This window comes from Pseudomonas asuensis (genome assembly GCF_014646755.1).
Taxonomy (GTDB): domain Bacteria; phylum Pseudomonadota; class Gammaproteobacteria; order Pseudomonadales; family Pseudomonadaceae; genus Chryseomonas; species Chryseomonas asuensis.
Genome location: NZ_BMNW01000007.1, coordinates 57,672 through 115,342 on the forward strand (window position 1 = coordinate 57,672; position 57,671 = coordinate 115,342).

Annotated in this window: 41 protein-coding genes and 4 pseudogenes (1 of these 45 only partly in view); 20 read left to right on the forward strand and 25 right to left on the reverse strand. The window is 52.9% G+C overall.

Translation table 11 applies throughout. The features are described 5' to 3' along the window. Positions 1-47: 47 nt before the first annotated feature. From IEX86_RS15665 to IEX86_RS15675, 4 genes are all read right to left on the reverse strand, one after another. Positions 48-443, reverse strand: coding sequence for a response regulator (locus tag IEX86_RS15665; protein WP_188867080.1), 396 nt, complete (start codon positions 441-443; stop codon positions 48-50). A gap of 79 nt (positions 444-522) precedes the next feature. Continuing rightward, positions 523-654, reverse strand: a complete 132-nt coding sequence (locus tag IEX86_RS25420) for a hypothetical protein (RefSeq protein WP_268239867.1) — start codon at positions 652-654, stop codon at positions 523-525. A gap of 941 nt (positions 655-1,595) precedes the next feature. Next, entirely contained in the window at positions 1,596-1,916 is a 321-nt protein-coding gene (locus IEX86_RS15670) for a hypothetical protein (RefSeq protein WP_188867081.1), read from the reverse strand. Positions 1,917-3,226: 1,310 nt separating this feature from the next. Next, entirely contained in the window at positions 3,227-4,510 is a 1,284-nt protein-coding gene (locus tag IEX86_RS15675) for an SGNH/GDSL hydrolase family protein (protein ID WP_229685368.1), read from the reverse strand. A 454-nt stretch (positions 4,511-4,964) separates the two neighbouring features. On the opposite strand from IEX86_RS15675, the gene IEX86_RS15680 reads away from it, so the two are divergent. The 4 genes from IEX86_RS15680 to pbpC all read left to right on the forward strand — a co-directional run bounded on the left by IEX86_RS15680 (position 4,965) and on the right by pbpC (position 13,759). Further along, a complete protein-coding gene (locus IEX86_RS15680) occupies positions 4,965-5,774 on the forward strand; it encodes a DeoR/GlpR family DNA-binding transcription regulator (protein ID WP_188867082.1) in 810 nt (269 codons plus the stop codon). Next, positions 5,756-6,142, forward strand: coding sequence for a VOC family protein (locus IEX86_RS15685; RefSeq protein ID WP_188867083.1), 387 nt, complete (start codon positions 5,756-5,758; stop codon positions 6,140-6,142). The genes IEX86_RS15680 and IEX86_RS15685 overlap by 19 nt, the downstream gene beginning before the upstream one ends. A 317-nt stretch (positions 6,143-6,459) precedes the next feature. After that, positions 6,460-11,400 (forward strand): alpha-2-macroglobulin family protein, encoded by a 4,941-nt coding sequence (locus tag IEX86_RS15690; protein ID WP_188867084.1) that lies wholly within the window; start codon positions 6,460-6,462, stop codon positions 11,398-11,400. 28 nt (positions 11,401-11,428) lie between these two features. Next, entirely contained in the window at positions 11,429-13,759 is a 2,331-nt protein-coding gene (gene pbpC / locus IEX86_RS15695) for a peptidoglycan glycosyltransferase PbpC (RefSeq protein ID WP_188867085.1), read from the forward strand. A 28-nt stretch (positions 13,760-13,787) separates the two neighbouring features. Here pbpC and IEX86_RS15700 read toward each other — a convergent pair whose 3' ends face one another. Beyond that, positions 13,788-14,744, reverse strand: a complete 957-nt coding sequence (locus IEX86_RS15700) for a GlxA family transcriptional regulator (RefSeq protein WP_188867086.1) — start codon at positions 14,742-14,744, stop codon at positions 13,788-13,790. Positions 14,745-14,863: 119 nt separating this feature from the next. Here IEX86_RS15700 and IEX86_RS15705 point away from each other — a divergent pair, with 119 nt between their 5' ends. Then, the gene (locus IEX86_RS15705; protein ID WP_188867087.1) at positions 14,864-15,505 is read left to right on the forward strand and encodes an HD domain-containing protein; all 642 of its coding nucleotides are present in this window, start codon (positions 14,864-14,866) and stop codon (positions 15,503-15,505) included. Positions 15,506-15,868: 363 nt separating this feature from the next. Beyond that, a complete protein-coding gene (locus tag IEX86_RS15710) occupies positions 15,869-18,325 on the forward strand; it encodes a PAS domain-containing hybrid sensor histidine kinase/response regulator family protein (RefSeq protein WP_229685369.1) in 2,457 nt (818 codons plus the stop codon). Between the two features lie 7 nt (positions 18,326-18,332). Here IEX86_RS15710 and IEX86_RS15715 read toward each other — a convergent pair whose 3' ends face one another. Then, on the reverse strand, positions 18,333-19,265 hold the full coding sequence (locus IEX86_RS15715) for a DMT family transporter (protein WP_373290447.1): 933 nt from the start codon (positions 19,263-19,265) through the stop codon (positions 18,333-18,335). A gap of 74 nt (positions 19,266-19,339) precedes the next feature. On the opposite strand from IEX86_RS15715, the gene IEX86_RS15720 reads away from it, so the two are divergent. After that, positions 19,340-20,191 carry a LysR family transcriptional regulator gene (locus IEX86_RS15720; RefSeq protein WP_188867088.1) on the forward strand — a complete coding sequence of 284 codons (852 nt, stop codon included), beginning with the start codon at positions 19,340-19,342 and terminating at the stop codon, positions 20,189-20,191. A gap of 362 nt (positions 20,192-20,553) precedes the next feature. Beyond that, the gene (locus IEX86_RS15725) at positions 20,554-22,263 is read left to right on the forward strand and encodes an amidase (protein ID WP_188867089.1); all 1,710 of its coding nucleotides are present in this window, start codon (positions 20,554-20,556) and stop codon (positions 22,261-22,263) included. Positions 22,264-22,395: 132 nt separating this feature from the next. On the opposite strand, the gene IEX86_RS15730 is transcribed toward IEX86_RS15725, so the two are convergent. The 3 genes from IEX86_RS15730 to IEX86_RS15740 form a co-directional block, all read right to left on the reverse strand. Continuing rightward, positions 22,396-22,890, reverse strand: coding sequence for a DUF4126 domain-containing protein (locus tag IEX86_RS15730; RefSeq protein WP_188867090.1), 495 nt, complete (start codon positions 22,888-22,890; stop codon positions 22,396-22,398). Positions 22,891-23,063: 173 nt separating this feature from the next. Beyond that, positions 23,064-24,341 carry a glucarate dehydratase family protein gene (locus IEX86_RS15735; protein WP_188867091.1) on the reverse strand — a complete coding sequence of 426 codons (1,278 nt, stop codon included), beginning with the start codon at positions 24,339-24,341 and terminating at the stop codon, positions 23,064-23,066. Between the two features lie 62 nt (positions 24,342-24,403). Then, the gene (locus tag IEX86_RS15740) at positions 24,404-25,747 is read right to left on the reverse strand and encodes an MFS transporter (protein WP_188867092.1); all 1,344 of its coding nucleotides are present in this window, start codon (positions 25,745-25,747) and stop codon (positions 24,404-24,406) included. Positions 25,748-25,852: 105 nt separating this feature from the next. Here IEX86_RS15740 and IEX86_RS15745 point away from each other — a divergent pair, with 105 nt between their 5' ends. Continuing rightward, positions 25,853-26,752 (forward strand): LysR family transcriptional regulator, encoded by a 900-nt coding sequence (locus IEX86_RS15745; protein WP_188867093.1) that lies wholly within the window; start codon positions 25,853-25,855, stop codon positions 26,750-26,752. An 85-nt stretch (positions 26,753-26,837) separates the two neighbouring features. Beyond that, complete coding sequence (locus tag IEX86_RS15750; protein WP_188867094.1) at positions 26,838-27,041, forward strand: heme-binding protein; 204 nt, start codon at positions 26,838-26,840, stop codon at positions 27,039-27,041. A gap of 298 nt (positions 27,042-27,339) precedes the next feature. Here IEX86_RS15750 and uraH read toward each other — a convergent pair whose 3' ends face one another. Together uraH and IEX86_RS15760 are read right to left on the reverse strand one after the other, a co-directional pair. After that, entirely contained in the window at positions 27,340-27,741 is a 402-nt protein-coding gene (uraH, locus tag IEX86_RS15755) for a hydroxyisourate hydrolase (RefSeq protein ID WP_188867095.1), read from the reverse strand. A gap of 10 nt (positions 27,742-27,751) precedes the next feature. Beyond that, a complete protein-coding gene (locus IEX86_RS15760; RefSeq protein ID WP_188867096.1) occupies positions 27,752-28,216 on the reverse strand; it encodes a heme-binding protein in 465 nt (154 codons plus the stop codon). A gap of 177 nt (positions 28,217-28,393) precedes the next feature. On the opposite strand from IEX86_RS15760, the gene IEX86_RS15765 reads away from it, so the two are divergent. Next, on the forward strand, positions 28,394-29,122 hold the full coding sequence (locus IEX86_RS15765; protein ID WP_229685370.1) for an SDR family NAD(P)-dependent oxidoreductase: 729 nt from the start codon (positions 28,394-28,396) through the stop codon (positions 29,120-29,122). 844 nt (positions 29,123-29,966) lie between these two features. On the opposite strand, the gene IEX86_RS15770 is transcribed toward IEX86_RS15765, so the two are convergent. Both IEX86_RS15770 and IEX86_RS15775 read right to left on the reverse strand, forming a co-directional pair. Further along, positions 29,967-30,698 (reverse strand): TrmH family RNA methyltransferase, encoded by a 732-nt coding sequence (locus tag IEX86_RS15770; RefSeq protein ID WP_188867097.1) that lies wholly within the window; start codon positions 30,696-30,698, stop codon positions 29,967-29,969. After that, entirely contained in the window at positions 30,698-32,347 is a 1,650-nt protein-coding gene (locus IEX86_RS15775) for an NAD(P)/FAD-dependent oxidoreductase (RefSeq protein ID WP_188867098.1), read from the reverse strand. Before IEX86_RS15775 ends, IEX86_RS15770 begins: the two co-directional genes overlap by 1 nt. A gap of 250 nt (positions 32,348-32,597) precedes the next feature. Here IEX86_RS15775 and rlmE point away from each other — a divergent pair, with 250 nt between their 5' ends. The 3 genes and pseudogenes from rlmE to IEX86_RS25730 form a co-directional block, all read left to right on the forward strand. After that, positions 32,598-33,218, forward strand: coding sequence for a 23S rRNA (uridine(2552)-2'-O)-methyltransferase RlmE (gene rlmE / locus IEX86_RS15780; RefSeq protein ID WP_188867099.1), 621 nt, complete (start codon positions 32,598-32,600; stop codon positions 33,216-33,218). Between the two features lie 942 nt (positions 33,219-34,160). After that, positions 34,161-34,835 (forward strand): annotated as a pseudogene (locus IEX86_RS25725) (PAS domain-containing protein); the annotation flags it as partial. Positions 34,836-34,955: 120 nt separating this feature from the next. Beyond that, positions 34,956-35,384: pseudogene (locus tag IEX86_RS25730) on the forward strand (methyl-accepting chemotaxis protein); the annotation flags it as partial. A gap of 78 nt (positions 35,385-35,462) precedes the next feature. On the opposite strand, the gene IEX86_RS15790 reads toward IEX86_RS25730, so the two are convergent. Then, positions 35,463-36,140, reverse strand: a complete 678-nt coding sequence (locus IEX86_RS15790) for a potassium channel family protein (protein WP_188867101.1) — start codon at positions 36,138-36,140, stop codon at positions 35,463-35,465. Further along, positions 36,130-37,464, reverse strand: a complete 1,335-nt coding sequence (locus tag IEX86_RS15795; RefSeq protein WP_229685371.1) for a TrkH family potassium uptake protein — start codon at positions 37,462-37,464, stop codon at positions 36,130-36,132. The genes IEX86_RS15790 and IEX86_RS15795 overlap by 11 nt, the downstream gene beginning before the upstream one ends. A 386-nt stretch (positions 37,465-37,850) precedes the next feature. Between IEX86_RS15795 and IEX86_RS15800 the strand changes: the two genes are divergently transcribed. Continuing rightward, positions 37,851-38,996: a hypothetical protein gene (locus IEX86_RS15800; RefSeq protein WP_188867102.1), complete on the forward strand. Its 1,146-nt coding sequence runs from the start codon at positions 37,851-37,853 to the stop codon at positions 38,994-38,996. 46 nt (positions 38,997-39,042) lie between these two features. Here the strand turns inward: IEX86_RS15800 and IEX86_RS25425 are convergent, their stop codons facing one another. Next, positions 39,043-39,165: a hypothetical protein gene (locus IEX86_RS25425; RefSeq protein ID WP_268239868.1), complete on the reverse strand. Its 123-nt coding sequence runs from the start codon at positions 39,163-39,165 to the stop codon at positions 39,043-39,045. Beyond that, positions 39,165-39,311, reverse strand: a complete 147-nt coding sequence (locus IEX86_RS15805) for a hypothetical protein (protein ID WP_188867103.1) — start codon at positions 39,309-39,311, stop codon at positions 39,165-39,167. The genes IEX86_RS25425 and IEX86_RS15805 overlap by 1 nt, the downstream gene beginning before the upstream one ends. A gap of 252 nt (positions 39,312-39,563) precedes the next feature. Here IEX86_RS15805 and IEX86_RS15810 point away from each other — a divergent pair, with 252 nt between their 5' ends. Then, positions 39,564-40,388, forward strand: coding sequence for an HDOD domain-containing protein (locus tag IEX86_RS15810; protein ID WP_188867104.1), 825 nt, complete (start codon positions 39,564-39,566; stop codon positions 40,386-40,388). A gap of 898 nt (positions 40,389-41,286) precedes the next feature. Continuing rightward, positions 41,287-42,267, forward strand: coding sequence for a chemotaxis protein CheB (locus IEX86_RS15815; RefSeq protein WP_188867105.1), 981 nt, complete (start codon positions 41,287-41,289; stop codon positions 42,265-42,267). Positions 42,268-42,511: 244 nt separating this feature from the next. Here the strand turns inward: IEX86_RS15815 and IEX86_RS15820 are convergent, their stop codons facing one another. The 3 genes and pseudogenes from IEX86_RS15820 to IEX86_RS15825 form a co-directional block, all read right to left on the reverse strand. Then, a complete protein-coding gene (locus IEX86_RS15820; RefSeq protein ID WP_188867106.1) occupies positions 42,512-43,969 on the reverse strand; it encodes a chemotaxis protein CheW in 1,458 nt (485 codons plus the stop codon). Then, complete coding sequence (locus IEX86_RS25735) at positions 43,966-44,571, reverse strand: methyl-accepting chemotaxis protein (protein ID WP_373290451.1); 606 nt, start codon at positions 44,569-44,571, stop codon at positions 43,966-43,968. Before IEX86_RS25735 ends, IEX86_RS15820 begins: the two co-directional genes overlap by 4 nt. Positions 44,572-44,604: 33 nt before the next feature. After that, positions 44,605-46,110 (reverse strand): annotated as a pseudogene (locus IEX86_RS15825) (PAS domain-containing protein); the annotation flags it as partial. A 789-nt stretch (positions 46,111-46,899) separates the two neighbouring features. Here IEX86_RS15825 and IEX86_RS15830 point away from each other — a divergent pair. Continuing rightward, entirely contained in the window at positions 46,900-47,856 is a 957-nt protein-coding gene (locus IEX86_RS15830) for a YsnF/AvaK domain-containing protein (protein WP_229685372.1), read from the forward strand. 295 nt (positions 47,857-48,151) lie between these two features. Here IEX86_RS15830 and IEX86_RS25740 read toward each other — a convergent pair whose 3' ends face one another. The 4 genes and pseudogenes from IEX86_RS25740 to IEX86_RS15845 all read right to left on the reverse strand — a co-directional run bounded on the left by IEX86_RS25740 (position 48,152) and on the right by IEX86_RS15845 (position 54,005). After that, the gene (locus IEX86_RS25740) at positions 48,152-49,690 is read right to left on the reverse strand and encodes an ATP-binding protein (RefSeq protein WP_373290452.1); all 1,539 of its coding nucleotides are present in this window, start codon (positions 49,688-49,690) and stop codon (positions 48,152-48,154) included. Positions 49,691-49,696: 6 nt separating this feature from the next. After that, a pseudogene (locus tag IEX86_RS25745) lies at positions 49,697-51,220 on the reverse strand (PAS domain-containing protein); the annotation flags it as partial. A 737-nt stretch (positions 51,221-51,957) separates the two neighbouring features. Beyond that, positions 51,958-52,224, reverse strand: a complete 267-nt coding sequence (locus IEX86_RS15840; protein ID WP_188867108.1) for a hypothetical protein — start codon at positions 52,222-52,224, stop codon at positions 51,958-51,960. A 266-nt stretch (positions 52,225-52,490) separates the two neighbouring features. After that, positions 52,491-54,005 (reverse strand): sensor domain-containing diguanylate cyclase, encoded by a 1,515-nt coding sequence (locus IEX86_RS15845; protein WP_188867109.1) that lies wholly within the window; start codon positions 54,003-54,005, stop codon positions 52,491-52,493. 209 nt (positions 54,006-54,214) lie between these two features. On the opposite strand from IEX86_RS15845, the gene IEX86_RS15850 reads away from it, so the two are divergent. After that, the gene (locus IEX86_RS15850) at positions 54,215-55,063 is read left to right on the forward strand and encodes an MHYT domain-containing protein (RefSeq protein WP_188867110.1); all 849 of its coding nucleotides are present in this window, start codon (positions 54,215-54,217) and stop codon (positions 55,061-55,063) included. A 436-nt stretch (positions 55,064-55,499) separates the two neighbouring features. Here the strand turns inward: IEX86_RS15850 and IEX86_RS15855 are convergent, their stop codons facing one another. After that, positions 55,500-56,552 (reverse strand): sensor domain-containing diguanylate cyclase, encoded by a 1,053-nt coding sequence (locus tag IEX86_RS15855; protein ID WP_188867111.1) that lies wholly within the window; start codon positions 56,550-56,552, stop codon positions 55,500-55,502. A gap of 207 nt (positions 56,553-56,759) precedes the next feature. Here IEX86_RS15855 and IEX86_RS15860 point away from each other — a divergent pair, with 207 nt between their 5' ends. Beyond that, on the forward strand, positions 56,760-57,671 hold the 5' portion of the coding sequence (locus tag IEX86_RS15860) for a sensor domain-containing phosphodiesterase (RefSeq protein WP_188867112.1). Its footprint extends 870 nt past the window's final position; the window shows 912 of its 1,782 coding nt (coding positions 1-912); its start codon is at positions 56,760-56,762; its stop codon lies beyond the right edge, outside the window.

The following is a 57,671-nucleotide window of genomic DNA, read 5'->3' on the forward strand; positions in this document are numbered from 1 at the left end:
CCTGTTAATTTGTGTCGTCATTAGAGGTATCCCTCAGCGACTCAAGATTAACCAAACCCAGGCCGTGAGAGCGCCGTCAGTAACGTCTGCTGCAGCGCAGCGATATCCCAGGGTTTGGAAATGAATACAGTGGGTTTGGCAAGGCTGGCCAGTGCTTGTCCATCATATCCAGACATCAGGACGATACTGATGTGAGGCCATTGACTCATAACCCGATTGGCGAGGTCCACGCCATCCATCTTGCCGGGCATTCGAATATCAGAAATCAACAGATCGATATTGTCTGAATGCTTTTCCAGAATCATGTAACCCGTATCGGCAGAAGGTAATGCTATTACATCGATGCCAAGATCATGTATCACTTCGGCAACCAACATACGTAAGCAGGGCTCGTCTTCGAGTAACAGTATTTTCTTGCTTGGCACTACCTTTTGATTTGTCATACAGACCAGAACATGGAAAGTAAACTGCGTTCCCAATATTAGATAGATGACCTTAATTATCAGGTCTTGTCTGATTATTTTATTGCTCACGTATAAGGCTTGTAGAATTCTCTAGCCATTTAAGCGCTAGATCGACTATTGGCCGCTCAACGGATGCATCCTGCCAGACGGCTTCGTGAATAGCGTTGTAGTTGTTCTGGAGCAATCGCATGAATTTGCTCTGAGCAGAACCTATGCGACAAGCCTATATACCCAACGGCTGGATCGGCTAACTTAAGGCCTCACTCAGTCATAGCCGTCAGTCACACGGCAAATCGCGCCGATGGCGACCTTATGCGAGCAGATGAAATAGGACATTTCGCAGTAGGCGTTCTCCTGCAGGACCTTTACCAGCGACTCGGATACCAACTTCAGACGTGTAGCGATCGTGAGTTGCCGCCTTGTATCGAAGGACTGAACAAGACGACCCGCTCACCTCTGGCGGACGGATTCATTAGGCATCCGCACGCAATCCGTAGCAACCCGTCGGTCGAGGATTCCACGCTTAGGACGCAGAGGCATGGAGGCCAGTTTTCACTGAAACTCTTCGGGAACGGTTCTGAGGTAGATCAGACTGTTGATCAAGCGGGAGACAATGGCATATGCACTCCTGCCTCCAAGGCAGCGTGTGTAGCTATTGAGGATTATAGACGGGGCCAAGATTATCTAATACGGAGCGGCAGACAGCTATAACACTGGTGTTATCTGGGAAAATACAATTACATACTTAGCAATTTACTTTAATTTTTCTGAAACATTGAAAAATCAAGAAATTAGAAAGACGCGTTTCTATCAAATACTAGCGATCTGACATTTATTAGACAGTATTCAGCTAATACTTTTATGAAATATATCGCTTAAATATTCAAGTAAAAATCAATGATGGGTCAGATATGGTGAGCCGTACGTAAGAGATAAAACCCAATAAATGGCTTCTCCCTTTATTCTTAAACTGACTAAGCTGGCGCTGAAGTGAGCAATCATCTCTGCCCACTAATTTTTAAGCTCACTTATTTCAGTTTAAGAGTAATGAAAGCTGAAGAGACTTAGCCTCTTATTTTCATATTAAGAGATTACACGGCATAACGACTAGAAAAGCTGGCGTGTATAACATCAATGCCCCCGATTCTTACATTCCATGGAGGAGCTTACGATGGACAAACAAGCTACTTGCGCAGCACCTTCTGTATTGGCATGGCACCAATCCATACCTGTTACCGCTGTTGAATCACGCAAGGTCTCGCGTACATCCTTAATGGGAGAGCCATCAGGGTCATGATTAAGTGCTGTATCAAAGGGAGCCTCAGAATCATCGACAGCAACGACTACAGAGGCCTCCAGGGCACCGCACTCTCTTAGTCCTTTTTCGATTCGTTGCTGCTCGTCAGAACCTATGGCATCCCATTGCTCTTTGTTAACTTTAACAATAATCATGATTTATCACTCAAACTTAAATTTTATGAGGCTAGAAACTGAATATCAGGTTCTATTTAATAACTATAGCAGATTTACCATAAATAAAATCTTATTTATAAAATAATTAAAATTTGTCAAAACACTTAATTATTTCCATAAATCTTAAAAACCTTCTAACTATTCATATAGTTAGATCTCATCGCGTGCGCTTGGATTTCAAAAGTAAGCGGCATTCATTGTTATTCTTGTCTTGGTCTGCGTGTGTCCTTTATCAGAATTTTCGAGATGCGATGTATTCTTAGCCGCCCTAATCTGGTTTTTATTCCATATGCGTCATCTTTTATCACGGCTTAGGCTCTGTACGAAAAGTCTTCGAGCAAAGGTCAGGCGAAGCAAAAATCGGTAAGGAGGCGGAATTTACGTGTTGTAAATGAATGTTCCGAATCGATTTTTAACAAAGCAGCGCCGAGCGCCGATACGTTTCGTACAGAGCCTAGGTTGTTTTACATGGCTAGGTGCTCACAATTCAGGCTGCGTATTACCTCTAAATTCTCTTCAGGCAGCTAAGTAACCCTTGAGGACATAGGCTCTGCCTGGAAAGGACTTCCTTAAGCAAATCTATAGTCAGGCCAGGGAACCCCTAGCCCCGAAACGGCTGGTGAGAGTCTTGAAAGGATCGGTATCAAGCGATGCTGCCTAGAGCCGCTGGATAGCATGGCGCTTACGATAAGCTGGTCAATCAAAGAGTCCCTGTAAGCCCACTCCGAGACGGTAAGGCATCTGCTGCAAAGTGAAAAGGATGAGCTTGCCCCCCAGTCTTACCGTCATAGCCTTCGTCTACCAGAGGCGTACGGTACCGCTTGATGAGTTAGTCAAACTAGAAGGCAGGTAAACCTTGCTTGGTACAGTTGCAAACTAGCGGCTATCTGTTTAATAGGCAGGCGAAATAGCAAGCTTGAGGAGATGCCCTATGATACAGGCTGGATAAGGTTTAGTGGCACGGCCAATAGGGGCATTTAGTTACCTCTTTTAGCAGCATCCGAGATGACATACGTTGTATGAGTGGAGGTTAAATCAACACCTGAATAAAGCCGTTGGCTTGGTCATCATCCATTGATAGACGAAGCACCCACACAAATCGAACGCAACGCCGAGCAGTTTCAAGGGATATCGCCAGCGCTGATCTAAATGCGTGGCTAAAGCCTGTAAATCATCAATCGCGAGAATAAGACAGCAATACTCTGAATGACTTCAGGTAATGATCAGGGAAACGCTATTTGTGCAAATACAGGCCGGGAGCCTCTCTTGGAGGCTCCCGGCCTGTATGATTACTTAAGCCAATCCAGGTTGACTGCATTGGCCATGGCAAGAAAGCCAGTCTCGTTCGGGTGGATATGATCGCCCGAGTCAAACAAAGGGTTTAATCGGGTAGGTCTTTTCGGGTCGCGCATGGTTTTGTCAAAATCGATGACGGCATCATAGGCTCCGCTTTCACGAATCCATTTATTGACTTCCTGACGCTTAGCCTCGCCCTGCCTGGTGTAATAGCTCCCGCCTTCATAAGGTAAGAGCGTAGCGCCAATAACCTTCAGGCCATGGGTTTTCGCACGGGCAATAAGCTGCTTGTAACCTGCGATGATTTGTTTAGCGCTTACCTGTTCCTTTGAACCCGGCAAGTCCGAATAACCAATGTCATTAATGCCCTCGAGCAGAATCAGATGCGTAACGCCGGGCTGCGCAATCACATCTCGGTCGAAGCGTGACAATGCACTTGGGCCTACCTGCTCGTGCAGGATTCGATTGCCGCTGATGCCAAGGTTCAGCACACCCTTGGTATTGATATCAGACCTTTTCAAAAGCCGACGTGCCAAATAGTCAGTCCAGCGGTTGTTCGTGTCTACCGCTGCATTAAGACCGTCTGTAATCGAGTCGCCAAAGGCGACTATTGCACTCGTATCCTTGTGGGTAAGAATGTCCACTCCAGCAAGAAAGTACCATGAGGTGCTGGTCGATTTTACCTGTAAGGTACGAGCCTTCGTATGGTTGCCAGACGTCGAGATGTAATTGGTTTGCTTGCCTAAGGTATGTACGGTCTTGGTATCAGTCTTTTCGGGCAGGTAAAGACTGATGGCCAGATCAGCTTGGGAAGAGAACCGCATATCAACAGGATCGCTATACATCACGGCGCCTGGCGGTATCCTCGTTGAGGATAGGCCTCCAAACGTCAGCTGCCGGTCTGTATCAGGGTTGATGGCGTTCTTGCCAGTGCTTAATGCAACCCGAGCCTCGCCAATGACCAGAGGAGTTTTGCCCAAGGCATTGGATAAGCGAACCCGAAATTTATACCCCCCAATGGACGTATGAACGATTTGGCGTATCGTCTGATTGCTGACCTTTACAACAGTCTCTTTTGATCCAGCCGAGGCGCCATTGGCTTGTGAGGCAGCAGCCCAACTTCCAACCCAATGAGGGCTTTGTTGCTGAGCCGCCAGTGAGTAATCACCCACCATTAAAAGCGCTGCTGCCAGGGCTGAGATTGACCACCGTTTTACAGATTTTTTCTGAGCAGCTGCAAAGCCATTATCGTTGTTCTTAGTATGGAACTGAACCACTTTTTATTTCCTGCTTTTCTACAAACCCGATCAACGCTAGACGCTAAAGCCGCTTCTGTCCAAAAACGCGCCTGAAATTGTTCAATAAAGCAGCAGTTTTTCGCTAATTATCTGTATTCGCCTAACTGGCTCGGTTATGCCTCAAGAGGCAGGTTAACTGTTTGACACTTTATTATTGCACTCTAAAGTAAGATATAAGATACCTATTATAGTCACTTATTTTTGTAATCCCGGCTTGTTAACTCTAGACGACCCTCAGGCCGCACAAAGAGCACTCAGTAGTTGGGAAATAAACCCAACCAGCTATCAGAGCTAAGCACACAAGCAGAACTACATACCCATTGTGTAACCTCAAACCGTGCAAATTAATGCACATTAAATCTTTGTTTCGCTGCTTATTGCATGATTTTGCGTATTTATGCATGATCTATAAGCCTATAAGAGAGCCATGAACATGCCTAGTCTCAAAGACATACTTCCCCATGAGCGCCAGTCTGTAATTCTTCAACGCCTCGGCTCTCAAGGGCGAGTAATCGCCACAGAATTGGCAAAAGAAATGAGTGTTTCTGAAGATTCGATTCGCAGGGACCTGCGAGAGCTGGCTCAGCAAGGGTTGTGTCGTCGCGTATATGGTGGGGCCCTGTCCATTGCGCCTGATCCAGGCGCCTTGAGCGAGCGTATCGAAAGGAACACTCCAGCCCTCACGCAGCTAGCCGAAGCGGCAGCGGCTTTGGTGAAGCAGGGCCAGACCGTATTTCTGGACGCAGGCTCGACCAACCAGGCGATTGCCTTGGCGCTTTCTCCACAGCTAGACCTTACCGTCATTACCAACGCACCGGCCATTGGCGAAGTACTGTTGAGCAAGCCGGGTATTGAGACAATCCTTATAGGAGGCCGCCTCGATCCCAAGGTGGGCGGCAGCCTAGGTGCAAAAGCGCTTCGGGAGATTCAGGCTATCCATGCAGACCTGTACTTCATGGGAGCCTGTGCGCTTAGTATTGAAACAGGCGTGACGGCTTTCCACTACGAGGAGGCTGAGCTTAAGCGCGCGCTGGTTGCCTCCTCCGCTACAACGGTAGTGGCCCTGTCTGCTGCAAAGTTTGACACCCTGGCTCCTTATCAAGTCGTTGCCAGTAATACGATTGACCATCTGGTAATCGAGACAAACAACGCCATCGAGCCACGCCTGAAAGCATTCAGAAAATTGGGCTGTTCCGTACATTCTGTAAACGTTCAGGAGACACTATGCACATCGCACACGTAGCCCTGTGGACGCTTGACCTTGAGCGCGCCGCCGATTTTTGGCGCCGGGTCTTTAACGCCACTATTGGCCAGCCCTACCACAGCCAGACCAACAAAGGATTCGTCTCCCGCTTTGTTACATTGAGTGAGGGACCAACGATCGAGTTGATGACGCATCCAAGCGTGAATAAGGACGTCTCTTCTAGTCCACCCTTGACAGGCTGGGCGCATATCGCCATTTCGCTTGGCTCGGAAGAAGCCGTAAAAAAGCTGGCCGAGCATATGAAAGACGAACATGCCCTTGTATCCGCGCCACGCTGGACCGGTGATGGCTTTTTCGAAGCGGTTATCCAGGACCCGGATGGCAATTTGATCGAGATAACGGCATGACTGCGCATAGCCACAAGCTGTTTTCAATGGGTAACGTGAATTCCTTCGCGGTTGGGGTTACGACATTCGGCCTTGTTGTATCAGCCCTCGAGGCCGCCTTGTTACTAGCTGGATGTAATGCCTTTAAGCACCGCCAACAGCACCTGATACCGACGAAGGGAGAGGCCGTTCGTGCCGCCTGACATGCCGCTCGCTCCTTATCCTGCCAATGGCATATAAGCAGACGAAAAAATAGTAAGCACCACTGAGGGTAAGCCGTATTCCTGTGCGGGGCAGTCAGAGTATGATTCGCGCCCCGATTTGTTAATGGAACTAACATGCGCTTCAAAGGGATATTACTCAGTGCGCTTCTAAGCCTGCTTGCTGCCTGTGACGCCCAGCAGGACACGCCTGCGAACTCAGCATCCAAGGCGGTGCCGGAGTCGTCAGCACCTACGTCCATCGATACCAAAACGACTGAATCAACGCCTGCCTCAAAGGCTCAGGACAACGCCCAGCTAGCGGAGCGATACGCCGGTCGAGCACTGACCGTTGTAGACGCCTCCGAAATTCAGCTGGACGGCGCCAGCACGCTTTCGATTACATTCTCTGTACCGCTGCAGCGCGATCAGGCATTACATCAATACCTTCATCTTGTAGACAAGACAGCAGGTGCGGTTGACGGTGCTTGGGAACTGTCAGACAACCAGATGGAATTAAGGCTGCGCCATCTACAGCCCAAGCGTGAATTAACCCTGACAGTTGATGCAGGCCTGAAAGCCGTCAATGGCGTCTCCTTGAGCGCCCCTTATACAGCCTCGGTTAAGACACGAAACATCACGCCAAGCGTAGGCTTCGCCAGCCGCGGCTCGCTCTTGCCAACCCGATTGGCCGAGGGGCTTCCAGTCATTGCGTTGAACGTTGATAAAATCAATGTCGACTTCTTTCGTATAAAGCCTGATGCCCTGCCTGCCTTCCTGGCTAGATGGGGTAATCGTGCCACGATGGGTTACTGGGAGTCGAGCGAAGTATTACCGATGGCGGATCTGGTCTACACCGGACGCTTCAACCTGTCGCCCAAGCCAAATACGCGGGAAACCGTACTACTGCCCTTGGCAGGAATAGAACCCCTCAAAGAGAGCGGCGTTTATGTTGCTGTGATGCAGCAGGCAGGCAAGTATGATTACCAACAGCCGACTACCCTGCTTACCTTAAGTGATATTGGCCTGTCGGCTCACCGCTACCGGGATCGGATCGACGTTTTCACGCAAGCCCTGGCAGGGGGTCAGCCACTGGGCAAGGTAGCTATTAAGGTCTTGGACAAAGACAGCGCCATTATCACTGAGGCCCAGACTGATACCAAAGGGCATGCGCAGCTTGCCGTTAATAACAAGGCGCGTGTACTGCTTGCTCAACATGACGGTCAGACCAGCCTGCTGCGTCTGGATAGCCCTGCGCTGGACTTGGCCGAGTACAAGATCGATGGACCGAGAGAGCAGCCCCAGCAGTTCTTTGTGTTTGGTCCCCGCGACTTATACCGTCCCGGAGAAACCGTGCTGTTGAATGCGTTATTACGGGACCAGGATGGACGCGCACTGACACCGCATCCGGTGCCGGTCGAAGTCCGTCGTCCCGATAATCAGACGAGCCGGCGGTTTGTCTGGAAGCCTGATGCAAATGGCCTCTATCAATATGAGTTGCAACTGGGAGACGAAGTACCGACAGGCCGCTGGCAACTCGTTATGCAGGTCGATGGTGCCACGCCTCAGCTCTATGAGTTTTCCGTGGAAGATTTTCTGCCAGAACGTATGGCACTTGAGCTCAAGGGTGAAGAGACGCCCCTGGCTCCCGAGGAGTCGTTTGAAGTCAGCGTGACCGGCCGCTATCTATACGGAGCGCCCGCCAATGGCAATACCCTGTCCAGCCAGCTGTATGTGCGACCGCTTCGCGAAGCCGTAGCAACACTGCCGGGCTATCAGTTCGGCTCTGTTACCGAGGCTGACCTTAGCCAGGACCTTGAGCTTGATGACCTGACACTGGACACCAAGGGACGCGGAACGCTTTCCCAAGACACCCGCTGGAGCGAGGCGCGCTCACCTTTACAACTGATCCTGCAGGCCAGCCTTCAGGAATCAGGCGGCAGGCCCGTGACGCGCCGTCTTGTCCAACCGGTTTGGCCGGCTCAACAACTGCCCGGTATCCGTGCGCTGTTCAACGATGGCGAAGTCGATGCGGACAGCCAGGCCGGCTTTGAAATTGTCATGGCAAATGCACAGGGGCAAAAGCTGGCGGCCAGTCAGCTGCAGGTACGTTTGGTCCGTGAACGCCGTGATTACTACTGGGGTTTTGCTGATGGCGAAGGCTGGACCAGTCGCTATAACGAAAAAGCGTTAACCATGGCTGAGGAGCCGATCGATATCGTAGCGGACGGAACGGCCAAGGTCAGTTTCCCTGTGGAATGGGGTCCCTATCGGGTCGAGGTAGAAGACCCAGAGACCGGTATGGTGAGCAGCCTGCGATTCTGGGCCGGCTATCGCTGGCAAGACAATACCGACAATGGCAGCGTAAGGCCTGATCAGGTCAAGCTATCGCTTGATCGTCCAGCCTATGCTGCAGGCGAGCAGGCGCATATCACTGTCACCCCTCCAACAGCGGGTAACGGTTATCTGCTGGTAGAGTCTGCCGAGGGACCGCTCTGGTGGCAGCCAATCGAGGTACCGGAAGGTGGCAAGACGTTCGATATTCCAATAGCCAAGGACTGGTCCCGTCACGACCTGTATGTCACTGCATTGGTTGTGCGCCCGGGTGAGTCCAAAACAGGGGTTACGCCCAAGCGTGCAATAGGCCTGCTGCACCTCCCTCTGGATCGGGAAACGCGCCGCCTGAATCTGACCGTAAACACACCTGCTCACATGGAGCCAGGCCAGCCGCTAAAGGTTCGTCTGCAAGCCCGTAATGTCGACGGATCAATCCCGCAGCAGGCACACGTGCTGGTATCGGCAGTTGATACCGGCGTTCTGAGCATCACCCGATACGCCACCCCAGACCCGTTCTCGGTCTTCTTTGGACGCAAGGCATATACCGCGGACCAATTCGACGTGTATGGCCAACTGATCGAAGCAGGTCAAGGTCGACTGGCTGCGCTGGCTTTCGGTGGTGACGCTGATCTCTCCGCAGGTGGCAAACGTCCTCCCACCAAAGTGAGGATTCTTTCAGAGCAGAGTCAGGCAGTAACCTTCGATGCAGAGGGTAATGCTGAGGTCAGTCTGCCAGTCGAAGATTTCAACGGTGAACTGCGAGTCATGGCTCAGGCCTGGACAGATGATCGTTTCGGGGCGGGCGAAAGCAAGGTTACGGTCGCCGCACCTCTGGTTGCTGAGCTGGCCGCGCCTCGCTTCCTGGCAAATGGAGACGAAACAACACTAGCGCTGGATGTAACAAACCTTTCCGGACGCGCCCAACAGCTTAACGTCAAAACGGAAGTATCCGGACTCCTGGCCTTACAGACCCCCACCGACAAGCCGCTTGCATTGAAAGAGGGTCAGCGCGTCACGCTCAAGGTGCCGGTAAAAGCGTTAGGTGGCTACGGAACGGGTAAGGTTACCGTTCGGATTACCGGCCTGGTGGTGCCGGAGGGTAGCTCGTCGTTGTCTCGGGACTGGACCCTGGGTGTACGTCCGGCCTATCCAGCACGCCGCGATCAGTTTTCTGTCGCGCTTGATGCAAACAATCCCTCCTGGAACCTGCCGGAGACTGTGCTTGAGACCTATGCGCCAGAGGCACGCGAAGCCATGCTGGCCCTGTCCAGCCAACCGCCCCTTAACCTGGCCGAACATATCAAGGCACTTGAGGCCTACCCCTATGGCTGTCTCGAGCAGACCACCAGCGGCCTTTATCCTTCACTGTATGCCGATGCAGACACCCTCAAGCGACTCGGTATTCAGGGTGAGCAGGATAGCGATCGCCGCCGCAAGATCGAAGTAGGCATCGATCGATTGCTAGGGATGCAGCGGCACTCCGGTGGTTTTGGCCTTTGGAGTGCCGAAAGCTCAGAAGAATACTGGCTAACGGCATACGTCACGGACTTCCTGCTAAGGGCACGGGAACGTGGCTTTGCTGTACCGGCCGAACCACTGAACAAGGCGACCCAACGGTTACTGCGTTACTTGCAGGACCCTAACCAGATCGACGTAGGCTATAGCGAGAATGCTGCCCATGACCGTTTTGCCGTCCAGGCTTACGCGGCCTACGTGCTGGCACGCAGTCAACAGGCACCGCTAGGTGCATTACGCAGCCTGTTCGAGCGCCGTGAGGCTGTAGCATCTGGTCTGCCCCTGGTTCATCTTGCCATTGCATTACAACGCATGGGTGATAACGAGCGTGCAGCCCAGGCGCTGACAGCGGGTCTGGCCCACATTCGCTCATCGAAAGCATGGTTCCATGACTATGGCAGCGTCTTGCGTGACGAGGCGCAAATCCTGGCGCTGCTCGAAGAAAATGACCTGGCGGCTGATCAGCGTACCCAGCGCCTGTTCCAGCTGGCAGAGGAGCTGTCCAACCATCGGTGGCTGTCGACGCAAGAGCGAAACTGGTTGTATCTTGCCGGCCGCTCGGTCATGAGCAAACCGGCCCAACCCTGGAAGGTCGAATTGACCCTGGCAGGACATCCTCGCGAACTGGCTGACAATCGCGACATCACGCAACACATCGATGGTGCGGAGCTTAATAGCCCGCTCGCAATACGCACTATGAGTGATGCTGTGGTGTATCAACAGCTTACCGTTACCGGCTACGGTGTACAGGCTCCAGCCCCCACTAGCGAGAACCTGAGTATTGAGCGCAGCTATCTGGGCATGAATGGTCGTCCGGTCAACCTTGCTCAACTTCATAGTGGCGAACTCGTCCTTGTGCATCTTTCCGTGCGGGCTCAGCAACGTGTGCCAGATGCGTTGGTAGTCGACCTGCTACCAGCAGGGCTTGAGCTGGAAAACCAGAACCTGGCGCAAAGTTCTGCCAGCCTGGAGGATGCCGGTAGCAATGTGCGTGAATGGGTACAGGCAATGCAGAACGGTACGCTCAAGCATCAGGAGTACCGGGATGATCGTTACGTTGCTGCGGTAGATGTCAGCGGCTATAGCACCACGCATCTGGTGTACCTGGCGCGGGCCGTCACTCCAGGGCGCTATGTTGTCCCTTCACCACAGGTGGAATCCATGTATCGCCCAGCCTGGCACGCAGTAGGCGCTACCCCTGATCAACTGGTGGTTCTGCCGCGTTAAGCGGCAGATACCCTTGAGCTGCCTAGCCGTGAAAAAAGGTTTGCATGCAACTCAGTATTGGGCTCGGCTTACGCTAGGTATCCTTTCAGTGCTCATAGCCAGTCTCTGGCTGGCTGATCAGCTCTGGCCATTACCACTACCCGACGACGGGCTTGCCCGCGTGGTATTGGCTGAGGACGGCGAGCCGCTTTACCGGTTTGCCGACGGGCAAGGTATCTGGCGATATCCCGCTACACCAGATACCGTTTCGCCCTACTACCTCGACGCCCTTCTGGCTTACGAAGACCGCTGGTTTTATCAGCATCCAGGGATCAATCCGGCGGCACTGGCACGTGCCGCCTGGTTGAACCTATCAAGTGGCCGGGTAGTGTCAGGGGGTAGTACGCTTTCCATGCAGGTCGCCCGCTTGCTTGATCCGCACCCACGGACTCTTGCCGGGAAACTTCGCCAGTTATTTCGGACGGCTCAACTTGAGTGGCATCTCTCCAAGCGGCAAATCCTGACGCTCTACCTCAACCGGGCTCCCTTTGGCGGCACGTTGGAAGGGGTTGCTGCTGCCAGTTGGACCTACCTTGGTAAGTCACCTGTAAACCTTACTCGTGCCGAAGCAGCATTACTTGCGGTATTGCCACAGGCACCCAGTCGCTTGAGGCCGGATCGCTTTCCTGAGCGAGCGCAGGCTGCTCGGGACAAAGTACTGGCCCGTTTGGACAGTGAGGCCGTATGGCCTTCCAAGGCAGTGAAAGAGGCGATGGAAGAACCCGTGTGGCTAGCGCCACGGCAGTCGCCTGATCAGGCGCCTCTGCTGGCGCGGCGGCTGAATACGCCTGGAGAGGCGCCGGCGATCCATACGACTATCGACATCGCACTGCAGCGCCGCCTCGAATCGCTGCTCCTCGACTGGCGTGTCCGCCTACCGGAACGTACCTCAGCGGCCATTCTGGTGGTCGAGGCCAAGACCATGGCCGTAAAAGCCTACCTGGGCTCTGTCGATATCACAGATGATCGCCGTTTTGGTCATGTCGACATGGTTTCAGCCATACGATCACCCGGCTCCACCCTCAAACCGTTTTTGTATGCCCAAGCGTTGGACGCCGGCTTGATTCATTCGGAATCCTTGCTGCAGGATGTACCTCGTCGCTTCGGTGATTACCGGCCTGGCAACTTCTCCTCTGGTTTTAGCGGGCCTGTATCTGCTAGCGAGGCGTTACACCGATCGCTCAACCTGCCAGCGGTGCAGCTGCTGGAAGCCTATGGCTCCAAACGTTTTTCCGGTGAGCTTCGTGGCGCAGGGGTCCCTCTTTTCTATCCTCACGGGGCTGAACCTAATCTGTCGTTGATATTGGGTGGTGTCGGCGCACGATTGGAAGACCTCGTAAGTGGCTATAGCGCATTTGCCCGAGAGGGAAAGGTAGCTCGCTTGCGGTTTCGCCCAGAAGATCCACTGACAGAGCGACGGTTACTATCACCCGGTGCGGCCTGGATTGTGCGCCGTATGCTAGCCGACCGCGCCGATCCGCTATTGGATGAATCCCAGCTGCCTCCCGCCCTGGCTTATAAGACGGGTACCAGCTATGGCTTTCGGGATGCGTGGTCAATCGGCCTCACACCCAGCTATGTAATTGGCGTCTGGATCGGTCGCCCTGACGGCACACCTGTGGCAGGTCAGTTTGGCTTGGCTTCAGCCGCCCCGCTGCTGTTTCAGGTCAACGATATATTGCTCAATAGGGATGGTCAGAGAGGACGTCTCTCCCCCATACAGACCAGACCAGCAAGCGTCGGAGTAGAATCCATCTGTTGGCCGGGAGGACAACCGCTTCCGGCCAACGATGAAAATTGTCGAGTCCGACGCTGGGCTTTTACGATGGACAAACAGACGCCTCCCACAATGCAAGCCCCTGACCAACCCTTGGGTCAGGGCCTGGATGAGACCTATTGGGTCAATGGGGCTGGCAAGCAGGTAGCGCCGGCGTGTTCCGGTGCGCGCCCGGTACGTTTCCTGGCTTGGCCTGCATCCCTTGAGCCTTGGCTGGCCGCGCGTGAGCGACGCACGTCCCGTCTGCCATCAATCGACTCGAATTGTGCGCCTAACGTTGGCACTACAGCCAGTCCATTACAGATTACTGGGCTACGTGATGGTGCACGATTACAGGCGCCTGCCGGACAATCCGATCCCGTGTCCATCACTGTAACGGCGCAGGGTGGAGGAGGTGCACGCTGGTGGTTTGTTAACGGCGAGCCGGTGGCAGAGCAATCGGAACAATTGAGCTACACGTTTTCCAAGCCGGGAGCCTACGAGATCAGTGTACTGGATGATTCCGGGCAGACCGAGCATGTGCATGTAACTGTAGTACGGTAGCAGCTTTAAGTCTTAAGCATTACGCCTTTCATGCATGAAAGCGTTTGCGGTATTCGGCTGGAGTAATACCCACGTGTTTCATGAAGGCTCGGCGCAACGTATCGGTGCTGGCAAAACCGACCTTGGTAGCGACTTGCTTGGGCACATCGCCCTGCTCCTCCAAAAGCATACGAGCAGCGCTTATACGTGCACGCTCTACCCATACCGCAGGCGTTTCACCGATTTCAGCTGAAAATAGCCGCGCAAAATGTCGAGGGCTCATGCCTGCATGAGCAGCTAACGCATCGACTGACAACGGTGACGACAGGTTCGCCATGGCCCACCGTTGCGTTTCCTGAAGGACAGACCGACCGCCGACACTGGACTGGCCATGCCGGCTGAACTGGAGCTGCCCTCCGGGTCGCTTGAAATACATGACCAGCTGAGAAGCCACCTGTCTTGCAATGTCCCGACCCAGGTCTTCTTCTACCAGTGCCAGGGCAAGGTCGAGACCTGCCGTCACCCCAGCCGATGTTCTTAATTTACCGTCTCGAATATACATAGCATCCTCTTCGACCTGGATACCCGGATATGCCTGTGCCAGCGCGGGCGCGCAAGCCCAGTGCGTAGTAACGCGACGCCCCTCGAGCAAGCCACTGTTAGCTAGAACAAATGCACCTGTACAGACAGAGCCAAAACGCCGCGCACGCTTTGCCGCAGCGCGTATCCACGCCTGAGTTATCAGGTCCGGTTTGAGATTGGAGATATGCGGTGCCCCTGCGACAAGAACAGTGTCATAGCGCTCCGGCTGTTCACTGACAATGCCGTCTGCATACAGACGTGCACCTGACGAACTTTGAATGGGACCTGACTTAAGCCCAATTACCCTGCACAGGTAGGAGGAGCTTCCTGACTCAAGGTTAGCCTGTGCGAAAACATCCAAAGGACCCGCTACATCGAGCAGCTGTACACCGGGAAGCGCCAGGATGGCGACAAGTCTGGTCATCGAAATCCTCTACATGTCCGTCTCCGACGGATAATGGCAGGATTTAACGTGATACTGCAATTGAGGACATGACGGCAACGGGTGAAACTTTGTTTTCCACCCTTTGCCGGAGAGTTTGCATGAGTATTAATATTGATGGCATCAGCATCCCCGATACTGCATTGACTCGGGAAATTACGGAGATTGTTCGAGATACCGCATCTCCCCTCCTCTTTCACCATTCCAGCCGGGTTTATTACTTCGCGGCGCTGGCCGGGCAAAAACGCGGCTTAACATACGATGCGGAGCTTTTGTATTGCGGCTGCATGTTCCATGACATGGGCCTGACGCATCAGCACAGCAGCGCCTGCGAGCGCTTTGAGGTAGACGGTGCCAACGCGGCCAAGACATTTCTAGCAAGCCACGGGATAAACCAACAGGATATCGATACCGTATGGGCCTCGATTGCACTGCATACCACGCCGGGTATTCCCCAGCACATGCATCCGCTGATTGCCCTGGTCACGGCAGGCGTAGAGATGGACGTGCTCGGGCTAACCTACCCGGAATACAGCGATGAGCAACGACAAGCAATTGTCAATGCCCACCCCCGTGGCAGTCGCTTTAAGGAAGAGATCATTCAGGCCTTTTACGAGGGAATAAAACACAAGCCTCAGACTACGTTCGGTAATGTAAAAGCCGATGTCATCGCTGACAAAGACCCTCAATTCACCCCCATGAATTTCTGCAGGGTCATTCGAAACTCTCAATGGGCCAGCTAGCGTGACGCTTGGAGATGAAGCCAGCCTGTATGGTTTCATCTCGCTCTGATCGACTGGATCCGCAATAGCCTTCTTTAAAATCGTATTTACGATCCTCGTGCTCATGCGTCCGCCAATGAGACGCATGAGAGTGTCAGAAGGAGTGCTGCACGGCTCTTCCGTCCGGCTTTTGGAGAGCCTTACCTCTACCACATGGCTTTTGGGGACGATGAAATTTCTTCGACTGAAAAGTCTTTACGTTACGCCGCTTGATTTTGGGATGTATAAAAGACAGGCTAAATAGCAGGTCTAAACAGCCATTTCGATCACTCGGCGGGCATTTGCCCCTGCAATTCCTTCTCCTCTAGGGCTAAACGCTAACGTATGATGGGTAAGCAGTCTTGTCTCGTGGGAGGCGGTCAGGCAGGTGAGCAGCTACGGGCCGTTGATTGGCAGAACACTCCATTAGGCCCTGTCGAAGGTTGGCCCCTGTCGCTTCAGGCAGCCATCAGGATAGTACTCAGCTCTGACTTTCCCATGATGGTGCATTGGGGCCCGGATCTGATTACCTTTTACAACGATGCCTACGCTCCAAGCCTCGGTAACAAGCACCCTGGGAATCTTGGAAGACCCGCCAAGGAATGGTGGTTTGAAATGTGGGATCAGCTGACTCCGATTTTTGATCGTGTCCTCTCGGGGAAGGCTTATTTTGTAGAGGATGCCCGATACACACCCAATCGCAACGGGGTACAGCAGGAAGCTTTCTTCACGCACTGCCATAGCCCATTATGGGATGATGACGGCCATGTCGCAGGTATTTTTCTGGTCGTAACGGAGACGACGGGCCGTATGGTGGCCGAGCGCAAGCTGCTTCAGGCCAATGCCGACCTGGAGCGGCAAGTGCTGGCCGCGCAATCTAGCGAGGCGCGCTTGAGTGCCTTTGTCAGTGCATCATCCGAGGGCCTGTACTCCATGAGTGGGGATTGGCAGGAGATGCACGAGCTCAAGGGACGTGGCTTTTTAAAGGATACGTCCTCTCCCAATCCGAACTGGTTGACCGATTATATTCCCGTTGACGAGCAGCCCCGCGTGAAGGCAACCATCAACGAAGCGATAGCCTCCAGGAAGCTGTTCAGCCTGGAGCATCAGGTCAAGCGGCTCGACGGCAGTACAGGCTGGGTGCAATCACGAGCCATACCGTTTCTTGATGCGGCGGGTGATATCACCGAGTGGTTTGGCGCAGTAAGCGACATTACTGTTCGTCGCCATGCAGATGAGGTACTGCAAGGGCAGAAAAAGAATCTTGAGCATCAGGTGACCGAGCGAACCATAGAGCTGAATCATCTCTGGGAGATTTCGCCCGCCCTTTTGCTGGTGATTGATTACGAGGGTATCTTCCGCAAGGTCAACCCGGCCTGGACACGTATCCTGGGTTATGAGCCGGAAGAACTGCTCGGACAGAACGTCAGTGAATTTGTGATATCCGATACCCTTCTGTCGCCGCAGGAAGCTTATGAGAGAGCTGCAAACGGTGAGCTCTCTGAAATGGAGAATCGCTACCGTCATAAAGATGGTTCCATCCACTGGTTTTCCTGGGTTGCGGCGCCCTCTGCCGGGCAGATCTATGCAACCGGACGGGATATCACGGCGGCAAAAGCCGCAGAAGCTGAGCTGGCCTCGATGCAGGAAGCCTTGCGTCACGCCCAAAAGATGGAGGCCGTCGGCCAGCTGACAGGCGGTGTCGCCCACGACTTCAATAATCTGCTGGCCGGCATTTCAGGGTCAGTGGAGATGATGCAGATCCGTATACAGCAGGGAAGGCTGAGTGATCTTGAGCGCTATCTGGGTATGGCCCAAAATGGTCTCAAGCGCGCGGCGTCCCTTACCCATCGCCTTCTGGCCTTTTCGCGGCGCCAGACGCTGGATCCCAAGCCGACCCGTGTCGGGCAGCTGGTTTTAGGCATGCAGGAGCTGATACAGAGTACGGTAGGTCCAGCGACACCCGTAAGCATGAATACCTCTGAAGAGTTATGGTCCGCCTTGGTCGATGCGCCTCAGCTGGAAAACACCTTGCTTAACCTATGCATCAATGCTCGCGACGCGATGCCACAAGGCGGGCGTATCCTCGTTGAAATGGCCAACCGCTCTCTTGATGAGCGCACGGCCCGACAGCACGATCTACCTCCGGGTGACTACCTGACCTTGAGTGTTACCGACAGCGGAACTGGAATGCCTCCCGCAGTCATTGCGCGAGCATTCGAGCCATTCTTTACCACAAAGCCAATCGGAAAAGGCACCGGCCTGGGATTATCCATGGTCTATGGCTTTGTACAGCAATCAGGTGGACAGGTCCGAATCGATTCACGACTGGGCGAAGGTACTACGGTTTGTGTCTACCTGCCTCGCTATTATGGCAGCGCCGCCGTCCCCTTGACCGGTTTTGCCGAAGCCGCAGAGCTCCCCCGCTCCGAACCGGGCGAGACCGTTCTGGTGGTGGATGATGAACCTACAGTTCGGGCATTGATCATGGAAATTCTGGCAGACCTTGGGTATATCGCCCTCGAAGCCGGCAACGGTGCGGCCAGCCTGGAGATATTGAACTCGGACAGGCGCATCGATTTATTGATTACCGATGTAGGCTTGCCAGGCGGCCTGAATGGCCGACAGGTCGCTGATGCAGCACGGGTTTGGCGCCCTGGTCTCAAGGTCTTGTTCATTACCGGCTACGCCGAAAAAAGCCTGCTGAGCGAAGGACAAATGGAGCCGGGCATGGCGGTGCTGACCAAGCCTTTTGCCATGGACATAATGGCGACACGCATTCGTACCATGATCGAGTCATGAGGCCGCCTTACGATTTGTCCGCCCGGACGACTAACAGGATTCCTCCTGCGGAAACAGCGGCACCTACCAACATAAGCCACGAGAGCGGCTCGCCGAACATTACCCACGCCCATACCAGCGTAACCGCCGGGCTCAGGTAGAGCACACTGGCTACCCGTGTGGGCGATGAGCGCTGCAGGCACACCCAATACAGGCCATAGCCGCCAAGGGTGGAAATCGCCGCGGTCCAAAAGACACTCACTGCAAAACCTGCCGTTGGAATGGGCCAGAGGCTACCCTGCGAGCCTGCAAGCACAGCGAATACCACGGCAGATACCGCACACTGCAGCCATAGCGTTGTCAGCAATCCAAGTGGATGAGAAAGCCTGCAATGCTTCTGCCATAACGTAGCCACCGCCAGGGACAGCATGCCTAATATGGGCAGCCCATACGCCCATAAGGGCGCATCCCCCCATGCTAGGGCGTCATAGGTAACCAGAAGCACCCCGCCCAGGCCAATGGCCAGCCCCAGCCATATTTTGCCCGAGAGCCGTTGACCCAGGACGGCGGCTCCGAGCAGTGCCGTACCGATAGGCAGCAGATCGGCAAACAAGGCTGCCAGACCAGTCGGAACACCCAGCGCAATGCCCTGGACAACACCGGTCAGATAGCCTGCCATAGCCAGTAGGCCGATGCCCGCGTGCTGCAAGAGCACTGCAGGATGAGCACGTCGAAGCCTTTTGATTACGAACGGCAACAGGAAAAGCGTGACTACGACACACCGCCAGAACACGACCAGCAGCGCCGGTGCGTAGTCGATTGAAAAACGGGCACCTACAAAGCCCGAACTCCACGTGATGACCATCATTGCTTCAAGCAGGAGTAAAGGCGCTCTGCTGGGTGATAGAACGCTTGAGAGAACGCTGATAAGGGGTCGGGTCGTTCGAGTGGTCTGATTCATCACCCGACCTTACGAAAACCAGCTAATCTAATAAATCAAAACTTTATCACCTACTGGTTTACAAAAATCAAACAATGAACGCAACCCTTGATATCGAGCTGCTTCGAACCTTTGATACCGTGGCTCGAATGGGAAAATTCAGGCTGGCGGCTGAGCATCTTCATAAAAGCCCTGCGGCCATCAGCGTACATATCCAGCGGCTGGAGACCATTGCTGGCGGGCGCCTGCTTGAGCGCGATAACCAATCGGTATCCCTGACAGCGCTTGGGCAGCGCCTGCTCATGTCTGCCGCTGAGCTGCTCCGAACCCATGACAGGGTTATGGGCGAGCTGCATGGCCCCCATGTGATTGGAAGTGTTCAGTTAGGTATGCCTGATGAATATGCTGCCCATGTCATTGGTGACATTCTGCCCATTTTCACAGCCTCCTGGCCAAACGTAGTGCTGGAGGTAACTACCGCACCGAGTTTTACGCTACGCGATCACCTCCAGCGGGGAAAACTTGATCTGGCATTGCTGGCCCAGCCTCGCACGGCTGGCTCCGACGCGTTGGTACTTACCTCCACGACTCCGGTCTGGGTAGGAAGCTCAGTGCTACCCGCCACATTGACCGATCCTGTACCACTGGCGCTTTACGCAGCGGATTGCCCCTACCGCGAGGCCATGATGAGCACCCTCACAGCGGCAGGAAGACCCTGGCGCGTGGTGTTAGACAGCGCCTCCAGCCAGGCGATAAAAGCCTGTGTCGAGGCTGGGCTTGCCGTTACGCTTATAGACCGTGCACGGGTAACCGAAAGAATGGTTATACGCGAGGACTTGCCCATCATGCCTGACCACGAAGTCGTACTGGTACGCCCCCCGGCCAGGGAAAGCAATGAAGCTGTGGAACTGCTGATAGATGCCATTCAGCGGTACTTCCGTCTATAGCTGACGAAGCTACAGGGCCGCGGCAAGACGTCCCGCATGAGCTTAGACTTTTACTCTGAAACGGGCGAAGCTGTGTGCTTCTTTCAGATCATTGCACGGGCGCCTGTCGACCAGGAGGCTCCGCCCCGGTTGACTTGATACACTTGTTACCTATCAGCCACTCGGTGTGCGCAGAGCGACCAAACACGCGTGCGAGCAGAAGCTTCCGGTTCCAGCATCTGCCGTATCTGTTATTTGACCAGGATCCTTATGAGAATTGATTTCAACCTACATGATGTTCTTGAGCCTTCTACTCAGAGGAAAAACACCAAGCCTCTGGATTACCACTCTTACATCACCTTTCCGCATCCAGTGGTGGCAGCATGATTGAAGTAACCGAGGTTTCCATTGCCGCGCTACGTGAAGCGCTTGAGTCCGGCCGGACAACAGCGGTTGAGCTGGTTCGTGCCTATCTTGCCCGAATCGAGGCGTACGATAGACCTAATACATCTACTGCTCTGAATGCCGTTGTGGTTCATAACCCGGACGCCCTCAAGGAAGCGGAAGCATCCGACGCCCGCCGTGCCCGAGGAGAAACACTCGGCCCACTGGACGGGATTCCCTATACAGCCAAAGACAGCTATCTGGTGAAGGGACTTACCGCGGCTTCCGGCAGCCCAGCGTTCAAGGACTTGGTCGCATATCGTGACGCGTTCACGATTGAGCGGCTGCGTGCAGCTGGCGCTATCTGCCTGGGCAAGACCAACATGCCACCTATGGCGAATGGTGGTATGCAGCGTGGCGTCTATGGTCGTGCAGAGAGCCCGTATAACGGTAGCTACCTCACCGCGCCTTTCGCGTCTGGTTCTTCCAATGGCGCCGGTACGGCCACCGCCGCAAGCTTTGCCGCCTTTGGCCTTGCAGAAGAAACCTGGTCGAGCGGACGAGGCCCTGCTTCGAATAACGGCCTGTGCGCCTATACGCCTTCCCGAGGCGTAATTTCGGTACGTGGAAACTGGCCACTGACGCCTACGATGGACGTGGTTGTACCCTTTGCCAGAACAATGGAAGACCTGCTGGAAGTACTCGATGTAATCGTGGCGGATGACCCTGAGACACGCGGTGATCTGTGGCGCATGCAGCCCTGGGTTTCGATCCCCAGCGCCTCGTCGGTCCGCCCCACTTCTTACAGGGAGCTTGCCGTAAGCGCTGATGCTCTTGCGGGAAAACGGTTTGGTGTTCCGCGTATGTATATCAACGCTGATCCCGAGGCAGGCACTAGCGAAAATCCAGGTATTGGCGGCCCGACCGGGCAACGTATCAATACCCGACCTTCAGTTATCGAGCTATGGAAACAGGCACGCCAGGCACTTGAGGCCGCTGGCGCGGAGGTTCTGGAAGTCGATTTCCCGATGGTTTCCAACTGTGAGGGTGATCGCCCCGGCGCGCCGACTGTATTCAATCGAGGGCTGGTGTCGAAAGAGTTTCTCCATGACGAATTATGGGAGCTGACGGCCTGGGCCTTCGATGATTTTCTCCAGGCCAATGGCGACCCCAAATTGAATCGTCTGGCAGATGTCGATGGCCCACAGATCTTTCCGCATGACCCAGGGACCCTGCCCAACCGGGAGGGTGATCTTGCCGCGGGCATGGACGAATACGTGAACATGGCCCAACGGGGTATCACGCCATGGGACAAGATCGCTACGCTTCCTGAAGGACTGCAGGGGCTGGAGAAGGCGCGCCGAATTGATCTTGAAGACTGGATGACCGGGCTAGGACTGGATGCAGTGATCTTCCCAACCGTCGCGGATGTAGGGCCTGCTGATGCTGACGTAAATCCGGAATCGGCCGATATTGCCTGGAGCAACGGTGTATGGGTTGCCAATGGCAATTTGGCTATTCGCCACTTGGGCGTACCTACTGTTACCGTGCCTATGGGCATCATGGCTGATATCGGTATGCCTGTAGGACTGACCTTTGCTGGCCGCGCTTATGATGACTCATCCCTGCTGCGCTTTGCTGCTGCATTTGAGTCAACTGGAGCCCGTCGCATGATCCCGCCACGCACACCGCCGTTGCAGGGCAGCTGATTATGGGCTGAGCGGGGTTGAGGAGTCGCAATCAATCCCGCTCAGCTATCACCATAGAGTAGACCGTCACGTTACAGTTGGCTGCTCACGCATTTACCGTCACGCTCCTGATGGTCAGTGAGCGGTGTCTTTTCAGTCCTTGTTCAAGGCACGCTTTAGCCCAGCGTTACCTATGGCAAGTGCCAAGCTATCTTCGGCGATCCCCAATGCTGCATTGACAGCTGCACCGGAGCGGCCATAGCGCTTACGAAGGCGGAGCGCTATTTTCGCCGATACACAGGCAGCGGTTGCGCCAATCAATGCTGGAACCCAGGCGGGTTGTCGCCGCGCCCCGGCCAGGGCCGCTGCAGTCAAGCCACCTGATAAAGCACGCACCATCATCGAGGGTACAATTGTCCGGTCAGGTGCGAAGGGAAGCTTGTCGCCCAACAACTCGCTGGCAGCGAGCGGTATCAGAAGATGACGCGTTTTAGCCGCGGCAAGCGTACGTGTTAACGGGCCAGCCTTGGGAGTATCCGAACGTTCAGCAAGCGCCTGACTCACCATCGTGGGGGCCAGCATGCTGCGCATGCCGGTTACCACGCCTAGCGCCAAGGCGCCCCATAAGAGGTTGTTTGATCGTGTCATGCTTATCTCTCCAGTGACTAAGCATGTCGACCGGTCATGGACAATGGCAGTTCAGAGCAGCAGAACTATTGATTACTACAGGCTCACTGGCGTTTCCCTTATTGGTCACTTACCACAGGTAGCATGCAGTGACTTCTGCCTAACCGCTTCGGATAAAACCCGTACCAGACGTCCTAGAAGCGTGGCTTCAAGGCTTTCCAGTCTGGATCATATTTCTGCATCTGTCTGACATCATCGCGCTGGCGAATACCACAGGCCATGTATTGATCATTGAGCTTGGCCAACTGGTTGTAGTCCAGTTCAACGCCTAGACCGGGTGCGTCTGTAATCGCGACACATCCATTACGAATCGGCAGTTTACCGCCCTTGATTACCTCCTCATCTGCCTCCTGCCAGGGGTAATGCGTATCGCACGCATATGAAAGATTTGGTACAGCTGCCGCTACGTGTGTCATCGCCATGAGGCTGATACCCAGATGGGAATTGGAATGCATCGAAACCCCAAGGCCAAAGGTTTCACACATGCGGGCAAGGATCTGGGTGTCGCGCAGGCCACCCCAGTAATGATGGTCTGCCAGCACAATTTGTACGCTGTCCAGCGCGACACTGCGGCGAAACTCGTCGAAGTCTGTTACCACCATATTCGTTGCCAGTGGAAGGCCTGTACGACGATGCAGCTCGGCCATGCCTTCAAGACCTGGACAAGGGTCTTCATAGTATTGGAGATCCTCCCCCAGCAACTCCGCCATACGAATCGAGGTTTCGAGTGACCAGTTGCCGTTTGGATCGATACGCAGCGGCGTATCCGGAAATGCCTGCTTGAGAGCCTTCATGCAGGCGACTTCATGCTCTGGGCCTAGCAGGGTTCCAGCCTTGAGCTTGATGCTCTGGAATCCGTTCTCTTCAATCATCGTACGCGCCTGAGCGACTACCTGCTCAGGACTGATCGCCTCACCCCAGCGATCAGGCTTATAAGGTGAGTTGATGTGCTCGGCATACTTCAGAAACAGATAAGCGCTAAAAGGGACTTCCTTGCGCACCGCACCGCCAAGCAGATCTACCAGGGGTAGCCCTATCGAGCGGGCCTGAAGATCCAGGAAGGCAACCTCAAAGGCCGAATACGCATTAGCGACCTGTTTGCTGGGATGAGAACCCGGCGCCAGTTCTGCCCCTGGATTGGCACCCGGTTGAAGACGGGCGACTGTCTGCTTGACCTGAGCACGCAAACCGTTGAGGTCAAAAGGATCAAGGCCGATCAAGCTCTCCTGCATGGCCTGCAACACACTGAGTACCGGTGCATCGCCATAGCTTTCGCCCAGGCCTATAAGGCCATTATCACTTTCTACCTCAATGATTGAGCGCAAGGCATAGGGCTCATGGATACCGCTGGCGTTAAGCAACGGTGCGTCCTTGAACGCAATGGGGGTGACGCGAATATGTTTGATCTTCATGAAAGACTCTCCGGGAACTGTATGTAGCCTGCCTGCTCATCGGCAGCAGGCCAAATCAATGGTTAGGCAGGCACTGTAGCTTCTTTGATCTTGATACCGTCGCTCGGGCCACGTCTGGTTTTGGTCATGAAGACCAGAATGCCAGCAATCAGTGAGACAGTGGCGAGCCCAATAAGGCCGCCCTCGATTGAGCCGGTCCGCTCTTCCAGGAAACCAAACGTAGCGGGTGCAACAAAGCCTCCCAGGCTACCCACCGAGTTGATCAGAGCGATTACAGCCGCTGAAATACGAGCATCCAGATAGGACTGAGGTATCGGCCAGAACAGTGAGGAGGCGGCCTTGAAACCAATGGCGGCGAAGCAGATGGCCAGGAAGGCAAACACTGCCCCTCCCATCGTCGAAGCAAACAGCCCGACGGCTGCAATGATGAAGGCCGATGACGCCCAGGCCTGCTGCCACTTGAAGCGGGACGCAAGGCTGGCGAACAGGTACATGGCCGCGACAGAAATGATCCACGGAATGGAATTGAAAAGACCAATCTCGAAATCACCTAGGCCACCCATTGAGCGAATGATGCTGGGTAACCAAAAGGTGCAGCCATAGATCGTCAGCGAGATCGAAAAATACAGGAAGCAGAACAGCGCGATTTGCGGGTCGCGTAACAGCCTGAACGCTGAATGCTCCACTTTATGCTCACCTGAGGCCAGCTCACGCTCTCGCTGCTCCTCATCGATACAGTCAGTCAGTGCATTGCGCTCTTCCGTGCTCAGCCATTTGGCATCCTTGGGCAGGGAATCCAGCCAGAACCAGACAAAACCGCAAAGCACGACCGAAAACAATCCTTCGATCAGGAACATCCACTGCCAGCCAGACAGGCCTAACCCTGAAATACTCAGCAAGGCGCCAGACAGCGGGCCAGAGAGAATGGATGCAATAGCAGAACCACTCAAAAATATTGCCATGGCCTTGCCACGTTCATCAGCAGGCAGCCATTTGGTGAAGTAGTAAACCACCCCAGGAAAGAACCCCGCCTCGGCAACTCCAAGCAGGAATCGCAGGATGTAAAACCAGGTTTCATTGGGCACAAACGCCATTGCTGTAGCAACGATACCCCAGGTGAACATGATGCGCGTCAGCCATGCCTTGGCACCGAACCGCTGCAAGAGCATGTTGGACGGGACTTCGAATAGCGCATAGCCAATAAAGAACAGGCCGGCGCCTAATCCATAGGCAGCGGCACCAATCCCGAGATCGGTCTCGAGATGGCTACGTACAAAGCCGATATTGACCCGGTCGATATAGTTCACGATGAACATGACGACAAATAGCGGCAAGACATGCCGCTTCACCTTGGAGACCGCACGGGTTAGCACCGTGGAGTCCATGGAAGACTGGACATTACTCATGGGGGACTCCCGCTCATTGTTTTTGTAGGGGAGCGTCGATAATGGAGGCCGATATTGTTACTGTCTAATCTATATTAGGTCTTGATTGATACCTGGATTAGATCAATGTTTGAATTGGCTCAGCTTCGTTGTTTCGCAACCGTTGCCACAGAACTTAATTTTCGCCGCGCTGCAGAGCGTCTGAACATGACACAACCTCCGCTGAGTCGGCAGATTCAATTGCTTGAGCATAGCCTGGGCGTAGAACTCTTCTCCCGCAGTACACGAAGTGTGTCGTTGACAGCTGCAGGGCGTGCTTTTTTCATTGAGGCTCAAGCGCTGCTTGAACGTGCACAACAGGCTGCGATTGCTGCACGGCGCTTTGCTGAGGGCGATATCGGCTCAGTTACCATTAGTTTTGTGGGCAGTGCCGTTTACGAATTTTTACCCAAGGTGATTGCCGAAGCGCGCCTTAATCAACCTAATGTCAAGGTTGCACTGACCGAGATGAATACGTTCCAACAGCACGAAGCCTTGCGGGCACGCCGTATTGATCTGGGTATCGTCCGCGCACCGCTTTTGCAGCCAGGCTATGAAACCGAGTGTCTGGTGCGTGAACCTTTCGTGCTGGCCGTTCCAAGCGGTCATCCGCTGGCTTACGCCCCGTCGATCCGGGTACAGGATCTCGATAGGGCGCCTTTTCTCATGTATTCGCACTCCGCGTATCCTCCCTTTAACGAACTCCTAACCGGCATGTTTCGTTCCGCCAGTGTCGAGCCTGAATATGTACAGTGGTTAAGCTCATCGCTCACCATTCTGGCATTGGTTAATGCAGGCATGGGGCTGGCATTTGTACCCCGCTGCGCGACCAACGTGGTGTTCAAGAATGTCGTCTTTCGCGAGATCGACCTGGGCGAGGGTATACAGAGCGAGCTGCATCTGATCTGGCGCTCGGATAATGACAATCCGGCCTGCATGATGCTGCTAGAGGCTATCCGGGCTGCCGTCAAGGCGGAGCGTCAGTAAGTACGATGAACTCCTTGTCAGGGACCCTCACTGGCTCATCCCCTTAGATTGTATAGGTAGCTAATCACCTATACAGGAGCCAGTCATGACCCAGGTCCCCTCTCATCTCATCACTCAACATAGTATTAACGCTGCTGCGGCCAGCCAACTGATTGACCATGTTGAGGCCGACGCCAGCGCGCGTGAAGCAGCAGTCTCCAGTGCAGTGGTGGACATGGCAGGGCATCTGGTTGCGTTTCGGCGTATGGACGGTGCTTATCCAGGCAGTATCGAAGGAAGGCCCCGGTAATCGTTTTCGCTTTGGACGAACACCCTGGGGCACACTCATTGAGTTTCTTAGCCTGCCCCCCCGATTCAGCACAATGAGGGCGTCACAACCACGCACTGGATTCCCAAATAAAAACTCAAGGGTCCCGACGGCTTGTCTGATTGGACAGGTAACGCCCTGACTGGCAAGAAGGCGAATCAGACCGACCCGAATAACGCCTAAGCAGAGGATTCGAGTCGGTCATTTGCTGTGTGATTCACGCAACGCAGCATCACGTTGCGTGTTAGCAACACGCTAAAAGCGCCTTACAACAAAGCCTCTATGAGCCTCGATAGGTGCTGAAACCATACGGGCTTAGCAACAATGGTATGTGGTAATGCTGGTCTGTTTGTTTAACCTCAAAAATCACAGGGATTTCTGGGAAGAAGGTGTCATGACCAGTCTTCTTATAATAATCGCCTGTTTTAAAGACCACCCGATATTCACCCTTCTGCAGGGATGTATTAGCGGGATAAAGTTCAGCGATGCGGCCTTGCTCGTTGGTTGTACCCTGCGCAAGTGACTGCCAAGTATCGCCAACATGGCGTTCCAGCGTCACGTTTATACCTGATGAGGGGACACCTGTTTCAAGGTTAAGTACGTGTACGCTGAGCGGGTTATTGGCGGCCAGAGCCATACCCGACATGGCAGTCATGCCTAAGGCTAATATCAGTTTCTTCATGGTTTTTTCCTTAACGCATAGTTGTTAGATTGAGGGCTCTGGCAGCTTCGAGCGCGCATTGCTCGTCCTGCGCCGCGCCGCCCGCACCGGCTACTCCCAACGCGCCCACTAGCACCTTTCCCTCATACAGGGGCACTCCGCCCCCCAGCAGCAATAGCTCAGGCAAGGTAGTGAGATTTGCGGCTTCAGGATTCTGGCGAGCTTTTTCAGCCAGCTGGCGTGTTGCCGTTCCGGTAGAGAGCGCGGTATAGGCCTTACGGCGAGCGGCGTCCGCGTTATGAGGGCCTACCGTGGTATCTCTTTGAATGAGAATAGGGTTTCCCCCATGATCAAGCGCTGCCAGCGCAGCGGTACAGGGCGCTGCATCCAACAGACGACGCGCTGTGGCTAAATCCAGCTCCGCCTGCTGAGGTAATGCGGCCTCTGCTTGCAACATCGTTAGCATCAGCAGACTAAACGTAACTATCCTGGCCATTGCGTGGCTCCTTGATGGGGTCGGCATAATCTAACCGGTTGCAACAGTCAGAAACGGGTCATTGCGATGACATTTTTGTCAGAAAGGCTTGTGGTTGACGCGCTTATGAACCGACTTAGCTAGGCCTGCGCCCAGGTGCTAGGCTTGCCGAAAAAGCTATTTCAGGAGCATGCCTCAATGGATATGAAATCCCCCACTCATCGCCCCGCCGCTATCGTTATCGGCGCTTCATCTGGCATTGGAGAGGCGCTGGCCCGACGACTGTTAACGGAAGGCTGGCAGGTGGGCCTGGCAGCCAGAAGAACCGAGCGACTTGAAATGTTTGCCCAGGCGTTTGGTGATCAGGCCGTTACCTGCCTAATAGATGTGCTGGATACGGACGAAGCAAGGGTGACTCTCAAGGCGCTCATTTATCAGTTAAGGCACGTTGAGCTGATAGTCATCAGTGCTGGAACAGGCCATGCCAACCCAGATATGGATTGGCAACTGGATAAAGAAACCATCTCAGTGAATGCATTGGGCTTTGCAGCAGTAGCCCAGACAGCAATGAAGCACTTTATGGATCAGGGGCATGGTCACCTGGTGGGAATTTCGTCCATTGCCAAGCTTCGGGCAAATGGAGGCGCTACGGCGTATTGCGCCTCGAAGGCATTTGTCTCAACGTATCTTGATGGTCTGCGTGACCTTGCTCGTCATCACAAATTGCCTGTCACGGTAACTGAGGCGTGTCCCGGCTTTGTGGACACCGACATGCTGAAAGCAGACAAGCCCTTCTGGGTCGCTACCCCGGCAAGGGCAGCCGATTGTATCTATAGCGCTATCAAGGCTCGATCCAAGCATGTGTATGTTACAAAGCGCTGGGGACTAATTGGCAGCCTGCTGCGTCTGCTCCCCTCCCCTGGCTGAAAGCCTGAACCGCCTATTACCCTACGAAAAGCAGACCTGCCAGACCGCCTTTAAACGAGCTACGCATCGATGATCTTAACAACGACCCATACGCTGGCACCATTGTTCGCAAAGCTGACTCTGTAACAGCTCGAAGAGGCCAGCTTCTATCCAACGCATGAGAGCGTTGTAGGCGACCTTCGAAGGTGAGAGTGACATAGGCAACAGGTGCTGGGACGCAGTACATAACAGCAGATGCCAACCCGCTCACACCGAGCGTAACAGGGCGGAGTTCCACGTGTACTAATGTCACGCTCGAAACACCAGAGCCCACTCAGCATCGGAGAGGCTTGCACTATAGACCGTCACTTGCTCACGACGATGGGCGTGGGTATACCGCAACGTTCAGCCACCTAGGCTGGCATATAGGAATGGCGTTTAATTTTGACCGTGCGAGGTCTTGAACGCATGCCGTGCCTAATCGTAGAGTTACGTCCGTAGCTCGCCCCGGCGAAAGAGTTCAGTAGCGAATCCATCGAGCGATCCCCGTGGAGACACAAACCTCAAAGCTGGGAACCAGAGAGCCAGCTTACTCAAGGTATATATTGCCTACACGCTCTTAGTATGTCCTCGTAGCGATACCTACCTGTAACGCGCCCGGCACGTTCAATACATTATGCATTACGCGAAACAGCGCGCCTCAGGGATAGATCGAGCAAATAAGAGCTTTTGACCGTCAGCAAAAACCCGCAGAAGCGGGTTTTAGTATTTCTGAAGTCAGAGGCGTGCCCTAGGCTCTGTATGAAAGGTCTTCGAACGCAGCATCACCAAGCACAGATACGTTTCGTACAGAGCTTAAGATGGGCTATCGGTTTATTTCATACGTGCACATATTGACCGTTGTGGCTAGGTTCAGTGACTCAATAACGCCACACCCAGGGATCGTAAAAGGCTGAGCGTTGAGCGTGCGCAGTTGGTCGTGAGGCACTCCACGTGCTTCGTTACCGAAGAGATAGCAATCGAACGATTTGAAAGAGGCTGACTGTATAGGGTCACCCTGCATGTCCAGACAAGCGATACGCTCAAAGCGCGTACGTAAGGTGTCCAACTCTACATCCAGCTCCATGGGTGCATGAAAAATGGCGCCCATGCTTGAACGTACGACCTTAGGGTTGTACGGATCAACACTGCCAGGGCTGAGCAGGCAACGAAAGTTACCAAACCAGGCCAAGGTACGCAGGATAGTGCCAAGATTACCCGGGTCCTGAACTTCATGCAGGTAAATGGCATGCTCGTTATCACCGCGTGCAGCCACTGGTGCGACCCTTGACGGCATCGGCACCACCGCAATGATTCCTTGCGGTGTTTGGGTGTCGGCTATTTGCGCCATTTGCCGATCGCTGATGACATGGGTTTTGAACGGGCTTTGCCAATGCTCATAAGCGGTAGTTACATACAACTGGCTGCTTTGTAGCAGCGGATTCTGTAGAGCTGCCTTTTGTAACTCCAGCAATAAATGCTCGCCCTCCACCAGAAAATAACCGAACTCGGCCCGGTATTTCTTCTGGTGGAGTTTTTTAATGTCGTCGAGCTTCATCAGGATGCCGCTCGGCTGGGCTGCATTTCGGCCTTTTCTATGTCAGACAGAAGCGACTTGGCCAAGGCTTCGGCAACCTTGATACCGTCCACACCCGCCGACAGAATGCCACCGGCATAACCGGCACCCTCACCGGCCGGATACAGGCCGCGCAGGTTGAGACTCTGCAATGTTTCAGCGTCACGGGTGATACGAACCGGAGAAGAGGTACGGGTTTCGATACCGGTGAGCACGGCGTCATCACGATCAAAGCCGCGTATCTGCTTGCCAAATGCAGGCAGCGCCTCGCGAATGGCCTCGATCGCGTAGTCCGGCAACGAAAGCGCCAGATCGCCCAGGCGTACGCCTGGTTTGTAGGAGGGTTCTACCTCGCCAAACTCGGTCGACGACACACCGCGGATAAAGTCGCCCACCAATTGTGCTGGCGCGCAGTAATCGCTACCGCCCAGCTCATACGCGCGGGACTCCAAGCGCTCCTGAAACTCTATGCCAGCCAGCGGGCCGCCAGGAAAGTCCTGGTCTGGATTGATGCCCACAACAATGCCGGCATTCGCATTACGCTCGTTGCGTGAATACTGACTCATGCCATTGGTTACGACGCGCTCCGGTTCGGAGGTGGCCGCTACCACGGTGCCGCCTGGGCACATGCAAAAGCTGTAGACAGCACGGCCGTTTTTGGCGTGATGCACCAGTTTGTAGTCGGCAGCGCCCAGCTCCGGATGGCCTGCGTATTTCCCCAAACGGGCACGGTCAATCATGCCTTGCGGATGCTCGATACGAAAACCTACGGCAAAGGGTTTGGCCTCAATGAACACGCCCTGCCGGTGCAGCATGCGGAAGGTATCACGAGAACTGTGGCCCAGCGCCAAGACAACATGGCGACTACGAATGGTTTCGCCACTGGCCAGCACTACCCCCTCAAGCTGATCATTGTCGATCAGTAGCTCGGTCACTTTGCTTTCGAAACGCACCTCGCCGCCAAGGGCAATAATCTCCTCGCGCATGGCTGCTACTACGCCGGTAAGGCGGAAGGTCCCAATGTGCGGCTTGCTCACGTACATGATCTCTTCCGGAGCGCCGGCGCGGACGAATTCATGCATCACCTTGCGAGCATAAAACTTCGGGTCTTTGATCTGGCTGTAGAGCTTGCCGTCCGAGAACAGACCGGCGCCACCTTCACCAAACTGCACGTTGGATTCAGGGCTCAGGGTCTTCTTGCGCCACAGTGCCCACGTATCCTTGGTGCGCCGACGTACGTCCTTGCCGCGCTCCAGCACGATGGGCTTGAAGCCCATCTGCGCGAGCAACAGCGCCGCGAATAATCCACAAGGGCCGAACCCCACCACCAGCGGCCGCTCATGTAAATGGGCAGGCGCTTGTCCTACCGGGTAGTAGTTGGTATCCGGAGCCGGGCGTACATGAAGGTCATTGGCAAGGCGTGCCAGAATAGCCGGCTCGTCCCGAGCCTCCAGGTCGATAATGTAGATGAACAGAATGACGCTGTTCTTCTTGCGGGCATCGTAGCTGCGCTTGAACACGGTGAAGTTCAACAAGTCGATGTCCTGGATACCGAGGCGGTTGACGATGGCCTTGCGCAACTCCTCTGCAGAGTGATCAAGAGGCAGAGACAGTTCGTTGATGCGAATCATAGCGATAATCCTGGCCGGTGACTCCGGCAAAGGAAGTGATAGAGAGGCGGGGTAAGACGGCGATTATACCTGTTGCTGATCGTCCCTGTCAGTCCTGGTCTGATGGCTTCTTAAAATAGACTGTGTGGGGATCCAACCCCACCGTACTTTATTATCGGGTTATAATCGCTGCCACTGTACGTCCAACTGCGTCCCTTTGTCCTGCACGTTGGTCTGCCCTCCCATTGATTTTTCCATGCTTGGCTTTCCCATGAAACGATCCAAAAGCAGCCGCCGCTGGCTGGATGAACACGTCAACGACCCTTACGTTAAACGGGCCCAGAAAGATGGCTTGCGTTCCCGTGCCAGCTATAAGCTGATGGAACTTAACGAGAAGGACAAGCTGATACGCCCAGGCATGCTTATTATGGATCTTGGCTCCGCTCCCGGTGGCTGGTCGCAGGTGGCTGGAAAGCTGGTGGGCGAGAAAGGCCGGGTTCTGGCTAGTGATATCCTGCCAATGGATCCGCTGGAAAATGTCGACTTCATACAAGGCGACTTTACCGACGATGCGGTGTTCCAGCAGATTCTGGACAAGCTCGACGGCAATCAGCCTGATTTGATCATCTCTGATATAGCGCCCAACATCAGCGGTGTTGCAGCTGCCGACCAGGCGTCCTCGATGTACTTGGTCGAACTTGTCCTCGATATGGCCCGGCAGGTGCTTAAGCCTAGTGGCAACCTTGTGGCCAAGGTCTTTCAAGGCGAAGGCTCCGATGAATTTTTGAAGGACGTTCGCAGCTCATTCGAGAAGGTGATGATACGTAAGCCAGAAGCGTCGCGGCCTCGCTCGAGAGAGGTTTATCTAGTGGCCAAGGGCTTTAAAGGATAAAGCGTTTGCGGCGCTACCTGCTACCTAGGCTGAGGGATTGCCCCTCAGCCCCTTCGCAGCGGTACAAGACGATCCCCCTGACATAGTTCAGGTCTGTACAGCACTGTGGAGAGTACCCCTTCCCTCCTTTGTGTGAAGTAGGGTTTGAGCGGCGCCTGATTCATATGCGTTGCTCCAATGCTCTAACCTGCTCAGTCTCTCAGATACCATTCCGTGCCAGGTGCACACTATATTTCTCGTCTCGAGAAAGACGATTCAGGTAACGTCAATCAGTTGAGAGGCAATAACTCGGTTGACGCCACAAAATGGCAATGCGTGCACGCTGACTAAGCTGGTAGTTTCAATACGGGTACAGAGGGGCAATAACAAAGCCCTCAATGGCTTAATCACCCGTAACGCCGATAGTACCGTTCTTACCAAGCGCACTTTAGTCAAACTGCTCACAACAGCCAGAACAATGATTTGAATATGGATAGTATGGCCCGGGCAGGCACAATGTAGAACTTCCGCTAACGACAACCACGTTCAAAGTAAGCTTTAAACATATAAGTGCTTTACTTTATTTAATGTCTTTCGACATCAGAACTTGAAATTAAATAGCAGATTTAGATCTGCAGATACTTTACCTCCAATCAGTAGCATCGTAACAAGCTGATATTTAAAACCATCACGACCCTTTGTCTGAATATCTTGAATTATCTGCCAGCCATTACGCGGTGAAAAAACGTTTCAGCACTAGGGAAACATCTCTCCCTCTCCCCGTCTGTCGCTTTATTATTGGGGCAGCCTTTAGAAAAAAGATGTCAGTACGAAAACTATATATCATCGTTCATGCTAACGGTTCCAGCCATGTTCAACTCGCATCTCAAACAAGAACTTGCTTCTCTTAGAGAAGAAAATGCCTCGTTACGGCAGATTCGAGATGCGCTCGAAGCTGAAATGATGACATTGACGCTCGATAACAATGGCATCATCCAGTCTGCCAATAAAAACTTCCTGAGCGTTATGGGTTACTCCAAAGCGGAGATGGAAGGCCAGCCGCTGGACCGGTACATTCCGCCCTACGTTAAGCAACTGGATTGCTATCGAGGCTTACAGAGCGCCATCAGACAAGGCAACCATATTAGTGGCCTTTATCGCCTTTCCAAAGCGGATGGTAGCCTGGCCTGGCTGCGCGCCGTCTGGCAAACCCTGAAAGACAAGGACGGCAAAAGCAGCGGCCTTATTTGCTTGGCAAGCAACGTGACGGACTCAGTAGACACCGCCACTGAAAATGAGGGCCTGGTCAATGCGTTGCGTCGCTCCACAGCCGTGATTGAGTTCAATCTGGCAGGTGAGGTGCTTACCGCAAACGATAACTTTCTTCAGGGTATTGGCTATCGCCTTGAGCAGATCAAAGGCAAACACCACCGCATGTTTTGCGAACCAGAAGAATACAACTCTGAGGAATACCGAGATTTCTGGCGTCGGCTTAACCGTGGTGAATATGCTTCTGGCCGTTTTAAACGTGTCGACAGCATGGGCAGAGTGGTATGGCTCGAAGCAAGCTATAACCCGGTATTCAATACCCGTAATGAGCTTTACAAGATCATAAAATTCGCCACGGTTATCACGGAGCAGGTCAATCAGCAAATAGCCGTAGCCGAAGCCGCTGACATTGCCTACCGGACGTCTTTGCATACGGATGAAACAGCTAACAAAGGCGCCTCGGTTGTGCAGAGTACGGTAAGCGTAATGCGCCAGATTTCTGATGAGATCCAGGTTGCTTCTGATGGAATCGAGGCGCTGAACAAGCAGTCATTGTTGATCAATACCATTGTTCAGACCATTAGCGGGATCGCGCAGCAGACCAATCTGCTGGCGCTCAATGCCGCTATCGAGGCCGCACGAGCCGGTGAAGCCGGTAGAGGCTTCGCAGTCGTTGCAGACGAGGTTCGTCAGCTGGCAGGACGTACCAGCCTGGCCACCAAAGAGATTGTCGATGTGGTTCAGAAGAATCAGACGCTGGCCGAAGCCGCAGTTGCCAGCATGGCCGCCAGTAAAGACCAGACCGAGCACGGCCTTGGACTGGCCAACGAGGCAGGCTCTGTGATTCTTGAAATTCAGGACGGCGCCAAAAAGGTCGTGAATGCCGTAGGACAATTCGCTAACCAGCTGGGAAATTAAGCTGAAGACAATATCCGCTCGGCGAGCCCGAGCGGATGTCGATCAAAGAATCGTTACCGCGCTCTAGTGATATGTCTGCTAGACATGAGCCGAGAACTTTTCAACCAGTTTGGTCGTACCCGCTACGATCAGGAAATCACCTTCCTGTATCCGTGTGTCTGCCTTGGCATAGACAAAATCCGCTTTGGGCCGTTTGAGGCCAACGACTGTTACACCATAGCGTGTACGAATAGCACATTCGGCCAGTGTTTTTCCGTGCGCCTCCTGTGGCGCTCCGGTTTTGGCAATAGCGAAACCATCATCAAATTCGATGAACTCGAACATTCTTCCTGTCACTAAGTGAGCGACACGCTCCCCCATCGCGGCCTCAGGGTAAACGACGTGATGGGCACCGATCCGCTCAAGAATCTGCCCATGTTTTGCACTCATGGCCTTGGCCCAAATATCCTTCACACCAAGTTCCTGAAGCGCCAGCACCGTCAGCACACTGGCCTCCAGATCGCTGCCGATGCCTACAACCGCATGCAGGAACTCATCGACTCCCAACTGGCGCAAGGCTTCAATATTGGTACTGTCAGTTTGGGCAACATGGGTCAGCCGATCTGACCAGTTCTGTACGAGAATAGCGTCCTCATCCAGGCCCAGCACCTCATGCCCCAGATCGATCAGGGATTCGGCAACGGAAGCGCCAAAACGGCCCAGGCCAATAACGACCACACTGTCGCTGCGGGTCGAGGAGAAAAGTTTATCCAACAATAGGGCGTTCCTCAGGATAGCGGTAAGGTTTGTTGCGGCTACGCAAGGCCAGGGCAGTTGCTACGGTAATCGTACCGACGCGGCCGACAAACATCAGGATAATAATAACAACCTGCCCAACAGGCGGCAGGTCGGCCGTTATCCCCGTGGAAAGCCCTACCGTGGCAAAGGCGGAGATGGCCTCAAATGCGATCTTTTCAAGGGGAAACGACGTCACACTGATCAAGATGAGCGTAGCCGTAGCCACCATGGCTGTTCCTAACAAGACGACGACTAATGCCTGCCGCTGGGTTTCCGAAGCAATCCGCCGGTTAAACACAGTGGTATCGGTGTTGCCTCGGATCTCTGCCCAGACCACAAAAAACAATAAAAAGAATGTAGTTACCTTTATTCCCCCAGCTGTGCCTGCACTGCCGCCCCCGATAAACATCAGGATGTAGTGGATAGCCAGAGTCTCTGTATTGAATTGCCCCACATCCAAGCTATTGAACCCAGCCGTGCGTGCCCCTGCAGAGTGAAAAAAGGCCGCTAACAGCTTGGCACCTGCTCCCAGGGGGCCGAGTGTGCCCGGGTTATTCCACTCACATACCAGAATGGCTACCGTACCAATGACGAGTAGTAGCCCTGAGCCAAACAAGGTAATCCGCGTATGAACAGACCAGGGGCGGTTCTTCTTGCGCATGTGCTTGAGCTCATACAGAACAGGTGAGCCCAGGCCTCCGATGATCAGTGCCAGGGTAATAGGAAGAATGATGACAGGATCTGCAACGAAGCCGATCAGGTTATCAGAATACGTGGAAAAACCAGCATTATTAAAGGCTGAAATCGAGTGAAAAACGCCGTTCCATAGGGCACTGCCCCATGGCTCCTGATAGGAGAAATGCAGATGCAAAGTAAGCAGCGTGGCTACCGTCAGTTCGACGATGAGCGTAACGGTCAAAACCAGTCGCAGTACCTCCACAACATCACCCAGCCCAAGCAAGCGGGTTTCACTCTGGGCCAGTAGTCGGCTGCTCAGTTGCAGGCGCCGATTGACCAGCAAGCCCAGCAAGGTCGCCCCGCTCATGATGCCTATTCCACCTATCTGGAACAGAATAAGAATAATGGCCTGGCCAAAGCCACTCCAATATGTCGCTGTATCTACCGTAACAAGGCCGGTTACACAGGTTGCCGACACAGCCGTAAACAAAGCCGTTAGAAAGGGCGCAGTGGCTTCACCCGCCCGTGATACGGGCAACATGAGCAATGAGGTACCTATCAGAATCGTAACCAGAAAGGCTAACGGTACCAGCCGGGCAGGATGCTTTATTGTGTTTCGCAGCAAGGGGCTATCCTAGAGTCAGTGTTTCGTATGCAGTGCATCTACGGTATAGCGTAGTGAACAGCCCCTATGAGACCACAGTCCGAAAACGTCGTCTTCAAAAGCCAGTGCTTGTTAACCTAATAAATAGCGCGTTTACAATTGGCGCCCTTTTAAAGCCCTTTCTATACTCAAGCTGCTTTATGCACCGGTTGGGTGCCATGTGTGTACGTTGACGTATTGGTTAGGGAGGACCACATACTCTTGCCTGCCAGTACCGATGCGCTTTCGCATGCCCCAAAGCCACCTACTGATAGATGCCCGCAGGCTAGACGCCTTTGCAGTTGTGGGTAAGCCGTCATCAGTTATTAATGATTTCAGCGACCATGACTTTATATAGGGAGATTTTAATGCCTGCGCTTAAACCACTTGCTCTTGCTGTACTGGCTACACTCACGCTGCACGCACATGCGGAAAATAACACAGCAGATCTGACTCAGGAGGGTGAAAACAACACCTCCACAATCGAGCAGAGCGGCACAGCCAATAGCTTTACGCAAACGCAAGCAGGGCAGCATAACAGCGGTTTCGTAACACAGTCTGGTACCGAAAACAGCAGCACGGTTTACCAGGAAGGCGCTGGCAGCTATAGCCAGCTCATTCAAGAAGGTGGAAACCTTAATATTGGGCAGATCTATCAGTCCGGTAACGACAATTTTGCTTATGTCACTCAGAGTGACTATGAACATCGCGGCCTAGGAATTCATGGTTTTGCTGATCAGAATACGGCTTTAGTCGAACAGTCTGGCTCTGGAAACAGAGGTGGGATCAACCAAACCCTATCGTCTTACAACGATGCCTCTGTTCGACAGAATGGCGACAATAACAATTCAACTAACGAACAATACAGCGCGGACTATGGGACCCAAACAACTGTTCAAGAAGGTAACAATAATACCGGTGATATTTACCAGGCTTCTGGTGACTATCTAACGGCCTCGATTTACCAGAGTGGCGACAACAACACTGCGCAGATCGCTCAACTGGCTGATAACGCTACGGCAACGGTTAACCAAGAGGGCAACGGCAATACAGCTGATATACGTCAAGGCAGTGTCTTTGGCGGTAGTAGCGCAACCGGCGCTATTGCTCGTGTAGATCAAACAGGCGATCTGAATACGACGAATGTGCGGCAGGAAGGCTCATTCAACGTATTGAGTGTTAGCCAAACGGGCACAAGCAATATGGTTAGTGGTAATGGTGAAACCATTTACGAACCAGGGCAGCAAGGCGATAGTAATGTATTGTCGGCTCAACAGGATGGGACAGGCAATGAGTTGTACTTTACTCAAACTGGTAATGACAACGAGCTGTATGTGATGCAATCAGGTGATGCCAATACCATTGCGGCCACGCAGACCGGCGTTGGTTATTCGGCCATTCTTTCCCAAAATGGCTCAGCCAACAGCATGAACATTACCCAGACCTCCCAAGGCAATATGGCAACCGTTACTCAAAGCGGTACGGGTAACATGGCTACGTTGACGCAGCGGTAAAGCCAGGTGCGCTTAGAGGCCTTGAAAAAGGCTTCTAAGCGTCCGCCTAGAGGTCACTGTGTGTTCCCACAGGATCTACCGGTGGCGTGTCGTCTTGTACCGGCAACTCGTCTGGATGAGTCTCGTCGGGAACTCCGTCGTCGAAATGGCGATGGGTATCATTGTCCATCAGCTGTACTCCGGATCAGTCGGATTCTTTTGAGGAAGACGCTCATCGGGGACATGCTCACGCAGGTCATCACCGATGGGTTCATCCTGCGTTGCCGGAGTTGGATCGATTTCCGTATCGTCCGGTGCCTTTTGGAATTCAACCATCAGTCTTTCTCCTGTGCCGTGTATGCCCTCTTCTATTAGGCAAGCCCGCAGCCACTTTGTTCAGGTTGAACTTGTGATTCGGCCCATTCCGGTCAGACAACGAGCCAGCGGTTGAGCACCACAGAGCGGCCAAGACTTACCTTCATGGCCGTTACACTCCTCTTTACACAAACGGACCGACGTCTGACCACTAGCGACTTAGCAAAGGTTTTCTATGCTGGAGGTATATCGTCCAGCCATTAAGGAGCCTTCATGAATATCGAGACCCTGTTCAATGAGATTCATAACCTGCCTAGCGTGCCCAAGGTGGCGCAGGATCTCATCCAGCAATTTGATAACCCCTCCTCCAGCATGGACAGCGTGGCTCGTAATGTTGAGCGAGATCCGGTAATTGCAGCCAAGGTTTTGCGTCTGGCCAACTCGGCCCGCTTCAAAGGCACGCGCGATTCGACCAGCATCGAAGACGCTACCATGCGCTTAGGCTTCAATACGCTTCGAACCCTGGTCCTGGCCTCTGCAATGACGGGTGCGTTCAAAGTGGATTCAGGCTATAGCCTCAAGACGTTCTGGACGCATAGTTTTCGAGTAGCCAGCATCTGCCGGCTCCTGGCAAAGCAGCTTGGCAAAGATCCAGACACCGCCTTTACCTGCGGCATGATGCATAACCTGGGTGAGCTGCTGATTCAGGCAGGTGCCCCCGATTATGCAGCCCAACTCAACAAGCAGCCTCAAAAGGGTGCTACAGGCCGAGCGGCGGATGAAACGGTGCAACTGGGCTTTGGCTACCCGGAAGTAGGGGCAGAGCTGGCCAAACGCTGGCAGTTACCCAAGGTCATTCAACTGGCAATCGCCTACCAGGGCCGTCCGACCCAGGCACCTGCCGAGGCGGATAATTACCCGCGAATTGTGGCGCAAGCCGTAGCGGTCAGCGATACCTACGAAGCCCATGGCGCTACCCCTGAAGCACAACAGCATTTGACCGGGCCGCTGTTCAAGGGGATTGATATAAACGCGTTATTTACTGCTTTACCAGACGTACTTGAGGCTGATAAGGCCTTTGCCGAGCTGATTGGCTAGGCTTTTTCTGAAAAGTGCCTGCGCTTGGCCAATGTGATGAAAATCATCCAGGAATGCTCCTTTACCCTTCGTAAACTGCATTTACTTACTGATTTTCCTCCCTTGACTTAGCTCGGCCGTTTTTAGACAAGTCTTGCAGTAGGCATTTATAGCCTCGTGCAGCCTAGCGGCTAACCATGCGCATTAACCGCTTAGGCTGCAAGGGTGAAACAGTGCTTTTTATTTAGCCGATACGCTTCTAACAGGAGGTTAAGCTAGTTCCCAACTTTTATTAGTGATTACCCGCTTAAGCAACAAGACTTCACCATTAGGCATCTCTAACTGAGCATGCATAATAAAGTCTAACAATATAAGCATCCGCTCTGGGTTTATTTTTAGGCCTGTTGGGTTATCCAAAAATTGTGTTATTTCTGGCCTCTCTTCATACCCCTGTTATTACTGATACATCTTAGAAAACAATTAAATACATACGGGATAAGAAGCTCAAAAATCGTCTTATTTCTGCGCTTAAGGGCTAATAATTTACACGCAATTCGCTGGTAACTGAGCGGCTCCTGAGTGTTGTTTATCTTCTAAGGTCAGAAGACAGTTGAATAAAGTCTGTTCACTAAACGGTAGGTTTTCAAACACTAATCCGCTTTTAATAAATCTAAAATCGAGTGGGTTGAGTGACATAAGGCCATTCATTGGCTGAACACAATGAGCCAGCTGAATCAACCAGCACACACCAGAAAATAGCCAGATACCCGAAGAGTGCTCCAGCAAGCCGATAACTACTCTATAGTGAAGGGTAAACACGGCAACAAGCACAGCCAACGAGAAAAGCCGCCCTGCGAATGTGCCACAAAAGAGACGCAGAACACTGCGAGTATGTACACGAGCAAAAGGGGACAGCGGCATGGAAACGGTAGAACGGGTAGTCGTTATCGGTACCTCGGCAGGTGGCTTCAATGCCCTACATTGGCTACTGGCCAAGCTACCGCCCGATCTGAATGCTTGTGTACTGGTTGTTGTACATATGAGCCCTAACGAACAGGCTCTGCTCGATATCCTCTCTCAACATACTCAATTACCCATCCGTTACGCTAAAGACATGGACCCTATCGCTCAGGGAGAAATCTTGCTTGCTCCACCTGATAGGCATATGCGCATCGAGCATAAAAAGGTTCGGGTAGTCTATGGGCCCAAGGAAAACTTCGAGCGTCCGTCTATAGACCCGTTGTTTCGCTCTGCGGCCATTGAGTTTCGCGAGCGTGTGGTAGGTGTAACCCTTCCAGGTGACCTGGATGATGGTGTGCTTGGCATGGAGGCCATCAAGTGCCATGGTGGAATTACGTTAGCCCAAGATCCTCTGGAAGCCGTCAGTCCCTTCATGGTCAGCAACAGGCTTGATCACACCCATGTTGACTACTGGCTTCCAGTCAACCAACTGGCAACACAGCTGATAGACCTTGTAAGCGAGGAAATCAAACAGTTTTCCCAGGAAGGGGTCGCTTCGATCAAGGCAGAGGATCAGGTTTCAAAACAGAGGTCATCAGGTATTCCAGGGCTGGAATCTATTGGAGTTCCTTCCCCTTTTGCCTGCCCCGAGTGCCAGGGCGTACTTTATGAAATCAAGCAAAACGAGCTGTTTCACTTTCGCTGCCATACAGGACACGCCTATTCCGCTGAACTCCTGGCCAAAAGCCAGAAGCGGTTAGCTGAAGAGGCCATGTGGACAGCCATTCGTATCTTCGATGAAAAGGAGGAATTGCACCTGCGGCTTGCAGAATATGCCAAAGCAAATGGCCAAACAGCATGCTATGAAAAGCATCGGGAATATGCAGAGAACGCGCGAAGGTCCTCGGCGCGATTACGTGAGATGATTCGCCTTTTATAGTCCCCTGTACTCCACCCTAGAGCTGAGTCACGCCACTCTATTCATAAGCCAGGTAACTCCAGTCATGCATACCCTTAGGTTTTGTATGAAAGGTCTGAACAGGTACATGAGGGTCCTAAACCGGCCAAGAGTTTTGAGACTATGGTGACGCTTGTCTATGCTCTACCCTGCATACGCCATTAGTCTTCGTATAAAACCCTGGCCAACACGCGAAATCAAACTGAATATCAGCCTGTATCCGAAGTTAGCGGGCTGCCTCCAACTGCATTGCCAGACTTCGTAAATCAAGCAACGTTGCACGCCAGCTATGCTCTTGATTGCCAATGCTAATTAGTGAACGTACTCGATCATTGGTCGACAACCCCCTCCCTAAATTAACGGGATATCCTTGCTCAAGTTTTGTCGGATCAAATTCCTTGAATGAATCGATAGCGTCGACCTTGCACACAGCAAAGCCGAACGTGGAATGATTACCACGCACGATCAGCACACGAGACGACAGGGTTGGTGGCTGTGGCGACGATTCGATCAGACTGCTCAAGCAGATCAATGGTATCTGCTCTCCCCTCAGGCTGAACTGTCCCAGCAGATGACTTTCGGGCTGGGGTAAACCAATGTGCTGAGCCGGTATTTCAAGAATTTCAGTGATCTGGTTCAAGGGGGCCGCAAAGTGAATCGGCGCATGGAAAAGCAGACATGCCTGTCGATTTACTGCTTTGGCTGCTTGATGAAGTGACTGGCTAGCGAGCACTTCGTGTTGAAAGATCTTCGCGTAACTTTGGACTTCGGGGCGATTGAGTAGCGACTCGTGCGCCAATAGCAACGCTTGCGCGCCGTTTTCCAGGTTCATCACGCCACGAAGTAAATCAGGCTCGCGCAGTCCATAGGTCGGCACCGCCAGCATGCTGCTTGGGTCCTGGCGTCGAATCGCGACCATACGATCATAGCCAAAGCCGGACACGCGTCCATCCGGCCCTGTGAGCAACAACAGCTGATCCTTGGCTGCCAATGTCTTGGTTTCAAAACCCAGCACGTGCGACAAGCTGAGCGCCGCAACCTTCTTGCCGCGTACCTGGACCGAGCCAAAGCAGCGTTCATTGCCAAAATCACTGGGGCTAATCAACGGCTTGTCTACCAACTCAGTCACTACACTGGCATCAATGCAAAAATGCCGGGCGTCACACTCGAAAACCAAGTAATGGCGCATGAGACCGCTGGATTTGAACGCCTGGCTTTGGGAGGCGCTCATAGGATCGGTAGCAAACACCACTTCTGGCAAACTGGCTAGATAAGCAAGATCAAGCGCATAGATCATACGCTGACCGTCTTGAATCATTAGCAACATTGGAAACAGCCCTGTAGACGTATCTCCCGAGATCAACGTGCACCGTTGATTATCCGCCATTTTGACGATTTCACACACGGCGTCGATGGCGATCCCCAGATACCCTCCGTTGTACTTGATGATAGCGACCAGGGGAGTCGGCCCCGACGCGACGGCATTCGGGGCAAAAAAACTGCGAAGATCTATCAGCGGCACGGCCTTGCCGCGCAACGTGAAAATACCCACCAATATTCCGCGCGCAGTAGGGTGCGGTAATACGTCAGTAGGCCATTCCACAGCTTCTATCAGGGCACTGATGTTAATCCCCAAGTGCACGCCACTGACTTGCACTACACCGTAGCTGTGGATGGCGCTCATGCACGATTACCTGTAGCACCTAGAGTGGCAGTAATATCTTGCGTCGGCTTATAGAGGGCGGCCTTGATCTTGTTAAGTTCGTGAATCAACAGCTCTACCTGTTCGGCAGAGTTCATCTGCTCATTTGTAGCACCGTTGATACTGTCGATAGCCTGGGTAGTCTGCAATACGCCGCCGACGATCTGTTCGAACGCATCGCCTGCACTACGCGATATGGTAGTCCCTGCATCGATACGGGTTACGGTTTCCTGGATCAGCTTGTCGATTTCCTTAGTCGCGCGGGAGGATTTCTCTGCTAACTTTCGTACTTCATCAGCGACGACCGAGAAGCCCAGGCCATGTTCACCAGCACGCGCTGCTTCGATGGCTGCGTTGAAGGCCAGCATATTGGTCTGGCTGGCGATCTCTCTGATTACCTGAATGATATCTTTGATATCTTCAGCCGACTTGCCGATGGTAAACATGGCCTCGGTGGCCTTGGAGAGTGTTTCGGAACCCCGGCGCGCTTCATCGGACGTCCGGCGCGCAAGATCTGTCGCGTGATCGGTGGTTTGTGCCACCGAGCCAATGGCGCTCATGAGAGCCTGGACCGCCGCGCTCATGGCTCTGGTTTTCGCGTCAATGGCTTCCTCCAGCTCGACTTGCTGGGTGATGTCAGTAGCGAACTTCACAACCTTGAACGGTTTACCGTCGTGATCGAAGATCGGGTTGTAGGTCGCCTGAATCCAGATCTTTTGGCCGTATTTGCTTAGGCGCATGAAGCGCCCCGAAAAGAACTCTCCCTGCGACAGTGAATGCCAAAACTCACGGTATTCCGTACTGCTTACATACTCTGGCTCGCAAAAGATTCGGTGATGCTGGCCTTGCAATTCGGCCATGTTGTAACCGAGAGACTTCAGAAAGTTGGCATTGGCCTTCAGTATGTTGCCTGACATATCGAATTCAATAACAGCCTGGGCACGGTCCATCGCCTTGACCTTGCCTTCAAACTCAATGGTGCTCTCTTTGGCCTGAGTAACATCCAGGGCAAACTTGACGATTTTGTAAGGCTCGCCTTTCGCATTGAGAATGGGGTTATAGGTGGCACGAATCCAGATTTCTTTTCCGTTTTTGCACTTGCGCTTGTACTCGCCGGCGTCGTATTCACCACGACCCAGCCGGTCCCACAACTCTCGGTAAGCCAAACTGTTCGCAAACTCTTCAGGGCATAACATACGATGGTGCTGCCCAACCAGCTCTTCGAGGTCATACCCTACAATCCCAAGGAAAGTACGGTTAGCCGTCAGGACCTTGCCTGTCAGATCGAATTCGACCACGGCTTGGGAGCGCTGAATCGCTGTCACCTTGCCTTCGAATTCGGCGTTACGCTCGCGCATTTCGGTTACGTCATTGGCAAACTTGACGATCTTGTAAGGGCGTCCATCGGGGTCCAGAATGGGATTGTAGGTCGCGCGGATCCAGACCTCACGCCCGCCCTTGCCAAGGCGCCGGTACTCGCCGCTATCGAACTCGCCCCGCTCCAGCTTCTCCCAGAAATGCCGATATGCCGGACTGTTGAGCAGTTCGTCATGGCAGAACATGCGATGATGCTGGCCTTGTATTTCATCCAGACGATAACCAATGACCTTAAGGAAGTTATCATTGGCGGTTAGCACTCGGCCATTGAGATCAAACTCAATAACGGCCTGGGAGCGGTCAATAGCTGCAACCTTTCCTGCATAGTCAGCATTGACGATACGCTGCTGAGTAATGTCAGTAGCAAACTTGACGATTTTGACTGGATTGCCCTGGTTATCGAGTACTGGGTTGTACGTCGCTTGCAGCCAGATCGGCTGGCCGTTCTTGGCTAACCGCTTGAACTCGCCCTCATGAAATTCACCTTCTCCCAGCCTGCGCCAGAATATCTCGTACTCTTCGCTTGCCGCATATTGCGGGGTACAGAACATACGGTGATGGCGGCCTTGCACTTCGTCCAGGCGATAGCCTACGCAGCTCAAAAAGTTAACATTGGCATTCAGGATGATTCCGTCGAGTGAGAACTCGACCATCGCCTGTGACCGGTTGATAGCAGTCATCAGCGAAGTAAGATCAAGCTCCTGGGCAGATAACTTCTCGAGCACCGAGTCGGCGGCGGTAGACATCAGGATTACCTCTAGGGACGAAGCGTAATGGGATATATACGGTATCGACTGGAGAAGAGGCGGCTTTAGTGTTACCAGACATATGGGCCAACAAGTACTGAACAGGCAGTACTTGGCTGCGACAGTCCTGTATCGGTTCAGTATCCATGCTGTATTGCGATACTCAAGGTTTACGTCCTGAATGAAAGGTCAGGCGAGGCAAAAATCGGTAAGAAAGCGGTGTTTACGTGTTGCAAATGAGCATTCCGAATCGTTTTTAACAGAGCATCACCGAGCGCAGATACGCTTCTTACAAAGCCTAAAGCCCAGGTTACTTAGCGTTTGGCTGATTGCCCCGGATACAGCGTAGCGAGTACCTGTACGTGCCCGCTGATCACCACTTGTGTATCAACCGAGTCGTTCATTCATCTTTGCTCATTCAGCAATCCTCTCGCGACGCCTCTGGCGAATAAACGCGCTGCCTTACCCAGGCTGGGCGGCTATAAGAGGTCTTATGCTCACTAAGATTCCATCGTGTAAGGCTGTCTAGAACAGCTTTTAGAAAGAGCACACGTTTTTTTGCTCTATAGCCCTACCATTTGGAGGTTTATCTGAACTTAAGCGGCTTACCGCTACTCCAGAACTAGGACGGCAATAATGCCAAGTGGCTTTTCGAAACCGATTATACAAACGGTTAGAAATAGCGTTTGGTAATCCACCTTACAGGCAGTGATTACCAAACGTGGCGCAAGAGCACACCACTTAAACCAATCACAGCCATGGCTGTTGAAGAGAATACAGAGGTGACCTATGCAACATACCCTAGTAGCCGCATTTGATCGTTATAACGAAGCCGAACTGGTAAAGCGCGAACTGATGGCCAAGGGCGTTTCCCAGACCAACATCCAGATCGCTGCCGCAAATGAAGCAGGCGTTACAGAGGGTACAACCGATACCTCCCTGCGCTCTGATACACATGATGGCTCGATGTCCGAGAAGGTCGGCCATTTCTTCCGCTCCGTCTTTGGGAGTGACGACACTGAGCATAGCCGGTATGGCGAAACCTACTCGGAAGCCGTACGCCGTGGTTCAACCGTTGTGACCGTTACGGTCAATGATGATGCTCAGGTGCCTGTGGTTGAGGATATCCTCGAACGTAATGGCGCAATCGATATTGATGAGCGTAGCGCTACCTGGACTAGCGAGGGTGCAACTGCCTATCCAGACACAATGGGCGATAGCACAGTGACTGGCTCTACTAGCCGTATGGCGCCCACTGCTGGTGCTACAACGGCCACTACCATGGGTGTAGGCGCTACGCCATTGGCAGATCAGACGCCTACTGAAACAACCGCCATTCCTGTGATGGAAGAAGAATTAAAGGTTGGTAAGCGTGAAAATCGGCTGGGGCGTGTGCGCGTAGTCTCCCATATGACCGAACGCCCTGTTGAAGAAACGGTAAGCCTGCGTGAAGAACATGCTGTGATCGAGCGCCGGCCTGTAGACCGCGCCGTTTCTACCAGTGATTTGTCTGCCTTCCGCGAGGGCACAGTCGAGATTCAGGAAACTGCTGAAGAAGCTGTCGTGGCTAAAACTGCCCGAGTGGTCGAAGAGGTTGTAGTGGGTAAAGAAAGCACCCAGCATACCGAAACAGTACGCGATACTGTCCGCCGTACAGATGTAGATATCGAAAAGGACGGTACTCGTTCGCACCTCAGCGGCACACATGATGCCGACACTGAGTTGACTACTCGTAACAAGCCCTAATGTATTAAAAGGGTATTAAGAGGCTGCTTTTCAAGCAGCCTCTATTTCATAAGCTCTTAAAAGCTGACGTTCTAATTCATACAGATTTAGAGGAGGCTTTTGTGTCTGTTTTGCCTGATGACCATGAAGCGCTTATCCGCCGTGTTGAGTGTGAAGAATGCGGAGAAATGAGGCCTTGTCTGTATACCCTTCACCCAGAGAGCGACTCTCTCTCCTGGCTTTGTTCTTTTTGCAAAGTCGAACTTCAACCCTCTTAAAACCACCAGACGCCACAGCGTAAAAGGCTTGCAAACGATTAGAACTCTGCCGCAAGCATTTCCTTGATCCTGGCAGCCAGCGTATCGATAGCAAAAGGCTTGGTAATAAGCGCCATCCCCCTTCCTAGGTAGCCTTTTACATAGGAGCCTTCGGCATAACCGGTAGCAAACAGCACTTTAAGCTCCGGTCGAAACTGCCGTGCTATTTCAGCTAACTGACGGCCGTTGAGGCCCGGCAGTCCCACATCTGAAATCATTAGATCGATTCGCTGGTGACTCTCCAGTATTGGAATCGCGCTTTTTGAATCAGCCGCCTCCAACACTTCATAGCCTAGCTCCTTGAGCACCTCGATCACCAGGCCACGTACCACCGCTTCATCTTCGACGACCAGAACGGTTTCACCTGACCCCAGCGAGATAGCCGTGTCAGTGCCGATTGGTGCTTCATCTATCGCCCCTTTATGGCAAGGCAGATAAAGGCAGACCTCCGTTCCTTTTCCAGGCTCCGAAATTATTCGTATGTGCCCCTTCGACTGCTTGATATAGCCATATACCATGGAGAGCCCCAAGCCTGTTCCTTGACCAATAGGCTTAGTGGTAAAGAACGGATCAAAGACTTTGGCCTGCACATCGGGTGTCATCCCTGTGCCGGTGTCCTTGATGCTTAGCTTGATATAGTCACCGGCTTTAAGACCATCCATCTCCGGCCCATGGTCTTCATTCAAATGAATGCTTGACGTGGAAATATCGATCGTACCGCCATTAGGCATGGCATCACGGGCGTTAATCACAAGATTAACCAGGGCGCTTTCAAGCTGGTTGGTATCGGTACAGGCGGGACATAACCCTGCCCCCAGATGGGTAGTCAGCGTGATATTTTCGCCTGTTGTACGGTGCAGCAGGTCCTCAAGCGAAGCGACCAGCTGATTGATATCGACAGGTTTGAGATCAAGCGCCTGCCTGCGAGAAAAAGCTAGCAGCCGCTGCGTGAGCGCTGCCGCGCGCTGCGCTGAGGTCACGGCCGCATCCATGTAATGATCCAGATTCTCAACACGCCCGGCCTTGAAACGCCGTTGCATCAAATCGAGGCTTCCGATAATACCGGTCAACAGGTTATTGAAGTCATGGGCGATACCACCTGTGAGCTGACCTACCGCTTCCATTTTTTGCGCCTGGCGCAGTTGTTCTTCGGTCTGGCGCTGCTCTGTAATATCTCGGCCTACTGCATAGACATACGCATGTTCAGCCACTGCCGTCCAGGAGGTCAGTCGGTAGGAGCCATCCCGATGGCGGAGCCGGACTTCAAAGTCTGCGGTGCTATGGCCTTGGCTCAGGCGCCCAAGTTCTGTTCTTGTCTTGGCCTTGTCTTCGGGATGCGTGATATCAAGAAAGCTTTGACCAAGCAGCTCGTTTTCACTTAAATCCAATGTGCGGCTACAAGCGGCATTGATCGAAACGATTTCACTGTTCAGCCTCGTAACCGCCATCATGTCGTTAGACAAATGCCAGATACGATCCCGTTCACGGGTACGCTCGGTGACGAGCCCTTCAAGCTCTTCTTGAGAGCGGGAGAGCACTTCTCGGGCTTCGACAATATCCTGGATATCGGTAGATGAACCGTACCAGCGAACAATCCGCTTGTCTGCATCCAGTAGGGGGTGCGCCCTGGCCAGCATCCAGCGGTACTGCCCCGAATGGTGTCGAAGTCGGTACTCGGTCCGAAAGGGCTCGCCTGTCACTACACTGTGTTGCCACGCCGCTTTAGTCCGATCCAGCTCATCGGGATGTACATAATCCAGCCAAGTGAATCCTGTATTCGAGTCTTTTTGCATGCCGGTATACTCATACCAGCGCTCATTGTAAAAGTCCCGATACCCATCTGGCCGCGCGTCCCAGACAATTTGCTCGATCGAGTGAGTGATGGCCTTGAATCGCGACTCACTTTTTTCAAGTGCTACTTCCGTACCCTTGCGCTGGGTGATATCCATGAACAGGACGGCAAACGAATCTACCGTGATCCGTCGTGCTCTGGCCTCAAACCAGCGGCTGCCAAGCTGCTCTGCGTACACCTCGAAGTGTTGAGGCCTCCCTGTTTCAAGAAGCGTGGCGTAGGTTTTGACCCGTTGCTCGGCAATACTGGGGAAAAGCTCATGTACCGTACGCCCCAACACCACTGTGGAGGTATCCAGCCCAGTTTGATACCAGAAGCTTGGATTCGCTTCCTGATACCTGAAGCTTACCATCCGGCCCCTTTCATCCCGTATGGCCTCTGCCAGATAGAAGCCTTCGGTCATACCCTCAAACAGATCCCGCCAGCGCGCTTCGGCAGCTCGTATTGAAATATCGGCACGCTTGCGCTCGGTAACGTCGTAGCAGACACCTAGATAGCGCTTGGTCTGCGAGTATTCGATATGAACCGGCTCGCCGCGCCGCGCAATCCATCGCTCTTCACCCGTGTCTGCACGCTGGATGCGGTACTCAATGTATTCCAAGGCATCATCAGGAAGCTCTGCTTTGTCAGTAGCCAGCCTGGCTCGGTCCTCTGGATGAATATGCTCCATAAGGGTCTGAACCCGCAATTTGCTCTGGATGGGAACCCCCCATAGACGACAGAACTCTGGAGAAACGGCAATCCAACCCTCGCGTGGAAAAAGCTCAAAGGTGCCGATGTTACCAACCTTCTGAGCCAGCCTTAGACTTTCCTCCGTAAGACGCTCGCGGGTACGGTCACGAAGGATTTTAGTATAGCCAATCAGGACACCATCCTTGTACAACGGGGACAGCTCACCGCTAGCCCAGAAAATAGTGCCATCGCGCTTGATGTGCCAGCGCTCATCAAGCGCACGCCCCTGCTCAAGCGCTGCTTCTATTTCCTTTATAGGCTGTCCAGCCGCGCGGTCATCAGGCGTGTAAAAGAGCTCATAGGGCTGTCCTACCGCTTCCTCTGCGGTCCAGCCAAGAATGACTTCTGCGCTTGGGTTCCAGGCGATTATTTTCCCCAGGGGGTCGGTCACAATGACGGCATAGTCGGCCGTGTGATCAAAGACAAGCTCGGTTAAGGCCTGGCGAGACAGCGCAGGAATACTTGAGGAACCGTTGTCAGACATGGGCTCACAATGTAGGCGGTTTTATGTGTCATGACCGATTGGGTATATAGCCCGTCGGCACGTCTAAAAACTAAGTCATCAGACCCTACGGCGTAATAATGATTCGTTGCCTTTAGCCATTTAGAGGGTCAAATAAAATGCGTTCAAGAAGAAAGGCATGAGCGGTGTAAGGTAACTGGACGCTTGCGGTTTCCGGGTATTAGGCTCTGTACGAAAAGTCTTCGAGCGAAGATCAGGCGAGGCACAAACTGATAAGAAAGCGGAGTTTACGTGTTGTAAATGAGCATTCCGAATCGATTTTTAACAGAGCATCACCGAGCGCCGATACGTTTCGTACAAAGCCTAGGAAGCGTGAGCGAAAGACGCCCCTGATGCTGCTTGTTGTTTGCAGTGAGTGCGCGCAAACACTCTCCCCGCTGCCTATCTATGTAGCCATTAAGAGCGAGCAGAGACCTTGCATTGACAGGCAGCGGGGAGAGTGCCAGGGCATATTGAGTTAGCCCGGCTTCTTCAGAGCCCGACCGTAGCTAAATCTGCATCAACCGTATTGCACTATAAAAGGTAGCGGATTTGTCAGATGTAACCTATGTAACAATCGCTGGCTTGGTAGCCCCAACGCGCACAATTTTTATCAGCACTTCAAATCTTGCTCTCATTATCCTGAGACATGAAGTCATAGACTAATCAACTGTTTGACACGCCTCTCCTCTCATTCTGACTGCCCCTTCCGCAAAGGCTCACCACCAGCCCTGTGCCCTTCCAGAAATAATGACACCCGATACGTTATCGAAATGTTCACGCGTTAGGGCATCAGCTTCATACAAGCCTAGGAGAAAGCCTTCCAGGCGGAGTAGAGCATGATCCTGATTTTGTTTTATGGCTATGAGTTGACGTGCCAAGACCTGCCCATGAAAGGTGTCAGTGCTATAGAGTGCCTCAATCATAGAGGTCAGCTGGTTGAGCGCGCGCTCACGCCCCGCATTGATAAGTTCTTCATTGTTCATCTCCCAGGCCCCTTATAGAATCCAGACAACTCTGACTGTTGAGGATCTGGAACGTGCCTGATTTTATTGCAGGCTTATCTGAAAAGCAGCCCGGCGCAGCCAGACAGGGCAAAACCCTGAGAAACCGCAGTTTATGCAAGGTAAAAAAGCATACTCAGACGGCTACTAACACCCCTTGGCCAAGTGCAGGTACTTTTCAAACAAAGCCCATAGGGGATACAGGCATAAAGAGAGGGTTTACGGTAGAGCGGCAGGAAAGCAATAAATCAAAGCAGAGGCATCTCAGGGTGTACTCTGTCGCGGCCCAGTTCTTTAGCGGTATACAAATTAACATCAGCCAGCCCCAGCTCTTGGGAGGGGTCGCAATCAAAGCTGGCTGGGACAACAACATGATAGCCAATACTGGCTGTAACACGTCCATGTGCAGAGTCCCGGTGCTCAATGCCAAGTGCCCTAATACCCTCCAGAATGGCAGTTGCGATCTTATGGGTTCCAAGGTCATCCGTATTGGGTAAGAGGATAACAAGCTCTTCCCCGCCATATCGAGCGGCCAGATCGCCAGCCCGCCGAACATTCTGCTTTACAACCTGTGCAACCGCTTTCAAGCACAGATCCCCCATATGGTGTCCGTAACTGTCGTTAAATTTCTTGAAGTAGTCCACGTCGAGCATGATCAGCCCCACGCAGTAACCCTGGCGTCGGGCGCGGTTGAGTTCAACGGGTAGCACTACGTCGAAATGGCGTCTATTGGCAAGGCCCGTAAGTCCATCCTCCATAGCCAGCTTTTCAACCGCATCATAGGCTGCCTTGAGCTCTACCTGATGTTCTTGGTCCAAACGGATATAACGCAGTATTAGCAACCCAAGGGCAAACAAAACCCCCAACATGATGGCCAGACCGGTAACGTAGAAGACGACCTCCGTTAACCAGGGCGCCAAAACATCCTTCCGGGACAAGCCCACCTGAACAACTAATGGATAGCGCTCAAGCGCCCGATAGCCCTGAATCCGGTCAACACCGTCAACTACAGAGGTAATACGAACCACGCCTGAACTCGCCTTGAGAAGGTGTTTGCTATAGATGTCGCCTTTGGACAGATTCAGCGTGATATTGCTTTCCCGATAAGGCAGGCGCGAAATGACTTCGCCACTCCGCAAGGCTTGTACAATGGAATCGTTAGGCCCGAGTAGAAAGTCAGCGTAGTACTGATTGAAGTACTCGATATTGACGGTAATCAGAAAGACGCCTGCAAAGCTTTTATCAGGGTTATTGATTCGCCGTGATACCGGTACCACCATGTCGCCTGTTGAGCGGCTGCGGATCGGCGTGCCGATATAGATAGCTCGATCCGAAAAGGTCTTGTGGTAAATAAAATATATGCGGTCGGCATTATTAATGTTTGCTGGGTAATCGTCCTTGTCAGTAACAATCCAGTTTCCATCCTTGTCGTAAACAAAGAACCCATGCACCTGGTGCATTTGGGCAACCTGGCGTTTAAACAGGGTTTTCAATCGCGCCTTGTTTTCACTGGTTAAGCCACTCCCGAATCCATCCCATTCCAGCCGCTCAACGATGCCAAAGCTGGCAAGGTCCATATCTTCATAGGTGTCATAGGCATGCTGTGCCATGGACTTGACCAGGTTTGCTGCATTGGCTTGTGCGGCCGTCAGAGTCTCTTTGTAGCTTCTGTATAGCTGCAGCGAAACCACACCGATTAAAACGAGCGTAAACCCTATAGAGAAGGCAATGAAGACACGCTTAAGACGACTGGTTTGCTTCATGGATGCCTTGTCATATCCATAGGGTATTGGGAGAGGTTGAATGGTTCAATCGATACGTCTTGCAGAGTACCTAACCATTCGCTCCCTCTTTAGCAGGATAGACAACGTCAGACCAGCGTATCGTTATTCACGACAGAAATTAAGAATCCAGGTCTAGAACGTCCTTAACCAGCCGTTAAGCTTAGACTGTAAAAAATCTGGTGGATCGTATGTTTAGTAGTAGTTATGACCCGATCCTGGTACTGGTTTCCATAGTCGTAGCGGTATTGACCTCCTATACCGCTCTACAACTCACCTCCTCTGTATTCAACACCCGTGGGACCGCCGCGCGGTTATGGCTATTTTGTGGCTCCATGGCGATGGGAACCGGGCTATGGGCAATGCATTTCATTGGCATGCTTGCCTTCAGCCTACCGATTGAACTGACCTACGAGGTATCCCTGACTGTATTCTCCCTGGGATTGGCAGTACTGGCCTCAGCATTGGCTTTATGGATCGCCTGCCGCCCAGTGTTAGGGGGCTGGCACTTTGCACTGGGAGGTCTAGTCATGGGCGCTGGAATTGCAGGCATGCATTATGTTGGCATGGCAGCACTGTGTATGAGTCCGGCTATTGACTACGATCCACTATGGTTTGGCGCGTCCATTGTGATTGCCATATTGGCCGCAACGTCTGCACTTTGCGTTGCCTTCCACTTGAAGAAACTGTTGCGACACGTCTGGATGCTGCGCTTTGCAGCCTCTATTTTTCTGGGATTTGGTATCGTTGCCATGCACTACGTGGGTATGGCCAGTGCAAGTTTCCATCAAGGTAGTGTCAGTGTCAGTGGCAGCGAAACGGATGGAATTCAAGCCTCCTGGTTGGGAGTGTGGGTATCCCTGGCGTCGTTGTCCTTGCTGGCCATGACCTTGACGGCAGTCGCCATTGAGCAGCAGGCACGCCGCCGTATGCTCTCCCAGAAGCAGGCTGATATACAGCGCTGTCTTGCCCGGCATCGGGTGGAGCAAGACCCTCTTGAGCTTCTTCCTCGTTATGTCGAATCTAGAGATAAGGCATGAATGGCAAGCGCTGGCGTACCAAGCGCTATGACTTCTTTGCTCAAGACTAAAATTATCCTTTGTGGCCTACCATGGCATTGGCTTTAGCCATGCCTAACAGAACAGTTTGGCTCTTGGCCAAGCTGTTCTGTTATGGTTTCAAGCACATTATTTTCACCGGTTAAAGGGCCTCGCTATTTCATCATCTTATGATTGCTCCCGGAACTTGCGCGGTGTTCAGGAGCTGGCTTCATGTGACATGATCACGCCCATTAAGCGGCCTTGGCCTTAGCTGTGAGCCTATTGTTTTAGCTTAATTGCTCGTGGAGCGGTATAGGGCAGCGGAATACCTTTGGCCCAAGTCAATACGCTGCTTTATGAAACCGCCCTAAGGCGGCTTCAAACAAACTCTTGCTAGCCTTTATTCATTGCACCAGAAGCATATCATTGCATTTGCTCAACTGTTTTCCCAAGCTTCACTATGCTCAAGACACACCGTGTTTCGTCCATTGTTCTTGGCGCGGTACAAGGCGTTATCCGCCTTATGAAGCAGGGATTCAATTGTGTCTTCCGGCCCTCCTTCCGCGCCGCCAATACTAGCCTTTATAGACAGGTGACCCCTTAGAGTAACAATTTCTTTATTGGCGATCGTAGCGCGTATTCGTTCGGCAATGCTGCCTAGTTGATTAACAGATCCAATCCGTGAAACAACAACGAACTCCTCTCCTCCAAACCTAAACAGAAGGTCATGCGGTCGTAAACTCGTAGCGATACGGTGGGCGGCCTCGACCAGCACCTGGTCTCCTGTAGCATGCCCATAGGTGTCGTTGATGTTTTTGAAATGGTCAAGATCGATAAACAAGACGCCTATATGCTCATTGTGCAGTTTGGCCGTGCTCACTTCACCAGGATAAAAATGCTCTAGGGCGGCTCGGTTCCATAATTGGGTAAGTGGATCCAGCAGTGCTTTGCGTTGCTCGCGGCTAACAGCTTCTCGTAGCTGTCTGGTGTGTTCACTTAAGCTTCTTAGCTTGATATAGCCTTCGACCAGCTGGGCCAAGTCACGCAACCGCCCCTCCTCCTGTTCATTAAGAACACGCGGTTGGGAATGCAACAGGCAAAGGGTGCCAATGGGAAGTCCGGCACTTGCAATCAATGGATGCCCTGCATAGAACCGAATGAAGGGTGCGCCTGTTACCAGCGGATTGTCTGCAAACCGATCATCCTCAAGCGCATCGGGCACTATGAATGTGCGATGCTCATCCAGAATCGCATGCCCACAAAAAGAGATATCCCTGGGAGTACAGCTAAATTCAGCCCCCGCTCGCGCCTTGAACCACTGGCGGTCGCGGTCTATCAGACTGATCAGCACACGTTCAACCTTGAAGATATCTCTTGCTACCCGTACCAGGGAGTCCATGTAAGGATCGGCCGGCGTGTCCAGAATCTCAAGATCGTCCAATGACGCTTGTCTTTCATGTTCGTTAGGGTGATCGGACGGAGCATGCATAACAGTACCAACACTCCCTGAGCTAAAAACAAAGCGTTGCTAATCTGAAGTCTCTTTTCAAGATTGGCTGCTATGTTTAATACAGTAGCGCATCCCTAACGATATCCAGATTCATCATCCCTAATCAAACGATCTAAAACGTTCATTGCCAACAAGGTTAGTCGATAAGCAGGTATTGATCCTCTTTATTAAAGAGAAGGACTTGTAGTGTTAAACGAGCTTCAGCTAGAAGAAGAGCGGCTTGCAGCCCTTTATGCCTGTGGATTACTGGATACGGCGCCTTCCAGCAGTCTGGATCGGCTTTGCCGAATGGCAGCACATACGCTCCAGGTGCCTGTTGCCTTTATCTCTCTTGTAGACCGGCATCGTATCTGGTTCAAGTCCAAGGTTGGTCTTATGCTGGAGGAGGCACCTAGAGAACAGTCTTTCTGCTCTCATACCATCAAGCAAAAAACCATTCTGGAAGTTATGGATATAAGACAGGACTCACGATTCTGTCACCTTCCTGTAGAGGCTATGCCACCCGACGTCCGCTTTTATGCTGGCGTACCGTTGATCGATCGGCATGGATTTGCGCTAGGCAGCCTATGCATCATGGACACCAAGCCCCGCCAGCTAAGCGAAGCTGATCATGTTCACTTGTATGATCTTGCTAACCTGGTAACGGAGCACATCGAGCAAAGTGTCCCCTCCCAGGAGCAGGACCTAATCAGTGGGTTTTCCGGGCGGCCTCAATTCATGGCGGACTTGAAGAATCTTTCCCATGACGCTTCAGAAAAGCTTCGTATGCTTGTTCTGATAGATGTGCTGGACTCATACCGCGCTCAGGAAATTGCGCGGGCCTTTGGTATTGAGCCTTTTGAGCGTTTTGTGCAAACACTCTCGCAGCGGCTTTCGTCTCAACTTAACGGGTTGGCAACTCTTTACCGGATCACCCTGACCCGGTTTGCCTTCATCATGGCGATAAATGAAGGCGCGTACGCTGAGAAGATGCTTAACGGGTTGATCTCGTCACTGCGTAGAACAGTTAAGGTCGAAGAGGTGCCCATCGATCCACCCGTGTCAGCAGGCGTCGTTGTTTTCGATACTAGAAGTGATAACACTGACGATGTCATACGC

Excerpts from the sequence above, each read along its gene's own strand:
- IEX86_RS15665 (WP_188867080.1), bottom strand. The coding sequence starts at position 443 with ATGACAAATCAAAAGGTAGTGCCAAGCAAGAAAATACTGTTACTCGAA.
- IEX86_RS25420 (WP_268239867.1), bottom strand. The coding sequence starts at position 654 with ATGCGATTGCTCCAGAACAACTACAACGCTATTCACGAAGCCGTCTGG.
- IEX86_RS15670 (WP_188867081.1), bottom strand. The coding sequence starts at position 1,916 with ATGATTATTGTTAAAGTTAACAAAGAGCAATGGGATGCCATAGGTTCT.
- IEX86_RS15680 (WP_188867082.1), top strand. The coding sequence starts at position 4,965 with ATGCCTAGTCTCAAAGACATACTTCCCCATGAGCGCCAGTCTGTAATT.
- IEX86_RS15685 (WP_188867083.1), top strand. The coding sequence starts at position 5,756 with ATGCACATCGCACACGTAGCCCTGTGGACGCTTGACCTTGAGCGCGCC.
- IEX86_RS15690 (WP_188867084.1), top strand. The coding sequence starts at position 6,460 with ATGCGCTTCAAAGGGATATTACTCAGTGCGCTTCTAAGCCTGCTTGCT.
- IEX86_RS15700 (WP_188867086.1), bottom strand. The coding sequence starts at position 14,744 with ATGACCAGACTTGTCGCCATCCTGGCGCTTCCCGGTGTACAGCTGCTC.
- IEX86_RS15705 (WP_188867087.1), top strand. The coding sequence starts at position 14,864 with ATGAGTATTAATATTGATGGCATCAGCATCCCCGATACTGCATTGACT.
- IEX86_RS15710 (WP_229685369.1), top strand. The coding sequence starts at position 15,869 with ATGATGGGTAAGCAGTCTTGTCTCGTGGGAGGCGGTCAGGCAGGTGAG.
- IEX86_RS15715 (WP_373290447.1), bottom strand. The coding sequence starts at position 19,265 with ATGAATCAGACCACTCGAACGACCCGACCCCTTATCAGCGTTCTCTCA.
- IEX86_RS15720 (WP_188867088.1), top strand. The coding sequence starts at position 19,340 with ATGAACGCAACCCTTGATATCGAGCTGCTTCGAACCTTTGATACCGTG.
- IEX86_RS15725 (WP_188867089.1), top strand. The coding sequence starts at position 20,554 with ATGATTGAAGTAACCGAGGTTTCCATTGCCGCGCTACGTGAAGCGCTT.
- IEX86_RS15730 (WP_188867090.1), bottom strand. The coding sequence starts at position 22,890 with ATGACACGATCAAACAACCTCTTATGGGGCGCCTTGGCGCTAGGCGTG.
- IEX86_RS15735 (WP_188867091.1), bottom strand. The coding sequence starts at position 24,341 with ATGAAGATCAAACATATTCGCGTCACCCCCATTGCGTTCAAGGACGCA.
- IEX86_RS15740 (WP_188867092.1), bottom strand. The coding sequence starts at position 25,747 with ATGAGTAATGTCCAGTCTTCCATGGACTCCACGGTGCTAACCCGTGCG.
- IEX86_RS15745 (WP_188867093.1), top strand. The coding sequence starts at position 25,853 with ATGTTTGAATTGGCTCAGCTTCGTTGTTTCGCAACCGTTGCCACAGAA.
- IEX86_RS15750 (WP_188867094.1), top strand. The coding sequence starts at position 26,838 with ATGACCCAGGTCCCCTCTCATCTCATCACTCAACATAGTATTAACGCT.
- uraH (WP_188867095.1), bottom strand. The coding sequence starts at position 27,741 with ATGAAGAAACTGATATTAGCCTTAGGCATGACTGCCATGTCGGGTATG.
- IEX86_RS15760 (WP_188867096.1), bottom strand. The coding sequence starts at position 28,216 with ATGGCCAGGATAGTTACGTTTAGTCTGCTGATGCTAACGATGTTGCAA.
- IEX86_RS15765 (WP_229685370.1), top strand. The coding sequence starts at position 28,394 with ATGGATATGAAATCCCCCACTCATCGCCCCGCCGCTATCGTTATCGGC.
- IEX86_RS15770 (WP_188867097.1), bottom strand. The coding sequence starts at position 30,698 with ATGAAGCTCGACGACATTAAAAAACTCCACCAGAAGAAATACCGGGCC.
- IEX86_RS15775 (WP_188867098.1), bottom strand. The coding sequence starts at position 32,347 with ATGATTCGCATCAACGAACTGTCTCTGCCTCTTGATCACTCTGCAGAG.
- rlmE (WP_188867099.1), top strand. The coding sequence starts at position 32,598 with ATGAAACGATCCAAAAGCAGCCGCCGCTGGCTGGATGAACACGTCAAC.
- IEX86_RS15800 (WP_188867102.1), top strand. The coding sequence starts at position 37,851 with ATGCCTGCGCTTAAACCACTTGCTCTTGCTGTACTGGCTACACTCACG.
- IEX86_RS25425 (WP_268239868.1), bottom strand. The coding sequence starts at position 39,165 with ATGGACAATGATACCCATCGCCATTTCGACGACGGAGTTCCCGACGAG.
- IEX86_RS15805 (WP_188867103.1), bottom strand. The coding sequence starts at position 39,311 with ATGGTTGAATTCCAAAAGGCACCGGACGATACGGAAATCGATCCAACT.
- IEX86_RS15810 (WP_188867104.1), top strand. The coding sequence starts at position 39,564 with ATGAATATCGAGACCCTGTTCAATGAGATTCATAACCTGCCTAGCGTG.
- IEX86_RS15815 (WP_188867105.1), top strand. The coding sequence starts at position 41,287 with ATGGAAACGGTAGAACGGGTAGTCGTTATCGGTACCTCGGCAGGTGGC.
- IEX86_RS15820 (WP_188867106.1), bottom strand. The coding sequence starts at position 43,969 with ATGAGCGCCATCCACAGCTACGGTGTAGTGCAAGTCAGTGGCGTGCAC.
- IEX86_RS25735 (WP_373290451.1), bottom strand. The coding sequence starts at position 44,571 with ATGAGCGCGGCGGTCCAGGCTCTCATGAGCGCCATTGGCTCGGTGGCA.
- IEX86_RS15830 (WP_229685372.1), top strand. The coding sequence starts at position 46,900 with ATGCAACATACCCTAGTAGCCGCATTTGATCGTTATAACGAAGCCGAA.
- IEX86_RS15840 (WP_188867108.1), bottom strand. The coding sequence starts at position 52,224 with ATGAACAATGAAGAACTTATCAATGCGGGGCGTGAGCGCGCGCTCAAC.
- IEX86_RS15845 (WP_188867109.1), bottom strand. The coding sequence starts at position 54,005 with ATGAAGCAAACCAGTCGTCTTAAGCGTGTCTTCATTGCCTTCTCTATA.
- IEX86_RS15850 (WP_188867110.1), top strand. The coding sequence starts at position 54,215 with ATGTTTAGTAGTAGTTATGACCCGATCCTGGTACTGGTTTCCATAGTC.
- IEX86_RS15855 (WP_188867111.1), bottom strand. The coding sequence starts at position 56,552 with ATGCATGCTCCGTCCGATCACCCTAACGAACATGAAAGACAAGCGTCA.